The organism is Kitasatospora purpeofusca (genome assembly GCF_034043715.1).
Classification (GTDB): Bacteria; Actinomycetota; Actinomycetes; order Streptomycetales; family Streptomycetaceae; genus Kitasatospora; species Kitasatospora purpeofusca_A.
Genome location: NZ_JAXCLC010000065.1, coordinates 1 through 54,450 on the forward strand (window position 1 = coordinate 1; position 54,450 = coordinate 54,450).

Here is a 54,450-nt window from a genome sequence, read left to right on the forward strand (position 1 = left end):
CCCGTCCGCGGGGGGGGCCCCCGCGCCCTCGTGTTGGGGCCGGGGCCCCGCCCGTTCCGGGGAGAGGTGCGTCAGGCGTCCAGCTTCTCCGGCTCGCCCCGCCCGCCCTGCTCCGACTGCTCGGCCAGGGCGGCCTTCTTGGAGGCCATCAGGCTGGTCACGGTGGTGACGGCGAGCACCACCACGATGAAGCCCAGCGAGAGCGGGATGCCGATCTCCGGCACATGCACACCCTGCTCGTGCAGCGCGTGCAGCACCAGCTTCACCCCGATGAAGCCCAGGATGACCGACAGGCCGTACGACAGGTGGACCAGCTTCTTCAGCAGCCCGCCGATGAGGAAGTACAGCTGCCGCAGACCCATCAGGGCGAAGGCGTTGGCGGTGAAGACGATGTACGGGTCCTGGGTCAGGCCGAAGATCGCCGGGATCGAGTCCAGCGCGAACAGGACGTCGGTGGTGCCGATCGCCAGCATGACGATCAGCATCGGGGTCATCAGCCGGCGGCCGTTCTCCCGGATGAAGAGCTTGGTGCCGTGGTACTTGTCGGTCGACGGGAAGCGCTGCTCGATCGACTTGAGCAGGCGGTTCTCCTCGAACTCCTCGTCCTCCTCGTCGGCCCGCGCCTCCTTGATCAGCTTCCAGGCCGTCCAGATCAGGAAGCCGCCGAAGATGAAGAACACCCAGGAGAACTGGGCGACCAGCGCGGCACCGCCGGCGATGAAGACCGCGCGCAGCACCAGGGCGATGATCACACCGAACATCAGCACGCGCTGCTGGTAGATCCTCGGCACCGCGAACTTGCCCATGATCAGGATGAAGACGAACAGGTTGTCGACACTGAGCGACTTCTCGGTGATGTAGCCGGCGAAGAACTCACCGGCCGGTGTCGCGCCGGAGTGCCACCAGAGGAACCCGCCGAAGAGCGCCGCCAGCACCACCCAGACCGTGGTCCAGACACCGGCTTCCTTGATCGAGACCTCGTGCGGCTTACGGCCGCCGATGAAGAAGTCGGCCACGACCAGGGCCAACAGCACCACGATCGTGCCGACCCACAAACTTAGGGAAACGTCCACTACTGCTCCTCCGGCAGGTAGGCGAGACAGTCATCGTCACTGCCGGAGGTCTCTTCCGCCCGTCGGACGCGCCACTGCGCGCCCGCGGACCAGCGCCCCGGGATGCCGCGATGGACATCCGTGATGACGGGGACGACTGCGAGGGAATACTCCCCTCCGCTGCAAGAAGGGTAACAGCACTCCCAAGGAAAGGTAAAGAAGGTAAAGGACCGTCAGAGGAACGGCTCGATGGCCGGCAGCAGGTCCTGGAAGGACCGGCCCTTCGCCGGGGCGCCGATCGCCTGCATCTCCCAGCCCCCGGCGCCGTCCCGGAACACCTTCGCCATGATCTGCCCGGTGTGCGGACCGCCGCCGGTCAGGTCGTAGCGGGCCAGCTCCAGCCCGGTCGACTCGTCCACCAGCCGGCAGTGCGCGTTCTGCACCTCGGCGAAGGTCTGCCCGGTGTAGGAGCTGACCGTGAACACCACCTGGGTGATGTGCGGCGGCACGTGCGCCAGGTCGACCAGGATCGCCTCGTCGTCCTCCCCCGCCCCGGAGCCGCCGACCAGGTTGTCCCCGGTGTGCCGGACCGAGCCGTCGGAGCTCTCCAGGTGCTGGAAGAAGACCACGTCGGACGGGGTCCGCTCGGCGTACAGCAGCGCCGAGGCGTCCAGGTCGATCTGCCGCGTCCGGCCGCTGAACAGGCCCCGCCGGGGCGCCGCCCGCCAGCCCAGGCCCATCCGGACCACGGTGAGCGTCTCCCCCGGGCCCTTCTGCAGGCTGACCCGCTGTCCCTTGGCCAGGTACACCGACACGGCGGTTGTCCTCTCTGCCCGGCCGCACGGGATCCCCGCGCCGGCTCCACGGTGGAACACCCCGTTGCCGTCCCCCGGCTGAGGCCCCCTCTTTCCGGCCGCCCGACACGGACGGCACCGCAGGCCAGCCTAGGCCCTGCGGTCGAACGCCTTTCCCGCCGTCTACCCCTTCACCGGGGCCGCGACGCGCCGCCCGGGGCGGCCGGTCCGAGAACCGGCCACGCCCGGTGACCGGTCCGGTGCCGATCCGGCGTCGGCGGGCGACCGCTACGCGATACCGGCCTCCCGCATCTGCCGCAGCTCCCGCTTCAGCTCCTTGACCTCGTCGCGCAGCCGGGCCGCCACCTCGAACTGGAGGTCGGTCGCGGCGGCGTGCATCCGCTCGGTCATCGACTGGATCAGCTCGGCCAGCTCGGCCGCCGGCATCGACTTCGCCGGCTTCTGGTCGGCACCCAGGGCCGGCACCGGTGCCTTGCCCTTGGCCCCCTTGCCGCCGGGCGCGCGGTAGCCGGTGGACAGCAGCTCGTCGGTGTCCACGTCCTCGCGGGCGAGGGTGGCCAGGATGTCGCCGATCTTCTTGCGCAGCGGCTGCGGGTCGATCCCGTGCTTCTTGTTGTACGCCTGCTGGACCTCCCGGCGGCGGTTGGTCTCGTCGATGGCCTTCTCCATCGCCGGGGTGATCCGGTCCGCGTACATGTGGACCTGGCCGGAGACGTTCCGGGCCGCGCGGCCGATGGTCTGGATCAGCGAGGTGCCGGAGCGCAGGAAGCCCTCCTTGTCCGCGTCGAGGATCGCCACCAGCGACACCTCGGGCAGGTCCAGGCCCTCGCGGAGCAGGTTGATGCCCACCAGCACGTCGTACTCGCCGGCCCGCAGCTCGCGCAGCAGCTCGACCCGGCGCAGCGTGTCGATGTCGCTGTGCAGGTACCGGACCCGGATGTCCAGGCCGAGCATGTAGTCGGTGAGGTCCTCGGACATCTTCTTGGTGAGGGTGGTGACCAGGACCCGCTCGTCCTTCTCCACCCGCTTGCGGACCTCGTGCACCAGGTCGTCGATCTGGCCCTCGGTCGGCTTGACGATCACCTCGGGGTCGATCAGGCCGGTCGGGCGGATGATCTGCTCGACCTGGCCGTCACCCCGGGACAGCTCGAACTTCCCCGGGGTCGCCGACAGGTAGACGGTCTGGCCGATCCGCTCCAGGAACTCCTCCCACTTCAACGGGCGGTTGTCCATCGCCGAGGGCAGCCGGAAGCCGTGCTCGACCAGGGTCCGCTTGCGCGAGGCGTCGCCCTCGTACATGGCACCGATCTGCGGCACCGTGACGTGCGACTCGTCGATGACCAGGAGGAAGTCCTCCGGGAAGTAGTCCAGCAGGGTGTTCGGCGGGGAGCCGGGCTCGCGGCCGTCGAAGTGCATCGAGTAGTTCTCGACCCCGGAGCAGGTGCCGATCTGGCGGAGCATCTCGAGGTCGTAGGTGGTGCGCATGCGCAGCCGCTGGGCCTCCAGGAGCTTGCCCTGCTTCTCCATCCTCGCGAGGGTCTGCTCCAGCTCCTTCTCGATGTCGGTGACCGCGCGCTCCATCCGCTCCGGACCGGCCACGTAGTGCGAGGCCGGGAAGACGTACACGGAGTCGTCCTGGCTGATGATCTCGCCGGTGAGCGGGTGCAGCGTGTACAGCGCCTCGATCTCGTCGCCGAACATCTCGATCCGGACGGCCAGCTCCTCGTAGACCGGGAAGATCTCGATGGTGTCGCCGCGGACCCGGAAGGTGCCGCGGGTGAAGGCCAGGTCGTTGCGGGTGTACTGGATGTCGACGAAACGGCGCAGCAGCACGTCCCGGTCGATCTCCTCGCCGACCTTCAACCGCACCATCCGGTCCACGTACTCCTGCGGGGTGCCGAGGCCGTAGATGCAGGACACGGACGCGACCACGATCACGTCCCGGCGGGTGAGCAGCGAGTTGGTCGCCGAGTGGCGCAGCCGCTCGACCTCCTCGTTGATCGAGGAGTCCTTCTCGATGTAGGTGTCCGTCTGCGGGACGTACGCCTCGGGCTGGTAGTAGTCGTAGTACGAGACGAAGTACTCGACCGCGTTGTTGGGCAGCAGCTCGCGGAACTCGTTCGCCAGCTGCGCCGCCAGCGTCTTGTTCGGCGCCATCACCAGGGTGGGCCGCTGCAGCTTCTCGATCATCCAGGCCGTGGTGGCCGACTTGCCGGTACCGGTGGCACCGAGCAGGACGACGTCCTTCTCCCCGGCCCGGATCCGCCGCTCCAGCTCGGCGATCGCCGCCGGCTGGTCACCATTGGGCTGGTAGGGACTGACGACCTCGAAGGGCGCCACTGACCGCTCAATACTCGTGATGGGTCGCACGCCACCACCGTACGACCCAGCACCGACAACCGGAGACCGTTCACTCAGGCCGCATGCGCCTCAAAGGTGATCGCGGGCTCCGCCGCGGGGTCGATGCGGACCGCCGAGTCGAAGGCGGCGGCCAACCGCTCGATCAGCGGCAGCGTGGGGTCGACCCCGCTCTCCTCGATGCTCTCGACGGTCTCCTCGTCCAGGCCGGTCCGTTCGGCGAGCTCGGCGAGAGTCCAGCCGAGAGCCGAACGGCGGGCGTGCACCGCCTCGGCCAGCGCCATCCGCCGACCCGCGGCCCGGTACTCCTCGGTCTCCCGGTGTTCCGGTGGCACGACCCAGCGGGTGTGGTAGCCGCCGCTCATCGCTCCTCCTCGTCCCTGTCGTAGACCTCGTGCTCGCCGGCGGGCCCGTGCTCGGCCTCGCACACCTTCTGCGCCCGGTGCGCCCGCCCGACCTCGTCGCTCTCGCGGCTCCTAGGGCGTGTCCTTCGGGTCACGTCGGATGGGCGGGCGGCGTTGGGGTGCGTGCATTGGCGGTGCCGAGGAGGGAGTCCATGCGGAGCATCGGCGACCGACGAGAAGCCGTCGAGGTGCGTGCCCCGGCGTCGCCCGCCCGGCGTGATCCGAAAGACACGCCCTGGTCTTGCGGAAGACCGTCAGCAGCACAGCCCGTCGACCGGGGGCGAGCCAGTACGTGATCCGCATCGACCCGATCCGCAGCTCCCGCAGCGGACCGCCGAGATGGCTGGCCAGCGGGAACCGCATCAGTTCGCCGTCCTCGGCCAGCCGGTCGGCGGCACGCTCGGCCGTCCGGTACTCGGCCGTCGAGCAGGTACGCAGCCAGGCCCGCACCTCGGGCTCGATCTCGATCTTCCAGGCCGCCCCGTCGCCGGTCACGTGCTCCCCTCCCGGTCTCCCTTCCGTACCGCAGGGAGCAACGCCCGACCGGGGCGGAGGTCACGCTGTCAGTTCTTGGCGCTGTCCCGGGCGAGGGCGACGAGGCGGGAGACGGCGCGGAGGTACTTCTTGCGGTAGCCGCCGCGGAGCATCTCCTCGGGGAAGACCTGGTCGAAGGGGAGGCCGGAGGCGGTGACGGGGAGTTCGCGGTCGTACATGCGGTCGGCGAGGACGACCAGGCGCAGGGCGGTGGACTGGTCGTCGACCTGGCGGACGCCGCGCAGGCAGACGGCGGTCACGTCGTCCAGGAGGGCGCCGTAGCGGCTGGGGTGGACGGCGGGGAGGTGGGCGAGCAGGGTGTCGAAGTCGTCCAAGGAGGCGCCGGGGGTGCGGGCGGCGACGGCGTCGACCTCGGTGTCCCGGTAGGGCGGCGGGGCGTCGGGCAGGCCGCGGTGGCGGTAGTCCTGGCCGTCGATCCGCATCGGGCGGAAGTGCGCCGACAGGCCCTGGATCTCGCGCAGGAAGTCGGCGGCGGCGAACCGGCCCTCGCCCAGCTTCTCCGGCAGGGTGTTCGAGGTGGCGCACAGCTTGACGCCGTTCTCGACCAGGCGGCCGAGCAGGGTGGAGACCAGGACGGTGTCGCCCGGGTCGTCCAGCTCGAACTCGTCGATGCACAGCAGGCGGTGGTCGGACAGGGTCCGCACGGCCTGCTGGAAGCCGAGCGCGCCGACCAGGTTGGTGAGCTCGACGAAGGTGCCGAAGGCCTTGGGGCCGGGGACGGCGTGCCAGAGCGAGGCGAGCAAGTGGGTCTTGCCGACGCCGTAGCCGCCGTCGAGGTAGATGCCGGCCGGGCCGGCCGGGGCGGGGGTGCCGCGGCGGAACCAGCCGCGCTTGGGCGCGGCGCCGTTCCCGCCGTTGAGCGCGCCCGCGAACTGCTCCAGGACCTGCACGGCCTCGTACTGGCTGGGCTGGCCCGGGTCCGGGAGGTACGTCCCGAAGCTCACGTCGGAGAAGCGCGGCGGCGGCACCATCTCGGCGACCAGGCGCTCGGCGGGCACGACCGGGCGGCGGTCGGTGAGGGCGATCGGCGAACCGGTGGCGCCGGCTGTCGGCTCGGTCACGGTGGCGGGGCGGGAGGCTGCGGGCACGGTGGTCAAGGGTACGCCCGCTCGGCGCGGACTCCGACCCCGGCCGCTGCGAGACTGGAAGCATGCAGCAGCTGATCAGTCCGCCGGGGGCGGCGTTCGAGGATCCGGAGTCGTCGGAGGCGCTCGCCGCCGTGTACGCGTACCCCGGGCAGGTGGATCGGGGCCGCCCGTGGCTGCGCGCCAACATGGTGGCCGGCCTGGACGGCGGGGCGCGGCTGGACGGGCTCTCGGCGGGCCTGTCGAGCACGGCCGACAAGCGGATCTTCGGGGTGCTGCGGGCGCTGTCGGACGTGGTGCTGGTGGGCGCCGAGACGGTCCGGGCGGAGGGGTACGGGCCGGCCGGGGCGCCGGCCGCGTTCGCCGCGGCGCGCCGGGCGGCCGGGCAGGCACCGGCCCCGGTGATCGCGGTCGTCAGCCGCTCGCTGGGCCTGGACCTCGCGGCGCCGCTGTTCACCGAGCCGCTGGTGCGCACGGTGGTGGTCACCACCGAGGACGCGCCGGCACGCAGCCTGGACGCGGTGGCCGAGGTGGCCGAGGTGATCGCGGTCGGACGGGGTTCGGTGGACCTGCGGGCGGCGGTCGCGGCGCTGGCGGACCGGGGCTGGACGCGGATGCTGACCGAGGGCGGCCCCCGGCTGCTGGGGCAGCTGGCCGCCGCGGACCTGCTGGACGAGCTCTGCCTGTCGCTGGCCCCGCTGATCACCGGCGGCGACGCGCCGCGCATCATCCACGATGCGGAAATGCCTGACGTGCGACGGATGCGGCTGGTCTCATTGATCGAGCAGAAAGGATTCCTCTTCACCCGTTACCTGCGTCCGCCGACCCCGTGACCTCCGGGACCGTGACCCCGCTCCCTTCTGGGACTTCCTCCGCGTGGCCCGTGTGCCGGGTGAGCAGCGTGCGGAAAGCTTCCGCCGGGCAGTATGGGATGCGAAGCCGGGGCCCGGGGGCCCGGTATCTGGAAGGGACTCACGTGTTCAAGACGGTACTGATGATCGAAAAGGCGCTCTCCGACGCCGACGTGGAGCTCGTCACCACGCTGCACAGCGAGGAGAAGGTGTCCTTCGTCGTCCTGATGCAGCCGCGCGGCAAGCAGGACGAGCTGCTGCGGGCGCTGGACGACGTCGCCCTCGGCCACCTCGACAAGGTGGTGCACGAGCACGACGAGACCGGGAGCGGGCCCACGGTCGCCACCGAGTCGCTGGAGCACAGCCTGCGCCACCTGCGCGAGGCCGGTGCCGAGGCGGTCGGCGAACTGGTCGAGGAGAAGCCGCTGGAGCGGCTGCGCGCCGTGGTGGAGGAGCACCGGGCCGACGAGGTGGTGGTGCTCACGTCCCCGCACTTCGTGGAGGAGTTCTTCCACCGCGACTGGGCCTCCCAGGCCCGCCACAAGGTGGGCGTCCCGGTGCTGCGGCTGTTCGCCAGCGACTCCTGACCCCGGCCCTCCCCGCGCCGGGCGGGGAGGGGTCCGGACGCCGTCGTGGTGCAGAATCGTCCTTGCGGTCCGGTGTGCCCCGGCCGCGAGGACGATGCGCCGTCGTCCGCACCTCCCCCCGTCCCCGCCCGTACGGAGCCCCGCCTTGAACGACGCCGCGCACGACCTGCACGCCCCGCACTTCATCGGCATCGGCGGCGCCGGCATGTCCGGCCTGGCGAAGATCCTCGCGGTGCGCGGGGCCAGCGTCTCCGGCAGCGACTCCAAGGAGTCCGAGACCGTCCTCGCGCTGCGCGCCCTCGGCGCCGGCGTCCACATCGGCCACGCCGCCGGGAACGTGCCGGACGGCGCGAGCAGCATCGTGGTCTCCAGCGCCATCCGCGCCGACAACCCGGAGCTGGCCGCGGCCCGCGAGCGCGGCATCCCGGTGGTGCACCGCTCCGACGCGCTCGCCGCGCTGATGGGCGGCCGCCGGGCGCTGGCGGTGGCCGGCACCCACGGCAAGACCACCACCACCAGCATGCTCGCCGTCGCCCTCGGCGAACTGGGCCTGGACCCGTCCTACGCGATCGGCGGCGACCTCGACGCCCCCGGTTCCAACGCCCACCACGGCACCGGCGAGATCTTCGTCGCCGAGGCCGACGAGAGCGACCGCAGCTTCCACAAGTACGCGCCCGAGGTGGCGATCGTGCTCAACGTGGAGCTGGACCACCACGCCAACTACGCCTCGATCGACGAGATCCACGAGTCCTTCGAGACCTTCGTCGCCCGGATCACCCCCGGCGGCACCCTGGTGGTCTCCGCCGACCACGACGGCGCCCGCGAGCTGACCGCCCGGGTGGCCGGCCGCGAGGGCCTGAACGTGGTCACCGTCGGCGCCGCCGAGGACGCCGACCTGCGGGTGCTGTCGGTCGTCGCGCACGGCATGACCAGCGAGGTCACCGTGCTGCTGGACGGCGAGGAGCTGGGCTTCACCGTCTCGGTGCCCGGCCGGCACTACGCCCACAACGCGGTCGCCGCGCTGGCCGCCGGCGTCGCGCTGGGCGTCCCGGCCGCGGACCTGGCCAAGGCCCTCGGCGCCTACACCGGCGTGCGCCGCCGGCTGCAGCTCAAGGGCGAGGCGGGCGGCGTCCAGGTGATCGACTCCTACGCCCACCACCCGACCGAGATGACCGCCGACCTGGAGGCGATCCGGGAGGCCACCGAGGGCCGGGTGCTGGTGGTGTTCCAGCCGCACCTGTTCAGCCGCACCCAGCAGCTCGCCGAGGAGATGGGCGCCGCGCTGGCGCTCGCCGACGCCTCCGTGGTGCTGGACATCTACCCGGCCCGCGAGGACCCGATCCCCGGTGTCACCAGCGAGCTGATCCTGGACGCCGCCCGCCGGGCCGGCGCCGAGGTCACCGCCGAGCACGACTTCGACGCCGCCCCGGCCCTGCTGGCCGGCCTGGCCCGCCCGGGCGACCTGCTGCTCACCATGGGCGCCGGGGACGTCACCAACCTGGGCCCGGCCATCCTTGAGAACATCGAGAGGGGCTCGCAGCACCTCGCGAACGTTCCCACCAACGTCTGAGTCCCCCGACCTGGAGCCGTCATGAGCTACGAGATCGAGAAGACCGACGCCGAGTGGCGTGAGCAGCTCTCCCCGGAGGAGTACCACGTCCTCCGGGAGGCCGGCACCGAGCGCCCGTTCACCGGCGAGTACACCGACACCAGGACCGTCGGCGTCTACAGCTGCCGGGCCTGCGGGGCCGAGCTGTTCAGCTCGGAGACCAAGTTCGACAGCCACTGCGGCTGGCCGTCCTACTACGCGCCGCTCGCCGGCGACAGCGTCCAGTACATCGAGGACACCACGCTCGGCATGCGCCGGGTCGAGGTCCGCTGCGCCCGCTGCGGCGGCCACCTGGGCCACGTCTTCGAGGGCGAGGGCTACGGCACGCCGACCGACCAGCGGTACTGCATCAACAGCGTCTCGCTGACGCTCAAGCCGGCGGAGTAGCGGCGACCGGCCGCGTGGGCCCGGTACCCCGACGGGGTGCCGGGCCCACTGCTGTCCGGGGCACTGCCGTCCGGGGCCACAGCTGCCCGGGCTACAGCTGCCCGGGCTACAGCTGCCCGGGCTACTGCTGCCCGGCCCGCTGCTATCCGGCCAGCGGGGTGAAGCGGACCGGGAGGCGGACCAGGGCGCGGTGGAAGGGGCCCGGGCGCCAGCGCAGGGTGTCGGCGGGCTCGGCGAGTTCCAGGTCGCCGATCCGGCTGGTCAGCTGCTCGACGGCGGTGATCGCGATCAGCAGGGCCGGGTCGCGGGCCGGGCAGGCGTGCGGGCCGGCCGCCCAGGCCAGGTGCGCCGATTCGCCGCTGCGCAGCCCGGCGGTGTCGGGGCTGTCGGCCGGCGGTGCGGCCTCGGAGTTGGCGGCGGCGTAGGAGACCAGGACGAGCGAGCCGGCCGGGATCGCCCGGCCGTGCAGGACGGTGTCGCAGCGCGGGTAGTGGGCGGAGAGGTTGGCCAGCGGCGGCTCGTGCCAGAGCACCTCGTCGATCGCCTGGTGCGCCGTCATCGCGCCGCCGAACAGCGAGCCGGCGTAGCGGGCGTCGGTGAGCAGCCGGCGCAGGGCGTTGCCGATGAGGTTGGTGGTCGGCTCGTTCCCGGCGATCATGGTCAGGGTGATCTGCCGGACCACCTCGTCGTTGTCGAGCCCCGCCGGGTGGGTGAGGAACCACGAGGTGAGGTCGTGCCGGGGGCGCTCGCGGCGCTCGGCGACCATCGCGGTGACCACGGCGACGAGGTCCGCGTACGCGGTCACCGCCTGCCGGGTGGACTCGATCATGCCGACGATGCCGGCCACCAGCCGCTCCCGGTGCTCGTCGGGCACGCCGAACCAGGTGGTGACCACGTGGACGGGCAGCCGGCGGGCGTAGTCGGCGATGAGGTCGGCGGTCCCGGTGGCCCCGAAGGTGCCGATCAGCCGGTGGGCGACCTCGGCGACCCGGCGCTGCAGCAGGTGCGGCTCCAGCAGCGCGAGGCCGTCGGTGATCACCTGCCGGTAGCGGGCGTGCGTCTCGCCGTCGCTGAACAGCGCGGTCGGCCGGTAGCCGAGCACCGGCAGCAGCGGGGAGTCCGGGGGGACGGTCTGCTGCCAGGCCCGGGAGTCCTTGGAGTAGGTGTCGGTGTCGCGCAGCAGGTCCAGCGCGGCCTGGTAGTCGGTGACCAGCAGGGCTCCGACGCCGGGCGCGATCTCCACCGGGGCGACCGGGCCCTGCCGGCGCAGCCGCTCGTAGACGGTCTGCGGGTCGGCGGCGAAGGCCGGGCCGTGAAGGGCGGTCGGGGGCTGCGCGGTCGGGGGCTGGGCGGTCGAAGGCTGCGCGGTGGTGGGCTGGGCGGTGGTGGGCTGGGCGGTGGTGGGCTGGGCGATGGGGGTGGTCATGACTGCTCCGGGGCGGAGGGCGGCAGGCCGTGCAGGACGTGTTCGGTGAGGGCGATCAGGGCGTCCAGGCTGGAGCCGCGCTCGCGGGCGTCGCAGAGCACCAGCGGGGTGGCCGGGTGCAGGTCGAGGTGGGCGCGGAGCACCTCGGGCGGGTGCGCCGGCGATCCGGGGAAGCGGTTGACGGCGACCGCGTACGGCAGGCCCTGCTCCTCGACCATGTCCATGATCTCGAAGGAGTCGGCGAGCCGGCGGGTGTCCGCCAGGACCAGGGCGCCGAGGGCGCCGCGGGCGATGTCCTGCCAGAGCGGGAAGAACCGCCGCTGGCCGGGGGTGCCGAACATGTACAGCACCACCTCGCCGGGCAGGGTGAGCCGGCCGAAGTCGACCGCGACCGTGGTGGTGGCCTTGCCGGGGAGGCCGGCCAGGTCGTCGACGGGGGCGCCGGTCTCGGTCATCGCCTCCTCGGTGTGCAGGGTGGGGATCTCCGAGAGGGTGCGGATGAAGGTCGTCTTGCCGACGCCGAAGGGGCCGGCGACCACGAGCTTCATCAGCGTCTGTTCGGGGTCGGGCAGGTAGCCCACCCGGTCCGGGCGCTCCGGACCGGGCGGCCTACCGGAGAGTGCGGAGTCCAACGAGGAGCCTCTCGACGAGGGAGCGGTCGGTCTGCTGGGCGCGGGGGATCGGCGCGCGGGCGTGCAGGCAGCCCGCCTCGACCAGGTCGGCCGCGAGGAAGACGGTCGCGCTGACCGGGAGCCGCAGGTGCGCCGCGGCCTCCACGACGGTGAGCGCGCCGGGTCGCAGCAGTTCCCAGAGCCGCCGGTGCTCGGCCTCCAGCTCGGTGAGCGCCTCGGGGTGCTCGGCGCCGGTCGCGAACAGCACGGTGAGCCGTTCGAATCCGTCGGCGCCGGCGCGGGCCCGGCCGCCGGTGGCCAGGTAGGCGGGCACCATCCGCCTGCGGGGGACGGCGGTCATGACCGCGGGGCGTCCTGCCGCCTGGCCGGGCTGGCCAGGGCGCGGCCGAGGGCTGCCACCTGGACCTGCATCTGGTAGGCGACGTTGCCGAGCTGGGCCTCGGGCGTGGTGAACACCGCGAGCGAGGTGTTCTCCCCGGCCGGGACGACGACGGCGAAGCCCAGCTCGGACTCGACCACGGTCTGCGCCAGCCGGGGCTGCTCGGTGTCGGTGAAGGCGGTGGTGAACGCGCGGGCGGCCGCGTGGACGGTGGCGGTCATCGCGGCGACCCGCTCGGCGGAGGCGCGGCCGAGGCCGGCCGAGGCGGCCTCGACCAGGCCGTCACCGGTGGCGATCACCGCGTGGACGACGCCCGGCAGCTCCAGGAGCGGGCTCAGCACCCACCCGATCCCTTCGGCGGCGGCCGGGGCGCCGCCGGTGGGCGCGGTGGCGGGTGCGGGGGTGGCGGTGCTGGGGCTGGACGTGCTGCTCACGGCGCGGCTCCTCAGGAGGTCTGGGTGCTCCGGCGGCCGGACGCCGCCGCAGGACCGGCGCCGGTGTGGGCGGCGTCGGGGCGGGGCGGGGCCGCCCGGTCGGCGCCGGCGGGGCCGGACGCCTCGGGGGACGGGGAGTGGGGGCTCTGGGGGGCGTCGGCCTCGGTGACGGGGGCCTCGGCGGTGGTGGTGGCCTCGGTGACGGCGGCCGGGCGCGGCTCGGCGGCCTCCGCGGTGACGGCCTCCGCGACGGCGGCACGGCCGGAGCCGGTGCCCTGCTGGAGCGCCTGCCAGCGGGCGGCCGCCTGCTCGGGCGTCCGCACCGGGCGGACCGCGCCGGGCGCGGGCGCCGCGGCACCGTCGGCGGGCGAGGGCTGCGCGGGCACCGGCCGACGCCGGCGGCGGCTGGGCAGTCCGGTGCCGTCGTCCGGCGCGCCGGGCTCGTCCGGCACCGCCCGCACCGACGGGACGGCGTGCACCGGCGGCCCGTCGGACGGACGCGGCAGGTCCGACGGACGCGGCGGCTCGGCCGGGCCCGGCCGGTCCGGCACCGGGGGGACGACATGGATCGCCGGGACACCCTCGCGCGCGCGTCCGCCCGCAGTGGGGGCCGGAGCGGCAGGACCGGCTCCGGACCGCAGCGGGAGCGGGGTGAGTACCGACAGCGGCTGCTCCTCGTCCACCACCGTCAGCAGCCCGGCCGGGATCCGGACCAGGGCGCGCATCCCCCCGTACGGGGAGGGCTCGACGTGGCAGGAGAAGCCGTACTGCCGGGCCAGCTTGCCGACCACCGCGAACCCGGTCCGCGGCGGGTTGCCCAGCTCGGTGAGCAGCACGTCGGACGGTCCCGCGAGCAGTCGGCGGGCCCGGCGGAGCTGGTCCTCCTCCATCCCGATGCCGCTGTCGTCGACGATCACCAGCGCGCCCCGGCCGCCCTGCTGGAGGGTGACCGGTACCTCCGTCTCGGGGTGCGAGTAGGCGGTGGCGTTGGCGAGCAGTTCGGCGACCGCGATGGCCACCGGCTCGGCGGCCCGGGCCACCACGGCCAGCCGGCCCTCGCGCAGGTGGTTGGCCACCTTGATGCGGGCGTAGCCGGGCACCCGGGAGAGCGCGCCGACCACCACCTCGGCGAGCGGCGAGTCGGTGCGGGCCAGGCCCGGCCAGGCCTCGCAGAGCACGGCGACGGTCTGGATCCGGCGCAGCGCGACCTCGTTGCGGAAGTCGACCTCCAGCAGCCGGGGGTCGTCGTTGTCGTCCTGGAGCTGCTGGACCAGGCTCTGGATCTGGTAGAGCAGGGTCTGGATCTTGGACGTGGCGCCGCGCATCGCGGAGCGGGCGGCGGCGTCGACGCGCTCCCGCTCCTCGGTGACGGCGGCGGCGGCCGCGTCCAGGACGGCCTGCAGGGCCCGCACGGCGTCCGGGCCGACGGCGGCGGCGTCGAGCGGCCCGGCGACCGGTGCGTTGGGGTGGCTCAGCCGCAGGGCGGCGGCGGCGACCCGCTCGGTGGCGAGGTGGCCGATCTCCGCCAGCAGGGCGGCGACGCCGGCCCCGGCCGCCGCGGCGCGCTGCTCGGCGGCGGACGCCCGCTGGTCGGCCTCGGCGGCGCGCTGTCCGGCCTCGGCGGCCCGGTTCTCCGCCCGGTGGGCGCGGTCCTCGGCGGCCAGCGCGCGGTCGGCCGCGCCGCCGGCCTCCGCGGCCGCCTGCCGTGCCTCGGCCCCGGCCTCGCGGGCCTGCTGCTCGGCCCGGGCGGTCTGTCCCTCGGCGGCGCGGGCGCGTTCGGCGGCCAGGCCGGAGGCGGCCTCGGCGGCGTCGGCCCGGGCCGCCGCGCGCGAGCGACCGCGCGCCAGGAGCGCGGCGGCCACGAGCGCGGCGAGCGCGATCAGCGCCAGGGCCGGTACCAGGAACTGCGTCATCGACGTCCTCGGAGTTTCCTTGTACGAAGAGCGGGCTCGGTCGGGAGGGGCGGTGGCGGGCCGGGCCGACCGGCGGTCGGGGGCCGCCGGTCGGGCGGTGGAGCCGGTGCCGGGTGCCGCGGGACGGCGCCGGGGCTCAGGCCGTGGCGTGGTCGTCCGCGCGCGCCCGGGGTGCCCGGCGGTCGGCGTCCGCGTCGGCGTCCGCGTCGGCGCCCGCGTCGAGTTCGCGGGCCACCTGTGCCACCTGGCTCATCGCCGCCAGGATGTTCGGCACCTCGCCGCCGTCCAGGTGCCGGTACTCGGCGCCGACGGTGAGCACCAGCCGCTCGGGCAGGCCGAGTTCGGGGTACCGCCGCTCGGCGATGATGCGGCGGGCCGCGTCCAGCGCGGTGAGGCCGGCGGTGTGCAGGGCGTGGGTACGCTCGCGGACGTGGCCGAGGTAGGCGATGTGCTCGTGGACGCCCGGCCGGTCGAGCACCGGTCCGTGGCCGGGCACGATGATCCGGGCGCCGGTGGCCAGGATCCGCTCGCAGGCGGCGATGACGTTCTCCAGCGGACCGGCCCAGTGCGAGGGGTGGTCCCCGGGCTGGGCGGCGGTCGATCCGAAGATCACGTCGCCGGCGAACACCGCGCGCTGGTGCGGGAGGTGGACGATGAGGTCGCCGCCGGTGTGGGCGGCGGGCAGGCCGGTGATCTGCACCGGGTACTCCCCCACCCGCAGTTCCAGTTCGCCCTGGAAGACGGTGTCCGGGTGGACGGGCTCGGTCCCGGACCAGTCGAACTGCCCGAAGTGGCGCCGGAGGTAGTCGCCGAGCGGCGAGTCCGGGTCGCTCCCGGTGACCAGCGCGTGGGTCTGCTGGGGCGTCGGCTCCCAGTGGATGTGCTCCAACGCCTCGCGGGTGGCGATCACTTCGGCGTCCGGCAGCACGCCCGCGCCCCAGAGGTGGTCGCCGTTGGCGTGGGTGACGACGATCCGGTCGACATCGACGCCGTCGGCCAGCCGCTCGCGGCTCTCGGCGAGGAACTCGGCGGCCAGGGAGGGGTCGTAGGGGGTGTCGATCCACAACGCTGTCCGTCGCCCGGCGAGCAGTCCGCAGTTGGCCAGGCCCCAGCCCCGCTTCGGCGGGAGCCAGACGTACAGGTCCTCGGCAATCGCGCTCACGTTCGCACGGTTGATCGTCATGGGCGCGATTATGCCGATGATGTGACAGCGATGGAGCGAAACCCTGGCGTTTTCGGCCATTCCCCGCCCCGGACTCTCCCGTCCCGCCCCTTTCCTCCCGGTTCGCCGCCCGCCGCCGTTCCGAGATCAGGTCAACGGGCGCTCGGCAGCCGGCCGGGGACCGGGTCGGCGCTCGCCGGGGCGGACGGCCGACGCCCGGTCAGCCGGACGGCAGGACACGGCAGACCTCCACCGTCACGTCCACGGTGTCCAGGCCGATCACCCGGCCCTCGACGGCGACGAATCCCTTCTCCCCCGAGCGGAACAGCCCGGCCAGCGGGGACTGCCGCCCGGCCGCCGCGAGCGCCTCCACCGCCATCGCCGAACCGAAGGCGAAGACGCCGCAGAGCACCACACAGGGCGCCTGCCGCGAGGTGCGGGTGACGAACACGAAGCCGTGGTCGCGGACGAGTTCGTCGGCCGCGTTGTACTGCGCCTCGAAGGCCATCCCGCCCCAGCGGGCCCGGGCCGCCTGCGGGTGCTCCAGCCGGAAGTCCGGGAAGTCGGTGGCCAGGACGCCCGCCGAGTAGGCGTTGACGCTCGGCCCGCCGACCGAGAAGGTCGGCATCCGCGGGTCCTGCGCGCCCGCGGTGACCAGCTCGATGGTGGCCTTGCGGTTGATCTTCCGCAGCAGGTCGGTGAGTTCGGCGATGGCCCGCGCCTCGGCCATCGGCATGAACAGCACGTTCCTGGGCCCCCGGCTGGTGAGCGGGCAGCCGTCCTTGGCGTAGGCGAACTCGGCCACCTCGATACTCGGGGTGACTATCTGCACCCGGCTGTACGGGCCCAGCAGCGCGCGCAGGAAACCGTAGCGCAGGAAGAGGCGGGCCCGGGCGAGCGACCGCGCCGCGAGAAAGCCGAGCACGGCCGGGACGAACCCGACCAGGATCTGGAGCAGGATCTCCATGGCACCCCCGCGATGACTCGGGCACGAACTGCCGGCGCGGATGTGATGCCCCCGTAGAACCCCGGGAACTCCCGAGCCGGGCCGACACCCCGCGTCCACTCCCGGCCATGCACCCGATTCACCCGTACGGCTCAGTGCTCCGGACCGCCCGTCCGGCCCGACGGGCGTTGCACTCCGTCACCCCCGGCCGGAGCCCGGACCGCCACCGGCGGTCCGCCCCACCGACGATCCGTCTCCCGGCGGAACCGGCCCCACCAGCGGCGATGCGCGAAATCCGGGCCGCGCCCGCACATTGACCCGACGCCAAGCTCAAGTAATGCTCTGAGATGACCGGTCGAGGCTTGGCAGCCGCTCCGTCCGGGGACATGCTCAGCACCACAGCCCGGCGGCCCCGGCAACGAGGCCCGCGCCGACCGACGGCTTTCCACCCAGCCCTCCGAAGGGGGCGCCCGATGACCTCCCCCGCCCTGCGGACCGCTCCACAGCCGCCCGCGACGACGACGGGCCCCACCGCCGGCAGCACCTCCGTCGGCACCACCGCCACCGCCACCATCACCGGCACCACCGGCAGCACCGGCACCGCGCGCCGGCTCGGCGTCGGCCTCGGCTGGCGCAGCGAGATCGACACCGTGGTCGAGCGGCAGCCCGGCCTGGACTGGGTCGAGGTCGTCGCCGAGAACATCTGCGACGACCACCTCCCCGCGTCCCTGCGGATCCTGCTCGACCGCGGCCTCACCGTGGTCCCGCACGGTGTCGGGCTCGGCCTCGGCGGCGCCGACCGGCCCGACCCGGCCCGGCTGGCCCGGCTCGCCGGGACGGCCGCGCTGCTCGGCTCCCCCGTGGTCACCGAGCACCTGGCCTTCGTCCGGGCCGGCGGCCTGGAGGCCGGCCACCTGCTGCCGGTGCCGCGCTCGCGCGACGCCCTGCGAGTGGTCGCCGAGAACGTGCGGATCGCCCAGGACCAGCTGCCGGTGCCGCTGGCCCTGGAGAACATCGCCGCCCAGCTGTCCTGGCCGGACGACGAGCTGACCGAGGGGCAGTTCCTGGCCGAGCTGGTCGAGCGGACCGGGGTCCGGCTGCTGATCGACGTCGCCAATCTGCACACCAACCGGGTCAACCTCGGCATCGACCCGGCCGCCGAACTGGACCGGCTGCCGCTGGAGGCGCTCGCCTACGTGCACGTCGCGGGCGGCACCATGGTCGACGGCGTCTGGCACGACACCCACGCCCACCCGGTCACCGAACCGGTGCTGGAGGTGCTGGCCGAGCTGTGCGCCCGGGTCGCGCCGCCCGGGGTGCTGCTGGAGCGCGACGCCGCGTTCCCGCCGCCGGCCGAGCTGGCGGCCGAACTCGACGCCGTCCGGCGGGTGCTGGAGGGCGGCCGGTGACCGCCGCCCCCGCTTCCGCCACCGACGCCGCGCGGGCCCGGCTGGCGGCCCGGCAGACCGAACTGCTCACCGCCCTGGTGGCCGGCGGCCCGGTGCCGCCCGGCTTCGACCCGGCGCAGGTGCGCGCCCAGGCGACCGGCCTGGCCGCCAAGCGGCGCGACACCGCCGCCAAGGTCGCCCCGGAGCTGTCCCGCCTGCTCGGCGAGCAGTACGGGCCGCTGTTCCTCGCCTACGCCCGCAGCCGTCCGCAGACCGGCGGCTACCGCGCCGACGCCCGGGCCTTCGCCGAGTGGGCGCTCGCCGGGCGCCCGGAACCGTCCGAGGACCAACGGCGGGCCCTGGAACGCTGGCTCCACCCGGCGTCCGAGCACCGGTCGCCCAAGGACCGGTCACCCGAGCACCGGTCGCCCGAGCACCGGTCGCCCGAGCACCGCTCCGAACGCCGGCCCGGCCCGCTCGCCCGCCTGCGCCGCGCCCTGCGGCCCGGCCGGGAGACCTGAGCCCCGCACCCGGACCCGCACCACCTCCTCAGCACCGTGCCCGTCCGCCCCGTCGCCGCGCCCGCCCGGGCCGCGCACCCGCCCGGACCGCACCGCAGAACCGCCCCACCACCGCCCCACGACGGCGCCACGCGCGCCCGAACCATGTCTCACCACCCGGGGGAACCACTCATGTGGCACAACGCCTACTACCTCGTGCCCGGCGTCCTGCTGGCCGCCGCCGCGCTCTACGCCTGGCAGGCCAAGCAGGCCGCGCAGCGCGTCAGCAACCCGAAGGGCCTGCCCGGCCGCGGCATCGCCCTGCTCGAGGCCGCCTTCCTGGCCGGGGGTCCGGGCCGGGTCTTCGACACCGCCCTGGTCCGGATGCACCGGCGCGGCCACGTCGTGGTCAGCCGCTCCCGGCTGGTCACGCTGACCGCGACCGAGCCCGTCGACGAGGTCGACGGCGCGATCGTCGACGCGATCGGCCCGTCCCGCAGCCGCGACCTCGACTCGCTGCGCGTCGCGGCGATGCGCGCGCCCGCCGTCCAGGCCGTCGGTGACGCCCTGGCCGCCCGGGGCCTGCTGCGCAACCCGGAGCGGCTGCGCCGGGCCCGGACCGCGCACCGGACCGTCTGGCTCGCCGTGGGGGTCACCGCGGCCTTCGCCGTCGCCGCCCCGCTGCTGGACTCCGACCGGCCGGGCAGCGACGGCCCCGCGCTCTGGATCCCGCTGCTGCTGCTCGCCCTCGGCCTGGTCTCGCTGCTGGTCACCCGTCCGCCCAAGGGCCGGGTCACCCCGGCCGGGCGCCGCCAGCTCGGGCTGATGGAGACCGGTACGCCCTGGCACCCGCACCACGGCGCGTTCGTGACCGGTGCCGACGCCGTCCTGCTCGGCGCCGTCGCGGTCGGCGGGCTGGCCCTGCTCGGCGCCGACGGCCTCGGCGACGCGGAACTGCACGAGGCGATGCTCGCCGCGGCGGCGGCCGACCAGTCGGCCCGGGCCGTCGCAGCCTCCACCGGCACCGGCTCCTCGTCCTCCGGCACCTCGTCCTCCGGCACCTCCTGCTCCGGCCCGGCCACCTGGTGCGGCTCCTCCTCCGACTCCCCGGACTCCTCCGGCTCCTCGGGCTCCTCCGGTTCGGGCTGCGGCAGCTCCTTCAGCTGCTCCTCGGGCTCCTCGGGCTCCTCGGGCTCCAGCTGTTCCTCGGGCTCCTCCGGCTGCGGTTCCTCCTCGGGCTCCAGCTGCGGCGGAGGCTCCAGCTGCGGCGGCGGGGGCTGCGGATCCTGAGCCCCGGCCGGGAGCCGACGGCCCTGCGGACGTCACAGTTCGGTATCGCGCTCCGGGAAGACGTTCCGCGTACGGCGCGGCCGGGACTACAACAAGCCCATGTGGCTGCTCTTCCTCCTCCCGGCCTGCGTCGCCGCGGTGCTCTCCTGCATCCGGCTCGTCCGGACGACCGCGACCGCCGACGCGCTGTCCGGTCAGGAGGGCCCCCGGCCGGCCGAGGCGGTCGGGATCGGGCTCTACGAGACGGCGTACCTGGCCGGCGGACCGGACCGGGTGGTCGAACTCGCGCTCGTCCTGATGGCCTCCCGGGGGCGGCTGCACCTCGCCCACACCGGCTGGACCACGGTCGTCGACCCGCGCGGCCGCAGCCGGCTGGAGCGCGCGGTGATCGCCACCGTCGGCCCCGGGGGCCAGTGCCGCACCGACGACCTGCGGCTGGCGATGGCCGCGCACCCCACCGTGCTGGAGATCGGCAGCCGGCTCTCGCTCGCCGGGCTGGCCACCCCGGCGACCGTGCGGCGGCACACCGTGCTGGTGGTCCGGCAGGTCCGGCAGGCGCTGCTGTTCTCGCTGGTCCTGCTGGCCGTGGCGCTGGTCGTCGGCGGCCTGGTCGACGGTGACGCGCTGACCCCGCTGGCCTGGTTCTCGCTGCCGCTGGTGCTCACCTCGGGCACCCTGCTGATGGCCAGGGTCGACGTCTACCCGTACACCCGCTGGGCCTCGCCGACCGGCCAGGAGGTGCTCCGCGAGGTCCGCCCGCCGCGCCAGCACGGCCTCACCGACGACGACGAGCGCGAACTGCTCACCGCCGTCGCGATGAACGGCCCCGCCGTCCTCACGGACGCCCGGCTGCGCGCCGCCCTGCGCCGCCACTGACACGCCGCAGGGCCCGTCCGCCCGGCAGTTCTCCGGCGGACGGGCCCTGCGGCGTGCCGGCCCGCGGGTGTGCTCAGACCAGGCCGTTGAGCAGCTCGGCGACCGGCTTGCGGCGGCCGGTGTAGAACGGCACCTCCTCGCGGACGTGCAGCCGGGCCCGGGACGGGCGCAGGTCGCGCATCAGGTCCACGATCCGGTGCAGCTCGTCCGCCTCGAAGGCGAGCAGCCACTCGTAGTCGCCCAGCGCGAACGAGGCGACCGTGTTGGCCCGCACGTCGGGGTAGCCGCGCGCCATCTGGCCGTGCTCGGCGAGCATCGCGCGCCGCTCGGCGTCCGGCAGCAGGTACCACTCGTAGGAGCGCACGAACGGGTACACGCAGACGTAGTCGCGCGGGCGCTCGTCGGCGAGGAACGCCGGGATGTGCGACTTGTTGAACTCCGCCGGGCGGTGCAGCGCCATGTTCGACCAGACCGGCTCCAGCTGCCGGCCCAGGCCGGTGCGGCGGAAGCGGTTGTACGCCTCCTGGAGGTCGTCCGAGTCGGCGGCGTGCCACCACACCAGGATGTCGGCGTCCGCGCGCAGACCGGACACGTCGTAGGTGCCGCGCACGGTGACGTCCTTGGCGTCCAGCTGGGCGAACAGCTCCTCGACCTCGGTGACCAGGCCGGTGCGGTCCTCGGGCAGCGCGCCCTTGAGCTTGAACACCGACCACATGGTGTAGCGGATGACCTGGTTCAGGTCCCGCGCCTTCAACTTGGCGGGCTGCTCGGCGGCCTGCTGCTCAGTGGTCTCAGTCATGCGCCCATTGTCCTCTCGGTGACGTTCGCCCCGGCCGTCGGGGTCAGTACTCGGTCGAGTGCGGCGACGGCCGCCCGGGCGCTCGCGACGCACGCCGGGATGCCCACGCCGTCGTACGCGGCGCCGCACACGGCCAGCGCTCCCACCCGGTCCGCCGCCGCCCGGATCCGGGCCACCCGGTCCAGGTGGCCGACCGGGTACTGCGGCAGTCCGGCCCGCCACCGGGTGACGGCGGTGTCGTACGGACGGGCGGTCAGACCGATCGCCTCGCCCAGGTCGGCCAGCGAGCGGGCGACCAGTTCCTCGTCCGCCAGCTCCAACGGCTCCTCCTCGCGCAGCCGGCCCAGCGAGGTGCGCAGTACGAAGGCGTCCGGCGCGGACCGCTCCAGCCAGCCCCACTTGTTGGAGGAGAAGGTGGACGCCTTGATCCGGCGGCCGTCCACGGGCGGGACGAGGAAGCCGCTGCCGGCGGGTGTGCGCGCCAGGTCGGCGCGGCGGAAGGCCAGGGTGACCAGCGCCATCCCGGCGTACTCCACGGTGTCCAGTTCGGCCGCCGCGGCGGGGGCGTCGGCGCGCAGCAGCCGGGCGGCGGCCGGCGCGGGCACGGCCAGCACGACGGCGTCCGCGGCGAGCACCTCGCCGTCGCCGGTGGTCACCCGCCAGCCGTCCGGGGTGCGGCGCAGCTCCGTCACCGCGGTCCGGGTGCGCAGCTCGACGCCGGCCCCGGCGCAGGCCGCGGCGACCGCCTCCGGCAGGGTGCCGAGGCCGCCGCGCAGGCCCTGGAACACGGGGGTGCCGACGGTCGCCGGCCGGGTGGCCAGCCGGTGCACGCCCTCGACCAGCGACCCGCCGCCGCGGGCGACCGGCAGCAGCGCGGGCACCGCGGCGCGCAGCGAGATCTCGTCGCTGTGCCCGGCGTAGACGCCGCCGAGCAACGGTTCCACCAGCCGGTCCACGACCTCGCGGCCGAGCCGGTCGGCGACGTAGCGGCCGATCGCGACGTCCGACGCGACCGCCTCCCCGAGCACCTCGTGCCGGGCCCGCTCCAGTCCTTCGGGGCTCAGCACACCGGAGTCCGCCAGCGCGGCGAGGTCGCCCGGGACGCCCATCACCTGTCCGCCGGGCAGCGGCCGCAGCGCGCCCCTGGTCCAGATCGCGGCCTTGGCGGTGGTCGGCGGCTCCAGCCGCTCGGCGAGCCCGACGGCCCGCGCCAGCTCGACCGCCTCCGGCCGCCGGGCGAGCATCGACTCCGCCCCGAGGTCCACCCGGACCCCGCCGACCTCGCCGCCCCGCAGCTTCCCGCCCAGCCGCTCCGAAGCCTCCAGCAGCGTCACCCGCGCCCGCGCCGGCTCCCCCGCACCCCCGCCGACCACGGCGGCGGCGGTCAGCCCCGCGATCCCGCCGCCGATCACCACGACATGTGCTTGCGCCATGCCCCGCAGTCTCGCAGGTCTTTACACCTTTGCCTCAATCCGCCCGCTTCCGCCCTTTGCGGGCGGGCACGAGCCCGTCCAGGTCGATGTCGACGGGGAACGGCACCGGTCGCTCCAACCGCTCGCGGAAGATCCCGGCCGCGACGTAGGCGGACGTCGGGAGGTCCGGTTCGTGGACGTGGACCACCGGGAGGCCGTCCTCCTCCTCGATGACCCAGTAGTGCGGGATCCCGGCCTCGGCGTACTTCCGCGACTTGACCACGCGGTCCCGGTCGGCGGACTCGGGGGAGACGACCTCCACGACGAGCGCGATGTCGGCGACATCGAAGAACGTCCGGTCGGGGTCGTAGTCGGCCCTCGCGACCTTCACGTCCGGCTCGGGGCGGTTCCGTCGGTCGAGCCTGATCGTCATCTCCCGTTCGGCCAGGAAGCCGTCCGGGACCGTTTCCTCGAGGACCGCGGTCAGCGCCGTGACAGCCCGACTGTGCCACGAACGCTGCGGGGACATCCTGAAGACCAGTGCGCCGTCGATCAGTTCGGTGTGCCGCGGCGCCTGTGGCAGGTGGTCGAGGTCCTCGGCGAACCACCCCTCGATGCGGGGCGGGTGCATCCAGTGCGGCGACTCGCTCATGAGGCGCACGGTAGCGACTTGGGAGCGGGCCCGGGGTCAGTCGGGTCCGCACAGCCGGCGCGTGTACCGACGGTGGGGCGCCTTGTCCTGGTCGCGGCCGAGACGTGATCGAGCTGCGACCTCCCGGGTGGGTCCGAAGCGGGGCGGGGTCCGTCGGAACGGTGTGGGCGCCCCGGGAGGGGGTGCCGGGCATCGGACGGCGGGGAGGGCTCGATCGTGGGACGAGGACGAGGACGAGGACGGCGGAGAGCCGGGGCGCTGGCGGCGGTGGCCGTGGCGGCGGTGCTGGCGGCGGGGTGCGGGGCGAGCGGGGAGCGCGGGGCCGAGGGCAGGTCGGCGGTCGCCCCGGCGCAGGCCGCCGCCGGGGAGGCGGCGAAGGGGGACGCCGCCGTCGGGGTGCCGGGGGCGGCCTCGGCGGTGCCCCCACCGGTGCCCAAGGCGGCGCCCGGGCAGCCGGCCGGGCAGGCGAGTGCGGCGCCGGTGGTGGACGCCCGGCAGATCGCGTACTCGGCGCAGCTGACGGTCCGGACGGCGCAGGTGGACGTGGTGCTGGCGAAGGCCCGGGACCTGGCCGTCGCGGCGGGCGGCTATGTGGCGAGCGAGACCGGGAGCTCCGGTGGGGAGGGCGGTCCGCAGAACGGGCAGATCACGGTGAAGGTGCCCTCGGCGGCGTTCCAGCCGACGCTGGACCAGCTGGCCGGGCTCGGCGAGGTGCTCTCCCGGCGCAGCCAGGCGGAGGATCTGACCCAGCAGGTCGCGGACGTCAACAGCCGGATGCAGAGTCAGCAGGCGAGCGTGGACCGGGTGCGCGCGCTGATGGCGCAGGCGAAGACGCTGGCCGAGATCGTCAGCCTGGAGAGCGAGCTGAGCCGCCGGGAGGCCGACCTGGAGTCGCTGCAGAAGCAGGTGAAGGAGCTGTCGGCGCGGACCTCGCTGTCCACCGTCACGCTGGACGTGCGGCAGAAGGCCGGGCCGGTCCAGGACGTGCCGGACGCGCCGGAGGACAAGGGGTTCTGGGCCTCGGTCGGTTCGGCGCTCGGCGGCGGCTGGCACCTGCTGGCCGCGATCGTGCGCGGGGTCGCCGTGACGGTGGCCGCCGTGCTGCCGTTCCTGCTGGTGGCCGCGCCGGTGGCGGCGGTGCTGTGGGGGCTGCGCCGGCGGCGGCGGCCGGTCCCGGCTCCCGCCGGGGCGGAGCCCGCGGAGGAGGGGGAGGAGGAAGAAGAAGGGGACGAATCCGCGCGCTGATCCCGGGCCCGACGGTCCCGACGGTGGCGGCCCCTCAGGAGCGGGCCGCCACCGGGCGGCGGGTCAGCGGGCGCTGGTCTCGTGCACGAAGGCGACCAGGCGGCTGAGCGCGTCCGGGTCCATGCTCGGCATGACGCCGTGGCCGAGGTTGAAGATGTGGCCGCTGTTGCCGAGCGCCTGGGCGGCGTGCAGCACCTCGCGGGCCTTGGTCTCGACGGCCCTGGTGGGCGCGAACAGCACCGCCGGGTCCAGGTTGCCCTGGAGGCCCTTGCCGGGGCCGACCCGCTCGGCGGCGACGTTCAGCGGCACCCGCCAGTCGACACCGACCACGTCCGCGCCGGCCTGGCCCATGAGGCCCAGCAGCTCGCCGGTGCCGACGCCGAAGTGGATCCGCGGCACGCCGTACCCGGCCACCGCGTCGAACACCTTGGTGCTGGCCGGCATCACCGAGCGGCGGTAGTCGTCCGGCGCGAGCGCGCCGACCCAGGAGTCGAACAGCTGGATCGCCGAGGCACCGGCCTCGATCTGCACCTTGAGGAAGGCGGCGGTGATCCCGGCCAGCCGGTCGAGCAGGGCGGCCCACAGGTCGGGCGCGCCGTACATCATGGCCTTGGTGTTCTCGTGGTTCTTGGACGGCCCGCCCTCGATCAGGTAGCTGGCGAGCGTGTAGGGGGCGCCGGCGAAGCCGATCAGCGGGGTCGGGCCGAGCTCGTCGACGAGCAGGCCGACGGCCTCGGTGATGTAGGGGACGTCGTCCGGCTCCAGCGGGCGCAGCCGCTCCAGGTCCGCGAAGCTGCGGATCGGGTCGGCGATGACCGGGCCGATGCCGGGCTTGATGTCGACGTCGATACCCACCGCCCGGAGCGGCACCACGATGTCGCTGAAGAAGATCGCCGCGTCCACCTTGTGCCGGCGCACCGGCTGGAGGGTGATCTCCTTGACCAGCTCGGGCCGCATGCAGGACTCCAGCATGGGGATGCCCTCGCGGACCTTCAGGTACTCGGGCAGCGAGCGGCCCGCCTGACGCATGAACCACACCGGGGTGTGCGGTACCGGCTCCTGCCGGCAGGCGCGCAGGAACGCCGAGTCGTACGCGGCGCCGCGGCGCGCGTCGGGCTGCTGACCGGGGGTGGCGCCGGTCGGGGGGACTGCCGTCGTCTCGCTCACGCTCCAAATCTTCGCACGCGGTCCGGGCCCGCCCGTCCCGGCCGTCCCGTCGCTTCCTCCAGGATCCGGCCGGAGGACAGCTCGGAGGACAGGTCGGAGATCCGGTCGGAGATGTGGCCGGAGATCTGGCCGGATTGCCGCCCCGGCGCGCCGCGCGGGAAGAAGTTACGGCGGTTACCCGCGTTTTCGACCTAGTCTTCGGGTCATGGCAGCGGTCGGAGGGCACCCCCCGCAGGGTGGAGGAGCAGGTGGCGGAACGGGCCGGGAGGCGGCGCCGAGTGAGTTCCGGGCCGCCGTGGAGGCGTTCTCCGGCGCCCGGCTGCGCCCCGAGCTCGTCCTCTCCCCCGCCCCGGCCCCCCGCCGGCTGGCGCCGCACTCCTTCGCGCTGACCGCCACCGTCGAGATCGACGGCGAGGAGCTGGCCGACGGCCGGCTGGTGCTGCTGCACGACCCGGCCGGGCAGGAAGCCTGGAACGGGGACTTCCGCGTGGTCACCATGACCCGGGCGGAGCTGGAGCCGGAGATGGCCGGCGACCCGATGCTCTCCGAGGTCGGCTGGGCCTGGCTGCTGGACGCGCTGCAGGCGCACGGCGCCGGGTACGCGGAGCCGTCGGGCACGGTGTCGCTCTGCGCCTCGCAGTACTTCGGCGGGCTGGCGGAGCGCGCGTCGACCACCGAGATCGAGATCAGGGCGTCCTGGACGCCGGCCGACGGCCGCTTCGAGCGGCACCTGGCCGCCTGGGGGGACCTGCTCTGCATCAGCGCGGGCCTGCCGCCCGCGGCCGCGGCGCCGCACGCGCCGGCCGACGTCACGTCACTCGGTGGAGTGGTCCCGATGCCCGCCAGGCGACGTCCGCGCTCGCACTGAGGAGTGGCGCCGCCGCGGCGTCATCACCGGATGCGATGCCACCCCCAGGGTTGACGGAGTGTGACTTCGGTGCGGCTCTTCGTCAATAAACCGATCAGATCCGACTGCTTCGCGTCGGGCTTGATCGATTTTGTGCGAATTCCAGACGGGTCGTAATCAGTCACCTGCGCGATTTGTCCGTATTGTTACTCACTAGATCGTGATCTTTCGCTAAAGCCGGGCACGGATGCTGCCGAAGCAGACTGTGACCCTTTCCGAACGCGGAACACTCCGACCGCCCCCTCGGGGTTCCGTCCGCCACTCCCGCAGGAGGCCTGGTGTCGGTCCTTCTTGAGCACCCCGCAAACGTGGTCGCCTACCGCCCGACCAAGCCCACCGCCATGGTGGTCATTGCCGATCCCCGCGTCCGAAACACCGTCACCCGTCACCTCTGGGCGCTCGGCGTCCGGGACGTGATCGAGGTGTCCTCCATCGCCGAGGCCCGCCCCCGGGTCTCAACGCCGCGCGACATCTGCGTCGCCGACGTCCATCTCCCCGACGGCTCGGGGCTGACCATCCTCGCCGAGACCCGTGCCGCCGGCTGGCCCAACGGGCTGGCGCTCTCCGCCGCCGACGACATCGGCGCCGTCCGCAGCGCGTTGGCGGGCGGGGTCAAGGGCTACGTCGTGACCGGCACCCGCACCAATGTCGCCATGCCGGGCCGACCGGGCCTGCCGCTCGGCGCCGCCGGGCTGGCCGGTCGGATGCGGCGCCCCGGGATGCCGGGCATGCCGGGTTCGGCCGGGGCTCCCGGCGGCGCGCCCGGCAGCCACGGCGCACACGGCGCGCCGGGCACCCAGCAGACCGCCTACCGCGAGCTGTCCGGCCGTGAGGTCGAGGTGCTGCGGCTGGTCGCCGAGGGCCAGTCCAACAAGGCGATCGGCGTGGCGATGGGCCTCTCGGCGCTCACCGTGAAGAGCCACCTCGCCCGGATCGCCCGCAAGCTCGGCACCGGCGACCGCGCCGGCATGGTCGCGGTCGCGCTGCGCACCGGCATCATCCACTGAGCCCCGGCGCCGCTGCGGCGGCCCAGGAGGAACGTTTCCTCCCGGGTCGCCGCGCACCGCGGCCGGGAACGACCCTGTGGGGCCCGTCCGGAGCGTCTCGGGCGGGCCCCTTCATCGGTCTGACCAGTCCGACAACACTCCCGGTCGCGGGGTCCGTCGTACCCTTGGTGGGTGACCGACGCCGTAGCAGCCATCCCAGAAGAAGCAGCCCCGGTCCCGCTCCTCGAACCGAAGGAGGGGATCCCTCCGGTCGTGGCGGACGAGCGGGCGCTGGCCGCCACCGTCGCCGCCTTCGCCGCGGGATCCGGACCGGTTGCCGTCGACGCCGAGCGGGCCTCCGGCTACCGCTACGGCCAGCGGGCGTACCTCATCCAGCTACGCCGCGCGGGCGCGGGCTCCGCGCTGATCGACCCGATCGCCTGCCCCGACCTCAGCGGGCTGGGCGCCGCCCTCGCGGACACCGAATGGGTGGTGCACGCCGCCACCCAGGACCTGCCCTGCCTGGCCGAGGTCGGCCTGAGACCCCAGCGACTGTTCGACACCGAGCTGGCCGGCCGGATCGCCGGCTTCCCCCGGGTCGGCCTCGGACCGATGACGGAGAGCGTGCTCGGGCTGAGCCTCGCCAAGGAGCACTCGGCGGTGGACTGGTCCACCCGTCCGCTGCCCGAGCCGTGGCTGCGCTACGCGGCCCTGGACGTCGAGGTGCTGGTCGAGCTGCGCGACGCACTCGAACAGGAGCTGGACGCCCAGGGCAAGCTCGGGTGGGCCCTGGAGGAGTTCGCGGCGATCGCCGCCGCGCCCCGCCCGGCCCCGCGGACCGACCCGTGGCGCCGTACCTCGCAGCTGCACAAGGTCCGCCGGCGCCGCCAGCTGGCCGTGGTGCGCGAGCTGTGGCTGGCCCGCGACCGGACGGCCCAGGAGCGGGACGTCTCGCCCGGCCGGGTGCTCTCGGACGCCGCGATCGTCAACGCCGCGCTGGCCATGCCGCTGAACATCGCCGCACTGCAGGGCGTCCAGGGCTTCGGGCCCCGGGTGCACCGGCGCCAGCTGGAACAGTGGCTGGCCGCCGTCCAGCGCGGGCGGGAGGTGCCGGAGAACCAGCTGCCGCCGGCCGCCGCCCCGCACGACGGCCCGCCGCCGCCGCGCGCCTGGGCCGAGAAGGACCCGGTGGCGGCCGCCCGGCTGAGCGGGGCCCGCGCCGCGGTCGGCGAGCTGGCCGAGCGGCACAACCTGCCGGCCGAGAACCTGATCACCCCGGACCTGGTCCGCCGGGTCTCCTGGGAGCCGCCGGCCGACGCCTCGGTCGCGAACGTGGCCGCCGCGCTGCGGCGGCTCGGGGCCCGGCAGTGGCAGGTGGACCTGGTCGCCCCGACCCTGGTCGCCGCCTTCGCCGACGCGGCCGAAGCCGGGGCCGACGCCAAGGCCGGTACGGCCGCGCAGCAGGGCTGAGCGGGGAAGAGTGGAGGAGGGGATGTCGCCCGGAGCGGGCGGCATCCCCTCCGTCGTACCCGGACGGCGGCGGGAGGGCCCCGTCCCGCCCCCCGGGCCCGCGCCCCGAGGGCGGGCGCTCCCGGCGCCGCGGCGGACGGGTGAACCAGGGAGTGGGCGACAACACATCCGGTGTTGCGGCTGCCGGGCCTGGGCAGGGTGGTTACCGACGGGTAGCATGGCCGTGGGCGGCGCCGCCCGCGTCCATTCGTGCGACGGCTCGCGGCAGCCTGCCCACTGAACCGTTGGTCCCTGGGAGGAGAGCCCCCGTGCCTCGTACCGCGAGGGACGTCGTCTTCGTCGATGGCGTCCGCACCCCGTTCGGCAAGGCAGGCCCGAAGGGCATCTACCACGAGACCCGTGCCGACGACCTCGTCGTCAAGTGCATCCGGGAACTCGTGCGTCGTAACCCGAACCTGCCCGTCGAGCGCATCGACGAGGTCGCCATCGCGGCCACCACGCAGATCGGCGACCAGGGTCTGACGATCGGCCGCACCGCAGCACTGCTGTCGGGGCTGCCGAAGTCGGTCCCCGGCTACGCGATCGACCGCATGTGCGCCGGCGCGCTGACCGCCGTGACCACCACCGCCGGCGGCATCGCCTTCGGCGCCTACGACGTGGTCGTGGCCGGTGGCGTCGAGCACATGGGCCGCCACCCGATGGGCGAGGGCGTCGACCCGAACCCGCGCTTCGTCTCCGAGAAGCTCGTCGACGAGTCCGCCCTGTTCATGGGGATGACCGCGGAGAACCTGCACGACCGGTTCCCGCACATCACCAAGGAGCGCTGCGACGCCTACGCCGTGCGCTCGCAGGAGAAGGCCGCCAAGGCGTACGCCAACGGCGACATCCAGCCCGACCTGGTGCCGATCTCGGTCCGCAACACCAACCCCGAGGTCGGCGAGACCGGCTGGGGCCTGGCCACCGCGGACGAGCCGATGCGCCCGGGCACCACGATGGAGAGCCTGGCCGGCCTCAAGACCCCGTTCCGCCCGCACGGCAACATCACCGCGGGCAACTCGGCCGGTCTGAACGACGGCGCCACCGCCTCGCTGCTGGCCGCCGAGGACGTCGCCGAGGAGCTCGGCCTCCCGGTCCGGATGCGCCTGGTCTCGTACGCCTTCGTCGGTGTCGAGCCCGAGGTCATGGGCATCGGCCCGGTGCCGGCCACCGAGAAGGCGCTGGCCAAGGCCGGTCTGACCATCGACGACATCGGCGCGTTCGAGGTCAACGAGGCCTTCGCCGTGCAGGTCCTGGCGTTCCTGGACCACTACGGCATCGCCGACGACGACGAGCGCGTCAACCCGTTCGGTGGCGCGATCGCTTTCGGCCACCCGCTGGCCTCCTCCGGCGTGCGCCTGATGAACCAGCTGGCCCGCCGCTTCGAGCAGCGCCCGGACGTCCGCTACGGCCTCACCACGATGTGCATCGGCTTCGGCATGGGCGCCACCATCGTCTGGGAGAACCCGCACTTCGAGGGTGGTAAGTGAGCATGAGCACCACGACTGAGCTGCTGACCCGCGGCGCCGAGCTCTTCCCCGGCGAGGTCGTCACGACCGCGCACGTCCGCCACCTGGACCTGCCGCTGCAGGCCGGCCGGCTGGCCCTGATCACCCTGGACAACGGCTTCGACCACACCAAGCCGACCACCTTCGGCCCGGGCTCGCTGCTCAAGCTGAGCGAGGCGCTGGACCAGGTCGAGGCGGAGGCCGCCGCGGGCACCGTCGTCGGTGCCGCGATCACCGGCAAGCCGTTCATCTTCGCGGTCGGCGCCGACCTCAAGGGCGTCGAGCTGCTCCAGGAGCACGCGGACGCGCTCGCCATCGGCAAGGGCGGCCACGAGGTCTTCAAGCGGATCGCCGCGCTGCCCGTCCCGACCTTCGCCTTCTACAACGGCGCGGCCATGGGCGGCGGCGTCGAGGTCGGCCTGCACTGCGACTACCGCACGGTGTCGGCGGGCGTCCCGGCGTTCTCGCTGCCCGAGGTCTTCCTCGGCCTCGTCCCCGGCTGGGGCGGCTGCAGCATCCTGCCGAACCTGATCGGCCCGGCCAAGGCCGTCAAGGTGATCATCGAGAACTCGATGGCGCAGAACAAGCAGCTCAAGGGCAAGGACGTGTTCGAGCTGGGGATCGCCGACGCGATCTTCGAGCCGGCCGACTTCCTGGAGCAGTCGCTGCTCTGGGCGGCCAAGGTCCTCAAGGGCGACGTGGCCGTCGAGCGCGAGGAGATCGACCGCGGCAAGGCCTGGGACGACGCCGTCGCCTGGGGCCGGCTGGTCGCCGACGCCAAGGTGCACGGGGCGGCCCCGGCCGCGTACCGGGCGCTGGACATCATCGCCCAGGTCAAGGACCAAGACCTGCAGGCCGGCTTCGACGCCGAGGACGCGGCCCTGGCCGACCTCATCATGGGCGGCGAGCTGCGCAGCGGCATCTACGCCTTCAACCTGGTGCAGCGCCGGGCCAAGCGCCCGGTCGGCGCGCCGGACAAGTCGCTGGCCCGCCCGGTCTCCAAGGTCGGCGTCGTCGGTGCCGGCCTGATGGCCTCCCAGCTGGCGCTGCTGTTCGCGCGCCGGCTGGAGGTGCCGGTGGTCCTCACCGACATCGACCAGGAGCGCGTCGACAAGGGCGTCGGCTACGTCCACGCCGAGATCGACAAGCTGCTCGACAAGGGCCGCATCGGCAAGGACAAGGCCAACCGCCTCAAGGGCCTGGTCTCCGGCTCGCTCGACAAGGCCGCCGCCTTCGGTGACGCGGACTTCGTGATCGAGGCCGTGTTCGAGGAGATGGGCGTCAAGCAGACCGTCTTCGCGGACCTGGAGAACGTGGTCTCGCCGACCTGTGTGCTGGCGACCAACACCTCCTCCCTCTCGGTCACCGAGATGGCCTCGAAGCTGAAGCACCCCGAGCGGGTCGTCGGCTTCCACTTCTTCAACCCGGTCGCGATCCTGCCGCTGCTGGAGATCGTCCGCGGCGAGAAGACCGACGACGTCTCGCTGGCCACCGCCTTCGGCGTCTCGAAGAAGCTGAAGAAGACCGCGGTGCTCTGCAAGGACGCCCCGGCGTTCGTGGTGAACCGGATCCTGACCCGCTTCATGGGCGAGATCCAGAGCATCATCGACGAGGGCACCCCGATCGCCACCGTCGAGAAGGGCGTCGAGCCGCTCGGCCTGCCGATGTCCCCGATCGTGCTGCTGGAGCTGGTCGGCCCGGCCATCGCCCTGCACGTCTCGGAGACCCTGCACGGCGCGTTCCCGGAGCGGTTCACCGTCTCCGAGAACCTCGGCCGGGTGGTCAAGGCCGGCAAGCGCGGCTTCTACACCTGGGTGGACGGCCAGCAGGTCCTCGACCCCGAGGTGCTGGAGCTGCTCACCTTCGGCGACACCGTGCTGACCGAGGAGCAGGTGCTGGGCCGCGCCCTGGAGGCCGTCGCCCAGGAGATCGGTCTGATGCTGGAGGAGGGTGTCGTCGCCGAGGCGCAGGACATCGACCTCTGCATGATCACCGGCGCCGGCTGGCCCTTCCACCTGGGCGGGATCACCCCGTACCTGGACCGTGAGGGCATCTCGGAGCGGGTGAACGGCAAGCGCTTCCTCGCCCCGGGCGTGGCCTCCGTGCCCGTCTGAGGATGACGTGGAGGGCCCCGGTGACCCAGGTCGGTCACCGGGGCCCTTCGTCGTCCGCCGCGGCCCGTGCGGAGCCCGCAGCGGGCCTTCCCGGGCCGTGACGGGCCGTCCAGGCCGTCCAGGGCCGTCCCCTGGTAGCCAGGGGGCAGGGGAGCCGAGGAACGGGCGCCGTCAGCGCTTGAGGCGGTAGACGACGGTGTCGGCGAAGACGCCGACCATCTCGTAGTGGGTGTCCAGCAGGTTCTCGATCTTCGGGATCATGCCCGGCTGGTACGGCGCGAGGCCGGAGTCGTCGACGACCACCTCGGGCAGGCCCTTGGCGATCTCCTGGTCGAAGGTCTGCCAGGCGTTGGCCATCGAGAACTGCTCGCCGACGCTGGGGCTGCCGTCCTTGCCGCCGCTGTAGTTGGTCAGGAAGCCGGCCGTGAGGTACCGGGTGGCGGGCTTGCGGTCGGCGAGCCAGTACAGCTCCGGGTGCATGCCCCAGACCAGCACGGTGTCCTTGGACGTGGTCTGCGCGGCGACGGCGGTGGCGACCTCGGTGGTGCGGTCCAGCCGCTCCCCGGGCCAGGCCAGCGCGAGGCCCCAGAAGACGGTGGCGGCGGCCGTGGTGTACACCAGCACCGGCTTCCAGCGGACCGCCGAGGTGGCGACCGCCCCGGTGCCCAGCAGCACCAGCGGGGGCATCAGCTGGAGGTAGTAGTGGCCGAAGAAGTGGAAGCCGACGCTGACCGCGACGAGCGAGGAGAGCAGCCACATCCACAGGTCGGTGGTGGAGCCGTGCTCCTCGCCGGCGACCGGCAGCGGGCGGTGCCGGTACTTCAGCCACAGCCTGCGGCCGACCGGCAGCAGGAAGCCGAGCCCGGCGCCGACCAGGATCGCCGAGTTGCCGAGCGCCCGCCCGACCATCTGCAGCCAGGCGCCGCCCGAGGTGGCGTAGTCGCCGCTGCCGGTGACCACCCAGAACAGGAAGCCCTTGGGTTTGGTCAGGATCACCGCGACCAGCGCTATCGGCAGGGTGAAGCCGAAGCCGATCTTGAACAGGGCGGGGATCCAGCGGACGCCGCGCTGCCGGGCGTCCTGGAAGAGCATCCAGAGCACCGGCAGCAGCACCGCGCCGCCGGTCTGCTTGGTCAGCGAGCAGAGCGCCACCGCGATGCCGGCGGCCAGCCAGCGGCGGCGTTCGGCGTACCGGAAGGCGGCCACCATGGCGGGCAGCATGAAGACCTCGAAGGTCGCCGCCTGGGTGTCCTCCGGGGAGAGCCCGATCGAGACCAGCAGGTAGAGCAGTCCGGCGCCGACGCCGGCCCGGTTGCCCCAGCGGCCGCGGGCGATGGAGGCCAGCAGGATCGCGGTGACCAGGTGGGCGGCCACCGCGAGGGTGCGCAGCGGCCAGAGCGAGGCGGAGCCGAAGACCGTGAAGCACGCCTGGTAGAGCCAGGGCAGCAGCGGGGGCTTGCGGTCCACCACGGTGTCGTAGAGCACGCCGCCGTCGGCGAGCATCCGGGCCTGGGTGGCCAGGAAGCCCTCGTCGGGGCTCCAGACCGGGCGGACGAAGGACGGCAGGTGGGTGAGCAGGGCGACCAGGGCCAGCAACGGCACCAGTCGGGACCAGTAGCCGGTCTTCACCCGCTCCCAGCCGTCGGCCGGGGGTACCCCCAAGGGCAGGCGCTCGGTGAGCGCGGTCAAGCGGGATCGGATGGGGGTCGGCACGGATGACAACCTACCGGGCGGAATCGGCACGGGCAGCGCCGGTCCCGCCTTTGGTGCGATTATCGGCCTGACTGTTGCAGAGCTGTCGCAGTGCCGGACCGGAGTACCGCCGTCCGGGGCCTCCCCCGGACGGCGGTACTCCTGCGGCGGTACTCCTGCGGCGGAGCGGTCAGGCCTCGACGGTGGCGACGTCCAGCCGGGAGACCAGGGCGGTCACCTGCCGGGCGATGTCCGGGGCGGTGAGGCCGATCTCGGCCAGGATCTCCGGGCGCGAGGCGTGGTCCAGGAACTGCTGCGGGATGCCGAAGACACGCAGCGGCAGGTCCACGTCCGCGTCCCGCAGCGCCTGGGCGATCGCCGCGCCGACGCCGCCGACCCGGCCGTTGTCCTCGACCGTGACGACCACCCGGTGCTCGGCCGCCAGGCCGGGCAGCGCCGGGTCGACCGGCTTGACCCAGCGCGGGTCCACCACGGTGGAGCTGATGCCCTGGGCGGCCAGCAGGTCGGCCACCTCCAGGCACATCGGGGCCAGCGCGCCGACCGAGACGATCAGCACGTCGGCCCGGCGGCCGTCCTCGGCCTCGCCGAGGGAGTCCGGCACGGCGGCGCGCAGGACGTCCATGCCGCCGACCGTGGCGACCGCCGGGACGGCCTCGCCGACCGAGCCCTTGGAGTAGCGGACCACCGTCGGGGCGTCCTCGACCGCGACGGCCTCGCGCAGCTGGGCGCGGACCTGGTCGGCGTCGCGCGGGGCGGCGAGCCGCAGGCCGGGGACGACCTGGAGGATCGACATGTCCCACATGCCGTTGTGCGAGGCGCCGTCGGTACCGGTGACGCCGGAGCGGTCCAGCACGAAGGTGACGCCCAGCTTGTGCAGGGCGACGTCCATCAGCACCTGGTCGAAGGCGCGGTTGAGGAAGGTCGCGTAGACCGCGAAGACCGGGTGCAGTCCGCCGGTGGCCAGGCCGGCCGCGCTGGTGACGGCGTGCTGCTCGGCGATGCCCACGTCGAAGATCCGGTCCGGGAAGGCCTCGGCGAACGGGGCCAGGCCCACCGGGTGGAGCATCGCGGCGGTGATGCCGACGATGTCCTCGCGCTCGTGGCCGAGCGCCACCATCTCCTCGGCGAAGACCGAGGTCCAGTCCCTGCCGGAGCTCTTGATCGGCAGGCCGGTCTCCGGGTGGATGACGCCGACCGCGTGGAAGCGGTCCTCGTCGTTGTTCTCGGCGGCGTGGTAGCCGCGGCCCTTCTCGGTGAGGCAGTGCACGATCACCGGGCCGCCGAAGCCGCGCGCCTTGGTGAGCGCGGACTCCAGGGCGGTGAGGTCGTGGCCGTCGATCGGGCCGATGTACTTGAGGCCGAGGTCCTCGAACATGCCCTGCGGGGCGATGAAGTCCTTCAAGCCCTTCTTGGCGCCGTGCAGGGTCTCGAACAGCTGCTGGCCGACCACCGGGGTGCGCTGCAGCGCGTCCTTGCCCCAGGACAGGAAGCGCTCGTAGCCCTGGGTGGTGCGCAGGGTGGCGAGGTGGTTGGCGAGGCCGCCGATGGTCGGCGAGTAGGAGCGCTCGTTGTCGTTGACGACGATGACGAGCGGGCGGTCCCTGGCGTCGGCGATGTTGTTGAGCGCCTCCCAGGCCATGCCGCCGGTGAGCGCGCCGTCGCCGATCACGGCGACCACCGGGTCCGGCTTGCCCAGCAGCTGGTTGGCCTTGGCCAGGCCGTCCGCGTAGGAGAGCACGGTGGAGGCGTGCGAGTTCTCGATCACGTCGTGCTCGGACTCGGCGCGCGAGGGGTAGCCGGACAGGCCGCCCTTCGTCCGCAGCCCCGAGAAGTCCTGGCGGCCGGTGAGCAGCTTGTGGACGTAGCTCTGGTGGCCGGTGTCGAAGAGGATGCGGTCGCGTGGGGAGTCGAACACCTTGTGCAGCGCGATGGTGAGCTCCACCACGCCGAGGTTCGGGCCCAGGTGGCCGCCCGTCTTGGAGACCTCGGTCACCAGGAAGGTCCGGATCTCCTGGGCCAGTGCGGCCAGCTGTCCGGGCGTGAGCCGGTCGAGATCGCGCGGTCCCCGAATGCGGGTCAGCAGGGCCACCCGTTCCTCCTCGTTCGTGTTCGCGGACCGGAGGTCCGACGGGCGTCGCTGCCCGGTGTCGACCGGTCGAGTCTAATGTCCGCCCACCGGACGCCGGGCGGGGCGTCCGGTGCCGACGGCCGGTACGCGCCAGCCACCTCGGCGGTCACTCTTTCGGGTGAACGTGGAAAACCGGCGTGTCGTTGCACCCGGCCGGGACGGGAACCGGGGCGAGAGCCGAGGCGTGAGCCGGGGCTCAGGGACGGGCGACGGCGAGCGCGCTGGAGTCCCCCGCCTCGCTCATGACCAGCGCGAGCGCGCCCAGGACCTCGGCCCGGCCGCCCAGGGTACCGGGGACCACCGACAGCTGGCGGGCGGCGCTGGGGATCGCGTAGCGGGCCACCGAATCGCGGATCGGCCCGAGCACCAGCTCCCCGGCGTCCGCGAGCTCGCCGCCGAGGATCACCCGGCGCGGGTTGAGCAGGTTGCAGAGGGTGGCCACACCGGTGCCGATCTGCCGGCCCGCGTCGGCGATCACCCGGCGGCAGCCGAGGTCGCCCTGGTGGGCCAGCTCGACCACCCGGGCCAGGCTGAGCTCGGCGCCGAGGGTCGGGGTGAGCAGGTTCAGCAGGTAGCGGGAGCCGACGAAGGTCTCCAGGCAGCCCCGGTTGCCGCAGCGGCAGACCGGGCCGGCCTCGTCCAGGGTGATGTGGCCGATCTCGCCCGCGGTGCCGCCCGGGCCCCGGTAGATCTGCCCGTTGACCACCAGGCCCGCGCCGACGCCGCTGGCCACCTTGATGTAGGCGAGGTCGCTCAGGCCGCGGCCGGCGCCCCAGACCAGCTCGCCGAGGGCGCCGAGGTTGGCGTCGTTGTCGACGTGCACCGGCATGCCGAGGCGCTCGGCCAGCTCGCGGCCGGGGGCGATGCCGGTCCAGCCGGGCAGGATCGCGGTGGAGCCCAGTGCCCCGGTCTCCACGTCGATCGGGCCGGGCACGCCCAGGCCCACGCCGATCACCTTGTCCGGGCGGAAGCCGGCCTCCGCGAGCAGCCGCTCGACCAGGGCCTCGGCCCGGTCGAAGCCCTGCGCGGCCGAGACGTCGACGTCCATCGGGGCGCTCTCCTCGGCGAGGACCCGGTGGGCGAGGTTGCCGACCGCGACCCGCAGATGGGTGTGGCCGAAATCGATCCCCACCACGATGCCGGCGTCACCGCTGAGCGAGACGCTGCGGGCGCGCCGTCCGCCGGAGGAGGTGTCGGCCACCACGACGGTGCCGGTCTCCTTCAGTTCTCGGACGATGTTGGACACCGTGGCCGCCGAGAGGCCGGTCCCGCGGGCGATCTCGGCCTGGGTCAGCGAGCCGGCCATCCGCACCGCGCGGAGCACCCGCTCCAGGTTGGCCCGGTGCAGCGAGGACTGCGAGCCCGGAGTGTCCGTCGACATGATCCACCCTCCCAAGGGGGCCGGGGACCCCTCCAGTCGGGCGTCCCCTTCAAGTCCTGAAGCCTAGGGCCTGTCTCTTGGATTTTGTCGGGCGAGGTCGCGGCGGTGGGGTGCGTGCATCGCAAGGCGGAGGTGGGGGCACCTCCCGGCCGGAGGCTGGGGGCGGAGCCACTGCGGTGGGGGCACCTCCCGGCCGGAGGCCATTGGCGACCGACGACAACGCGGCGTGGGGGTACCCCCGGCCGAAGGCTGGGGGCGTGCGTGCCCCGGCGTCGCGGCCCCGGCAAGGATCCAAGAGACAGGCCCTGGGAGCCTGTCTCCGGGTGAAGGCACGGGGGAGAGTGCGCGAAGGGCTGGTGAGGGATCGGGGGCGGCCGGGGAGGGCGGGCGGGCCGGGCGGCGGGCCGGCGAACCGGCTCCGGCGCAGGTCGGCGGGGCGGCTGAAATCCTGACAGCGCCGCAGGTCGGCGCGGGGGTGACCGGGAGCTCCGGTTCCGGCGCCGGTCCGAAAACCGATCCCCCGTACGATGGTGCCCAATCTCACCCGTCCCGGCGGCCGCGGATGCGCGCCGCTCCAGGGACGATTCCAGACATGACGGGGCATCAGATGGCAGGGGATCACCCTACACCGGGGGCTGGCGAAGCTTCCGGCAGCGGTCCGGACAACCGGGGCGTCTCTCTCGGACGCCCGGCGGGCGGCGTCGACCCGGCGGCCGTGGCCGACCAGCAGACACAGCTCGACGGGGCCGCGGTCCCCGGTCAGGCCGCACCGCCGGCCCCGGCCGGGCCGCCCGCGCCGCCGGCCGGGGCACCGGGGGCCGCCGGGGCGTACGCCTACGCGCCCACCGCCCCCGCCTTCCCGTCGCAGGGCGCGGCGGGCGCCCCGCCGCAGGCCCCGCCGATGGGCCCGTACGACCCCTCCCCCGGCCAGCCGCAGTTCGGCGCCCCGGCGGCGGGCCAGCAGTACGGCTACACCGCCCCGCCCGCCGACGGCGGCGCGGCCGGCTACGGCTACCCGCAGCAGGCCGGCGGCTACGGCTACCCGGGCGCCCCGGCGCCCGTCGCCCCGCCGAAGCGCAACCCGGTGATGGTCTGGGGCGGCATCATCGGCGGTGTGCTGGCGATCGCCATCGTCGCCGCGCTGATCGTGCTGTTCACCGACGACAACAAGAAGAAGGACGACCCGCCGGCCGCCTCCGGCGGCACCACCGGCCAGGTCACCGGCGGTCCCAGCGGGGACGCCACCGCCACCGGCGGGACGGTCACCGCGCCGGCCACCGGCGGCACCACCGGCGGCGCGGCCACGGGCGGCGGTGGCGGCGGCAAGGCCGGCGCCTACAACCCGGCCTGGGCGGCCGACAAGCCGGCCAGCTCGGTCAGCGGCTCGACCCGGATGCTCGCCATCTGGGGTGCCGAGAAGGTCGCGGTGCGCGCCGACACCACCGGCATCCGCGCCGTCAACACCTCGGACGGCAAGGAGGCCTGGAACATCCCGGTGCCCTCCGGTGCCAAGGAGTTCTGCTCCGCCTCGTACAGCGCCAACTCCAAGCACATCGCCGCGATCGCGCTGAACACCGGTGACAGCGACTGCTCCACCATCGCCGCGATCGACCTCACCACCGGCAAGCTGAGCTGGACCGTCAAGGTCGGGCAGAGCCGGATGACCTCCCCCACCCTGACCGTCACCGACAAGGTGGTCGGCATCGGCGCCAACACGGCCGCCGCGGTCAACATCGCCGACGGCTCCGCGGCCTGGTCGTTCCAGCCGCGCGAGAAGGACTGCAGCGTCTACGGCACCGTCGCCGGCGCCCAGATCGTGGTCACCGACCGCTGCTACGGCCTCAGCACCACCGTCAAGTCGCAGCTGGTCATCGTGGAGACGGACACCGGCAAGGTCGCCTCGCCCGCGCCGATCACCCTGGCCGGCACCATCGAGCGGGTCGACAAGGTGCTCTCCGAGCAGCCGCTCGTGGTCTCGATGTCCAGCGGCCCGAACGGCGACTACGTGCTGCCGTTCGACAAGACCAACAAGGCCGGCACCCAGATGCCCGTCAAGGAGCCCGGCTACGACAGCCTGCGGCTGAGCGGCCTGAGCGACGCCATCACCCAGAGCGTGGTCAGCGGCACCACCCTGTACGTGCAGACCAACCCGACCAAGCCCTCGGTGAACGCCTACGACCTGAACACCGGCAAGCGGCTCTGGTCGACCGACGGCAAGGCCAAGGACGGTCTGCGGCTGGTCTCCGGCACCGACAAGGAGGGCAAGGTCCGGGTCGTCATGGACATGGGCTACGGCACCGACGCCAAGCTGGCGGCGCTCGCCCCCGCCGACGGCGCCGTGAGCGAGCTCGGCACCATCGCGCTCGGCAAGGACTCCTCCTCCTTCAGCATCAGCCTGAGCAGCAACGAGTTCGTGCTGAACTCGGACGGCGCGCTGTACGGGTTCTCCCGCAGCAGCATGGAGCCGCCGGTCTTCAAGTTCGTCAAGAAGTAACGGCACCCCGGGCGGGGTGGTGCGGGCCCGACCGGCCCGTACCACCCCGCCCGCGGCGTACCCGGGAAGTATTCCGCCGGAGCCCGCGGGCGGACATGGCAGGATGCCAGGCATCAGCCCGACAAAGGAGTCCTGCGAGTGCCCGGCACCAATCTGACCCGTGACGAGGCCCGCACCCGGGCCGACCTGCTGCACGTGGACGCGTACGAGATCGAACTCGACCTCAGCTCGGCCCGAGAGGGGGGCACGTTCCGGTCCACGACCGTGGTCCGGTTCACCGCCACCACCCCGGGCGCGGCCACCTTCATCGACCTGGTCGCCCCGGGCGTCGAGGAGATCGTCCTCAACGGCGTACGGCTCGACAACAGCGCCTTCGCCGACAGCCGGATCGCGCTGCCGGACCTCGCCGCCGAGAACGAGCTGCGGGTGGTCGCCGACTGCGCCTACACCAACACCGGTGAGGGCCTGCACCGGTTCGTCGACCCGGTCGACGGCGAGACCTACCTGTACACCCAGTTCGAGGTGCCGGACGCCCGCCGGGTCTTCGCCTCCTTCGAGCAGCCCGACCTCAAGGCCGCGTTCACCTTCACCGTGACCTCGCCCGCCGACTGGGTCGTGGTCTCCAACTCGCCCACCCCCGAGCCGGAGGGCGAGGGCGGCACCCGGGTCTGGCGCTTCGCGCCGACCGGCCGGATCTCCTCGTACATCACCGCGCTCGTCGCCGGCCCCTACGTCGGGGTCTTCGACAGCTACGAGAACGGCGAGCAGAAGGTGCCGCTGGGCATCTACTGCCGGCCCTCGCTGCGCGAGTTCCTCGACCCCGAGGCGATCTTCGAGGTCACCAAGCAGGGCTTCGAGTACTTCCAGGAGAAGTTCGACTTCCCCTACCCGTTCGCCAAGTACGACCAGCTGTTCGTGCCGGAGTTCAACGCCGGTGCGATGGAGAACGCGGGCGCCGTCACCCTGCGCGACCAGTACGTGTTCCGGTCCAAGGTGACCGACGCCGCGTACGAGGCCCGCGCCGCGACGATCCTGCACGAGCTCGCCCACATGTGGTTCGGCGACCTCGTCACCATGGAGTGGTGGAACGACCTCTGGCTGAACGAGTCGTTCGCCACCTACGCCGAGGCGGTCTGCCAGGCCGAGGCGCCCGGCTCCCGGTGGCCCAACTCCTGGACCACCTTCGCCAACCAGATGAAGACCTGGGCGTACCGGCAGGACCAGCTGCCGTCCACCCACCCGATCATGGCCGAGATCAACGACCTGGAGGACGTCCAGGTCAACTTCGACGGCATCACCTACGCCAAGGGCGCCTCGGTGCTCAAGCAGCTGGTGGCCTACGTCGGCCAGGACGCCTTCTTCGAGGGCGTGCGCGCCTACTTCAAGCAGCACGCCTGGGGCAACACCCGGCTCGGCGACCTGCTCGGCGCACTGGAGAAGGCCAGCGGCCGCGACCTCAAGGCCTGGTCCGCTGCCTGGCTGGAGACCGCCGGCATCAACGTGCTGCGCCCCGCGCTGACCCTCAACACCGACGGCGAGATCGAGTCCTTCGCCGTGCTCCAGACGGCCCCGGCGCTGCCGGCCGGCGCCAAGGGCGAGGCCGTGCTGCGCCCGCACCGGATCGCCGTCGGCCTGTACGAGCTCAACGACGGCGCGCTGGTGCGCACCGACCGGATCGAGCTGGACGTCGACGGCCCGCGCACCGAGGTGCCGGAGCTGGTCGGCCGGCACCGCCCCGCGGTGATCCTGCTCAACGACGACGACCTCACCTACGCCAAGGTCCGCCTCGACGAGGACTCGCTGGCCGTCGTCACCGAGAACCTCGGCGGCTTCACCGAGGCGCTGCCGCGCGCGCTGTGCTGGGCCTCCGCCTGGGACATGACCCGCGACGGCGAGCTGGCCGCCCGCGACTACCTGACGCTCGCCCTCTCGGGCCTGCCCCGGGAGAGCGACATCGGCGTCGTCCAGTCGGTGCAGCGCCAGGTGAAGCTCGCGCTCGACGTCTACGCCGACCCGGACTGGCGCGAGCAGGGCCTGGCCCGCTGGGCCGAGGCCGCCGAGCAGGCGCTGCGCGACGCCGAGCCGGGCAGCGACCACCAGCTGGCCTGGGCCCGGGTGCTCGGCTCCGTCGCCCGGACCGGCGGTCAGCTCGACCTGCTGGCCGGGCTGCTGGACGGCGGCACCGTGATCCCCGGCCTGGCCGTGGACACCGAGCTGCGCTGGGTCCTGCTGGGCCGGCTGGCCGCGACCGGCCGGGCCGACGAGGCCGCGATCGGGGCCGAACTGGCCCGCGACAACACCGCGGCCGGCCAGGAGCACGCGGCCAGCTGCCGGGCGGCCCGCCCGACGGCCGAGGCGAAGGCGGCGGCCTGGGCCTCCGTGGTCGAGTCGGACGAGCTCACCAACTACGTGCAGGCGGCGGTGATCGGCGGCTTCCAGCAGGCCGACCAGCGCGAGCTGCTGGCGCCGTACTCGGAGAAGTACTTCGCCGCGGTGAAGGACGTCTGGGAGAGCCGCAGCCACGAGATCTCGCAGCAGATCATCGTCGGCCTCTACCCGGCGCTGCTGGTCGAGCAGGGCACGCTGGACGCCACCGACGCCTGGCTGACCGCCGCGGAGCCGTCGCCGGCGCTGCGCCGTCAGATCGTCGAGGCGCGGGCCGGGGTGGAGCGGGCGCTCAAGGCGCAGGCCGTCGACCGGGCCGCCGGGGAGCGCTGACACCGGCGGGGTGCGTCCCCCTCCCGCGCGGAGGGGGACGCACCCCGCGGGGTCGCACCTGGCCTGGGGTCGCACCCAGCGCAGCGCGGAAACGCCCGAGGGGGCGCCGGACATCGTCCGGCGCCCCCTCGGGCTCTGTACTGGGCTCCGTGGTGGAGGGCCCTCGGCTACTTCTTCCTGTCCTTGCCGCCGAACGGCACCATGGCCAGGGCGCCGATGATCACGAAGGCCGCGATCGGGAGCAGCACGTACAGGCCGAGGGTCTGGGCGACGCTCAGGCCGCTACCCGGGTCGTCGCCGTCGTCCCGGGTGAGGGCCATGGCGGGCGACGACAGCAGCATCATCAGCGTGACCGTCGCGGTGACCGCGCCGGCTCGCAAAGCGTTCCTCTTGTCCACGGTGCCAACTTACCCGCGACTTACGCCGAGCCGCTCGGCGGGGTCGGCCTTTCGGGAGCCGGTCCCGGTCCGGCCGCCGGTCGGGCGCCCACGGAGCGCAGCAGGCCGGTGAGGGTCCGCGTGCCCGGGGCGGCGGCCAGGCCGTCCAGGGTGACCGGGCGCCCGGAGCCGTCCGCGACCGGCAGCCGCCAGTTCGGGTACTGGTCCCAGGTGCCGGGCAGGTTCTGCGGGCGCGGGTCGCCGACCACGTCCGGCAGCCAGACGCCGACCAGCTCGGCCGGGGTGCCGGCCAGGAACCGGTAGAGCGCCGCCGCCGACAGCGGCTCGTCCCCGTCCAGCAGGCCCAGCCGGAGCAGCTCGGCCCGCCAGTCGGCCAGCTCGGCCGCCGACTCGGCCTGCTCCTCGCCGAGCGCGCGGGAGAGCAGGCCGAGCCGGTGGCGCAGCTCGACGTGCTCGCCGGAGAGCCGGGCTGCGGTGGACGGCAGGTCGTGCGTGGTCAGGGTGGCCAGGCTGCCCGGGCGCCAGCGCTCCGGGGGCAGGATCGCGCCCCCGCTCTGCCAGTCCCGCTCGAACCAGAGCACCGAGGTGCCCAGCACGCCGCGCTCCGCCAGTTCCTCGCGCACCCCCGGCTCGACGGTGCCGAGGTCCTCGCCCACCACGGCGGCGCTGGCCCGGTGGGCCTCCAGGGCGAGCACCGCGAGCATCGCCTCCGCGTCGTAGCGGACGTAGACGCCCTCGGTCGGGGCGTGTCCGGCCGGCACCCACCAGAGCCGGAACAGGCCCATCACATGGTCGATCCGCAGGGCGCCGGCGTGCCGGGCGGCGGAGCGGATCAGCTCGGCGAAGGGCGCGTAGCCGGCGGCGGCCAGCGCGTCCGGCCGCCAGGGCGGCAGGCCCCAGTCCTGGCCGTGGGCGTTGAAGGCGTCGGGCGGCGCGCCGACCGAGATCCCGGCGGCCAGGACGTCCTGGAGCGCCCAGGCGTCGGCGCCGTCCGGGTGGACGCCGACCGCGAGGTCGTGCACCAGGCCGACCGGCATGCCGGCGGTACGGGCCGCCTGCTGGGCGCGGCCGAGCTGGCGGTCGACCTGCCAGGCGAGCCAGCGGTGGAACGCGACCCGGTCGGCCAGTTCGTCGGCCTCGTGCCGGACGTGCGGGGAGTCGGGGTGGCGCAGGCCCTTCGGCCAGTGGTGGTGGTCGGCGCCGTGGCGCTCGGCCAGGGCGTTCCAGACCGCGTACCGCTCCAGCCACTCGCCCTCGCGGGCCAGGTAGGCGTCGAACGCGGCCGTGCGGACGGCGCCGTGCCCGTCCGCGTACCGGCGGTACGCGCCGTGCAGGAGTTCCAGGGCGCGGCGCTTGAGGGCCCAGACCTCGTCGCGGTCGATGAGGCCGTCGTGGACCAGCACCTCGGCGCGCAGGCGGGCGGCGCGGGCGAGCAGCTCGTCGGCCTCGGCCCGCTCCTCGCCGGCCAGGTAGGCGTACTCGGGCACCTCCTCGATCCGCAGGTGGACCGGGTCGGCGAAGCGCCGGGAGGAGGGGCGGTAGGGGGACGGGTCGGAGGGCGTCGAGGGCAGGGCCGCGTGCAGCGGGTTGATCTGGACGAAGGCCGCGCCGAGGGAGCCCGCCCAGGTGGCCAGGTCCGCGAGGTCGGCGAGGTCCCCCATGCCCCAGGAGCGGTCGGAGAGGACGGAGTACAGCTGGGCGAGGAAGCCCCAGCCCCGGCCGGGGAGGGCGGGGAGGCGGTCGGGGGCGACGATCAGGTGCGCGGTGGCGGTGCGGTCCGCGGCCTCGGCGTGCAGGGTGTGCCGGCCGGGCGGGAGGTCGGCGGGCAGCCAGTGGGCGTGGCCGTTCGGGAGCCGCCAGCGCTCGCCCTGCTCCAGGACGACGGTGAGCCTGGTGTCGGCGGGGAGGTCGAGGGCGGTGCGGCGGCCGGCCCGGGCGACCACGGTCGGGGGCAGCAGGCGGGCGCGCTGCTCCGCCCGGTGGCGGGCGAGGGCCTCCCGGGCGGCGTCGGGGGTGGCGGCGGCCACGCCGATCGCGGCGAGGACGGCGACCAGGGTGCGGGCACCGGCCGGCGCCCCGCCGGGGCCGTGGCCGGTGTCCACCCCATGGGCCTGCGCCAGTGCCACCAGGTCGGGCGGCGGCGGAGGCGCGTCCTGGGCCGGCACCTCCAGTGCGTCGGCTCCGTCACGGTCGAGATAAGCGGCCACTCGCGACTCCTGCGATGTCTCGGCAACGCCCAGTCAGGACAGCCACAGTCCTACCCGGGTGACGCCCCGGTGACGCTGCGCGACACGACCGGGAACAGAACCGGGAGCCGATAGGGGCACCACGAGTGCACGGACCTGGGGCACCACGAACGGGCAAGTCCACCGGCACCACGCACGGGTGAGTCTTTGACCCCGGCCCAGCACGGACCGCGAGCGAGCCGAAGGGGCGCGCCGGTGCCGAAAGGGAGGAGCGAGGAGGCCCCTGAGGAACGAAGGGGCATCGGAGCGACGACCGTCGGCACCGGACGTAAGCGCCCCGGAGGCGAGCCGAGCCCCAAAAAGGGAGCCTCACGAAGGGTTGCAGTCGCGGGTAAACCGGACAAAGTCGGCATACCCGTCGACGACGTTGACACCGTCAAACAGAGCTGGTGGGCTGTGCCGCGATGTGGTTCCGGCCTGGCTAGGAGGCTCCTGTGCAAGCCCGAGTGTCAGAGGTGGCCGGCCGGCGGTTCCGTCAGCAGCTGGAGCAGAGCCCCGCGCTGCGCGAGGTGCTCCAGCACCCGACGGCGCTCGCGGCCCGTCGGGCCACCGCACGGACGTGCCGTCAACTGGCTCCCCGGACGGCCGATCGGCTGATCGCCGACCTCAAGGGCACCTCGCCGCTGCTGCCTTCGGTCCGGGCCGAGCGCGCCCTGGCCTCGCGCCCGGGGGCGCCGAGCCGGCGGACCCTCCAGGTGGCGGCCACCCTGTCGGCGGCCGCCGTGGTCGGCGGCCTGCTGGTGAGCGGCCCGGCAGCGTACGCCGTGGCTCCCGGGTACACGCCGGGTCCGGACGTGGTGAGCACCGCGAGCGGCACCCCGCAGACCCCGCTCGGCAGTCTGAGCGACCCCCAGGTGTTCCCGCGTCCGCAGGAGCAGCGCGTGACCGGGAAGCCGGTCACCGTGCCGGGCGCCGTCACCCTGGTCACCGCGGCGAACGCGGACCCCGGCGCGGTGGCCTCGGTGCGGGAGGTCCTCGGCATCGCCGGCGCGACCGTGGTGACCCCGTCGCCGCAGCCGGGACCGCCGGTGGCCGGCTCGCTGGTGGTGTACGTCGGCGGTCCCGCCGAGGGCGCGGGCGGCGACACGGACCGGGTCCTGCGTGAGCTCACCGTTGCGGCCGGCGGCAAGGACACCGCCGCGCCCAGCACCGCCGGGCTGCCGTCCGGCGGCCATGTGCTGGCGGCCGGTCAGCTGCCGGTGGCCGGTGGCGGCAGTTACGGCGCGGTCGTGCTGGCCGGCGCGGACGCGGCCGGCACCTTCTACGCCGCCCAGTCGCTGCGCCAACTGCTGGCGGCCGTCCCGGCGGACCAGGGCCAGGCGCCCGGCGCGGCCGGCCTCGGGCTGCCCGGGATCGTGCTGCGCGACTGGCCGTCCGGCGCGCCGGTGCGCGGGACCGCCGAGGCGTTCTACGGCACCCCGTGGACGCAGCAGCAGCGGCTCGACCAGTTGGAGTTCCTCGGCCGGTCGAAGCAGAACTTCTACCTCTACGCGCCGGGCGACGACCCGTACCGGCTGGCCCGCTGGCGGGACGCCTACCCGCAGGAGCGGGAGAACGACCTGCGGGCGCTGGCCGCCCGCGCCGCGCGCGACCATGTCACCCTCGGCTACGCGATCGACCCCGGGCAGTCCTTCTGCTTCAGCTCCGGGAAGGACGCGGACGCGCTGGTCGCCAAGCTGGAGGGGCTGCGCCGGCTCGGTTTCTCCGCCTTCCAGCTGCAGTTCCTGGACGTGTCCTACGAGGAGTGGCACTGCTCCGACGACCGGTCCAAGTACGGCACCGGCCCGGTCGCGGCCGCGAAGGCGCAGGCGGAGCTGGCCGCCAAGGTGCAGGACCGGCTGATCGCGCGGAACCCGGGCCTGGCGCCGCTGTCGGTCGTCCCCACCGAGTACCACCAGCAGGGCTCCAGCCCGTACCGGACGGCGCTGGCCGCCGCGCTGCCCTCCGGGGTGCAGGTGGCCTGGAGCGGTGTGGGGGTGATCCCGGAGCGGATCACCGGCACCCAGGTCACGGACACCGGCGGCCTGTACGGGCACCCGCTGGTCACCATGGACAACTACCCGGTCAACGACGCCACCCCGGACCGGCTGTTCCTGGGCGCCTACACCGGCCGGGACAGCGAGGTGGCGACCCGGTCGGCCGTCATGCTGACCGGTGCGATGCGGCAGCCGGTGGCCTCCAGGATCGCGCTCTCCACGGCCGGTGACTTCGCCTGGAACCCGTCCGCCTACAAGCCGGAGGACTCCTGGCGGGCGGCGCTGCGCTCGCTGGCCGGGCCGACCGGCGCGACGGCCACGCCGACCGGGGAGACCCTGGCCGCGGTCACCGCGCTGGCCGGGAACAGCGTGTCCTCGCCGCTGACCAAGCAGGAGTCCGGCTATCTGCTGCCGCTGATGGACCGGTTCTGGGCGTCCGCCGAGCCGACCTCGGGGGCGGCTCCGGATGTGGCGAGGCTGATCGAGTCGGCCGCCCCGCTGCGGGAGGCGTTCACCGCGATGGCCGGCGCCCAGCAGACCCTGGCCGCCGCCCAGGCCACCGCCCCGCTGGCCGCCGAGGCCGCTCCCTGGCTGGCGCCGCTGCGCGACTTCGGGCTCGCCGGGCAGTCCGCCCTGGACATGCTGCTGGCCCAGCGCGGCGGCGACGGCGGGGCCGCCTGGAAGGCCCGGGTGGAGCTGACCAAGCTGCGCGAGCAGCTCGGCCAGAGCCCGGCGACGGTCGGCGCGGGCGTGCTCGGCCCGTTCCTGGAGCGCGCGCTCCAGGCGGCCGACACCTGGGCCGGGGTGCAGGGCGGCGGCATCACCGCGACCACCAGCCTGGGCACCGCGCACGACCACCTGCCGGCGCTGATGGCCGACGGCGTCGCCGACACCTTCTACTGGAGCTCGGCGCCGCCGCAGCAGGGCGACTCGGTCGGCCTGGACCTCGGCGGCGGGCGCCCGGTCGGCAGCGTCACCGTGCTGATGGGCTCCTGGGGCAACGGTCCGGACGGGCAGAGCGCGCTGGACGACTACATCCGGGACGGCGTGCTGGAGTACTCCACCGGGGAGGGCGGCTGGAAGAAGCTGGCCTCGGTGAAGAACCAGAAGTCCGTCTCCGCGCAGGTGCCCGCCGGGACGGTGGTCCGGGCGGTGCGGCTGCGGGCCACCGCCGCGCAGAAGACCGCGGTCGCGGTGCGCGAGTTCTCGGTGACCGCGCCGGACGAGCTGCCGTCCAGTGTCTCCGGCGGCCCGGCCGCGCTGCCCGGCTCCTCGGCCGCCGCCGTGCTGGACGGCAACCCGGACACCGCCTACCGGGCGGCCACCGCGCCGACCGCGCAGGACGAGCCGCTGACGGTCGAGCTGGGCGCCGCCCGGCCGCTGGACCGGCTGACCGTGCTCACCGACCCGGGGGTGCGGGCCTCGGCCACCGTCTCGGTGCGGCACCAGGACGGCACCTGGACCGAGATCGGCACCGTGCAGCCGGGGTGGAACGAGCTCGCGGCCGGCGGTCCGGCCGCCGACGCGTTCCGGCTGGCCTGGAAGCCGGGCGGGGAGCCGCCCGTGGTCAACCAGGTGATCCCCTGGTACGCGGACGCCCCGGCGGCCCGGCTGAGCCTGGCCGACGCCTCGGTGGACGCGGTGATCGGGGAGGCCGTGCCGGTCCAGGCCCGGGTCACCGTCGAGGCCGGCCGGCCGGAGGGCGTCACCGGGGAGCTGCGGACCGAGGTGCCGGCCGTCGCCAAGGGGCTGACCGTCGCGCCGGTGACCGGGGTGAGCGTGCCGCGCGGCGGCAAGGTCGGCGTGCCGCTGCTGGTCACCGCCGGGCCGGAGACGCCGTCCGGGACGTACCAGGTGCCGGTGGTGTTCGTGGCCGGCCAGACCACGGTCCGCCAGGTGCTCCAGGTGCATGTCGTGCCGCCGACCGGCGGTCCCGACCTGGCGATCACCGCGCAGGCCACCTCCTCGGGCGACGAGACCGCGAACTTCCCGGCCTCGGCGGTGGCCGACCAGGATCCGAGGAGCCGCTGGTCCTCGCCGGCGGCCGACGACGCCTGGGTGCAGCTGGAGCTGCCGAAGGCGACCCACCTGGGCTCGGCGGTGCTGCACTGGCAGGCCGCGTACGCCGCCGCGTACAAGATCCAGTCCTCGGCGGACGGGCGTTCCTGGACCACGGTCGCGGCCGTGGGGGACGGCAGGGGCGGCAACGAGACGGTGCGCTTCGACGCGCCGGGCGCGAAGTTCCTGCGGATCCAGGGCGTGGCCAGGGCGACCAAGTACGGCTACTCGCTCTGGGGCGTCGAGCTGTACGCCGTCGCCCCGGTGGACGGCCAGGTAGTGCCGCCGGTGACACCTCCGGTCACCCCGCCGGTGACGCCGCCGGTGACGCCGCCGACCGGGCAGCCGGGCGGCGGCCAGCAGTCGGGCGGCCAGACCGAAGTCCCGGGTGGCGGGACGGCGACCACACCGCCGGCCGTGCCGACGCCCTCGACCGGTCCGACCGGGCCGACCCCCGCCCCGACCGCCACGAGTCCCGGTGCCGGTGCCGCCACCGGCACTCCGAGCGGCAGCCCGACCGGCTCCCGGCCGAAGCCGTAGGGAGCGGGGAGCCGTAGGGAGCGGGCGGAGCCGGAGTAGGGCGGGCGGCGGGCGCAAACGGCGGGCCGCCGCGCTCCCCGATACGGGGTGCGCGGCGGCCCATGAGGCGTACCGGGAGTGATGACGGGCAAGCCCTTGTGGTGCGGACTCAGGCGGAGAGCGGTTCCGCCTGCTCACCGCGGCGGACGGGGGCGGGGTGGCCGGCGTGGGCCCGGCCGAGTGGGACCGGGTGGGCCGGGTCGATATGGTCGTGGTGTTCGTACTCGTCCCACTGCGGGGCGCGGAACTGGTCGTTCCCGCCGTACGGCTCCAGGTAGGGCCGCCAGCGCGGGTCCTTGATGCCGGTGCCGATGATCCGCCAGGCCAGGCCGCTGGGCGGCGCCGGTGGTCGTTTCATCCGCCAGCCGAGCTCGGTGAGGTGGCGGTCGGCCTTGGTGTGGTTGCAGCGGCGGCAGGCCGCCACCACGTTGTCCCAGCGGTGCTGGCCTCCCCGGCTGCGCGGGATGACGTGGTCGACGCTGGTGGCGGCGGCCCCGCAGTAGACACAACGACCGTGGTCGCGGGCGAACAGCGCCCGGCGGGTGAGCGGGACCGGCCCGCAGAACGGGACCCGGACGAAGCGGGTCAGACGGACGACGGACGGCGCCGGAAGGGCGCTGGTGGCGCTGTGCAGAGTGACCCCCGAGTCCTCCAGGCTGACCGCCTTGTGATTGAGGACGAGGATGAGTGCGCGGCGCATCGATACGACGCCGAGTGGCTCGTAGGACGCGTTGAGGACCAGGACATGCGGCACGGATGCCTCCTTGGACGCCTGCGGCGCGTGGCTCGCGCCGGGACGAGCGGTTCGATCACGCAACGGGTGCGTGATCCACCCCAGTGTCGCCTTACGCCTTTGTACGGCGCCACCACTCCTGTGTAACGGACCGGATGTGAACTCCGGGTGTGGGTTCTGTCATACCCGGTATGCCCGGGGGAAGCGCGGGTTGCACTCCGGTGCCCCTCCGGGGTGTCACCGGGAGTACCGCCGGGGTGTCGCTGAGCCGTGCGGAGCAGCGCCGAACGCGGCGTGCGGGCGCGTTGACGGGGCGTCCGGGCGGGTGTGCGCGCCCCGTGGCAGGGCGGCCCGGCCCGTTCGGTATGTCAGGCCGGTGGCCGGACGGCGGCTAGGGTAGGCGGACGGTCCGCAGGCCAGGGGCGTGCCAACCCCGGGTGGGCACCGCGGCGGCGGACCTGGTCACGACCCCTCCAGGAAGGTCCCGCACGTGTTCCGCTCCGGTGCCGCCGGCCTCCTCGCCGACACGTCCGCCACGACGCCGGCCTCGACGCCCGCGCCGTCCCCGACTCCCACGGCCCCGGAGTTGCCGGACCTCAGGATCCCGACCAGCGCGCAGGAGGTCTCCGACACCACCCGGCAGGCCGCCGGCTGGCTCGACTCGCACTGGCAGGACTGGCTGGCGAGCGGCGTCCGGATCGTCTTCATCATCGTGCTGGCCCTGGTGCTGCGGGCGATGGTGCGCAAGGTGATCACCCAGCTGATAACGCGGATGGTGCGGCCGGGCGAGAACGAGGACGAGCCCAGCCGGCTGGGCGGGCTGCTGGCCAACACCGGGGTGGTCAACCCCGAGCGGCGCCAGCAGCGCGCCGAGGCGATCGGCTCGGTGCTGCGCAGCGTCGCGTCGTTCTCGATCCTGGGCACGGCGGCGCTGATGGTGCTGTCCGCGCTCGGGGTCAACCTGGCGCCGCTGCTGGCGAGCGCCGGTGTGGCCGGTGTGGCGATCGGTTTCGGCGCCCGCAACCTGGTCACCGACTTCCTCTCCGGGGTCTTCATGATCATGGAGGACCAGTACGGCGTCGGCGACGAGATCGACACCGGGGTGGCCACCGGCACGGTGCTGGAGGTCGGCCTGCGGGTGACCAAGCTGCGCGGCGCGGGTGGCGAGATCTGGTACATCCGCAACGGCGAGGTGAAGCGCATCGCCAATATGAGCCAGGGCTGGTCGACCGCCTCGGTGGACGTCCAGGTCGGCTACAAGGAGGACCTGGAGCGGGTCGAGGCGCTGATCAAGGAGACCGCGGAGGCGCTGGCCAAGGAGTCGCCGTTCGACGAGCTGGTCTGGGCGCCGTTCTCGGTGCTGGGCGTGGAGTCGGTCGCGGCGGACTCGGTGGTGCTGCGGGTCGAGGCGCGGACCGCCCCCGGCAAGTCGCTGAGCGTGGGGCGGGCGCTGCGCCAGCGGCTCAAGGCGGTCTTCGACCAGGCCGGGATCAAGGTCAAGGAGGAGGTCGCGCCGGCCGTCGCCGCGGGCGCGGCCGCCGGGACGGCCGCCGCGATGGTGCTGAGCACGGCCGCGGCGCCGGCGCCGGGCACCGATCCGGCCCCGCCGTCCGCGCTGGCCGATCCGTCCTCGGCGGGCTACAAGGCGGCGGCGCCGATCCCGGCCCCGCCGTCCGCGCCGGTCGACCCGTCCAGGACCCCCTGACCCCGGGGCAACGCCACCGGGCCCCGTCTCCGAGCCACTGTGAGGCGGGGCTCCGCACTGTCCGGGGGCGGGGGCCTCAGGCCCTCGGTACGGCTGCTGCGGCGCCGCCGAGCAGCAGTTCGACCCGGGCGAGTGCGGCCTGCGTGGACCGGACCAGTTCGGTGTCCCCCTTGGCGATCCGCAGCCTCAGAGCTTCTTGCAGATGGATCTTGGCCTCCGCCAGATCTCCTCGCTCCATCAGGTGCTTGCCGGTGTGCTGGAGCGCGAAGTCGAGGAGTTCCGGGTGCCGGCTTCGCGCGGTGTTCAGCGCGCTGCGGTAGAGCGCGTCCGCCGTCCGCACGTCACCGGCGTAGCGGTGCGCGTCCGCCAGGTTGAGCCCGGTAGCGACGACCGCTCCGGTGTTGCCGATCGCTGCGGCGAGGCCGAGCGACTGCCCGAGGAACGTGCGGGCGTCCTCATGGTGCCCCAGGCACATCTGGCCGAGGCCGATCCATCGCGTCAAGACCCGAGTACGCGCGGGGTCGGTCTCCTCAGGCAGGGCCCGCAGTTCGTCACGTAGTCGGCCGACCGCGGCGGTCAGCTCGGTCCGGTCGATGGGGACCATACGCAGGCCGTCGTCCTGTGTGATGAGGTGCTGGAGCACTTGGCCTTCCCTCGTTCGGTTCTGCTCGGCGTGGCACTACAGCTCGTCGGTCTGCTGACGCACATCGGCCAGCAGCTCAATGCCGTGGGGGGAGAAGTGCTCACCCAGGAGTTCGAGTTCGCGCATGAGGTACCGGACGGCCGGCAGTCCCCCGTCGTAGGCGGCTCGGAAGCTCGCGCGCTCGTTGGGCGTCAGGTCGTCGCGGTTCAGTTCGGTCCGACGGAATCGCAGCAGCTGGTTGTAGACGCAGGTCGCGTGGAAGGCCCGGTCGATTTCCCAGAACTGGTTGCGGGCCACTCCCTGCCCGGCTCGCCACTTGATCTCGATCTTGGGAGAGGTCTCGGTCGAGTACCCGTCGGCGAAGACCTTGTTCTGGAGAACGTGGAAGCTGATCAACTGGTGTGTCCCTTCGTGCAGCAGGTTCTCCGCCAGGAAGAGGGAGGACGGCTCCGGGCTGACGGTGTTCGGCGGGATGTGGTGCCGCGCCTTCTCGGAGAACGCGATGACGTACGGGAGCGCCGGGTCGCTGGAGCTGGTCAGCGAGGAGGTACGGACGTCGAAGAAGGAGCCGGCGGGGACGCGGGTGGCGATGGCGGTCTTCAATGCGGACTCTCCTTGGTTCGAGGGTGTACGACGCCGGGCGGGGGGGGGGGGGGGGGGGGGGGGGGGCCCCCCCCCCCCCCCCCCCCCCCGCCGCCTTCCCCGGACGGTCACGGTTCCCCCCGACGCCGCC

The 54,450-nt window shown here is 73.9% G+C and carries 41 protein-coding genes and 1 pseudogene; 17 read left to right on the forward strand and 25 right to left on the reverse strand.

Annotated elements, in window-relative coordinates; genetic code table 11:
• Positions 1-71: 71 nt before the first annotated feature.
• From SM793_RS27865 to zapE, 6 genes are all read right to left on the reverse strand, one after another.
• Entirely contained in the window at positions 72-1,073 is a 1,002-nt protein-coding gene (locus SM793_RS27865; RefSeq protein ID WP_320441049.1) for a TerC family protein, read from the reverse strand.
• Positions 1,074-1,285: 212 nt separating this feature from the next.
• Complete coding sequence (locus SM793_RS27870) at positions 1,286-1,867, reverse strand: TerD family protein (protein WP_320441050.1); 582 nt, start codon at positions 1,865-1,867, stop codon at positions 1,286-1,288.
• Between the two features lie 267 nt (positions 1,868-2,134).
• On the reverse strand, positions 2,135-4,237 hold the full coding sequence (gene uvrB / locus SM793_RS27875; protein ID WP_320441051.1) for an excinuclease ABC subunit UvrB: 2,103 nt from the start codon (positions 4,235-4,237) through the stop codon (positions 2,135-2,137).
• A gap of 44 nt (positions 4,238-4,281) precedes the next feature.
• Positions 4,282-4,590: a helix-turn-helix transcriptional regulator gene (locus tag SM793_RS27880; RefSeq protein WP_320441052.1), complete on the reverse strand. Its 309-nt coding sequence runs from the start codon at positions 4,588-4,590 to the stop codon at positions 4,282-4,284.
• Positions 4,591-4,701: 111 nt separating this feature from the next.
• Positions 4,702-5,124, reverse strand: coding sequence for a type II toxin-antitoxin system RelE/ParE family toxin (locus SM793_RS27885; RefSeq protein ID WP_320441053.1), 423 nt, complete (start codon positions 5,122-5,124; stop codon positions 4,702-4,704).
• Positions 5,125-5,192: 68 nt separating this feature from the next.
• Entirely contained in the window at positions 5,193-6,245 is a 1,053-nt protein-coding gene (gene zapE / locus SM793_RS27890) for a cell division protein ZapE (RefSeq protein WP_413816049.1), read from the reverse strand.
• Between the two features lie 89 nt (positions 6,246-6,334).
• On the opposite strand from zapE, the gene SM793_RS27895 reads away from it, so the two are divergent.
• From SM793_RS27895 to msrB, 4 genes are all read left to right on the forward strand, one after another.
• Positions 6,335-7,102, forward strand: coding sequence for a pyrimidine reductase family protein (locus SM793_RS27895; RefSeq protein WP_320441055.1), 768 nt, complete (start codon positions 6,335-6,337; stop codon positions 7,100-7,102).
• Positions 7,103-7,245: 143 nt separating this feature from the next.
• Positions 7,246-7,707, forward strand: a complete 462-nt coding sequence (locus SM793_RS27900) for an indole-3-glycerol phosphate synthase (protein ID WP_320441056.1) — start codon at positions 7,246-7,248, stop codon at positions 7,705-7,707.
• A gap of 145 nt (positions 7,708-7,852) precedes the next feature.
• Complete coding sequence (gene murC, locus SM793_RS27905) at positions 7,853-9,277, forward strand: UDP-N-acetylmuramate--L-alanine ligase (RefSeq protein WP_320441057.1); 1,425 nt, start codon at positions 7,853-7,855, stop codon at positions 9,275-9,277.
• A 21-nt stretch (positions 9,278-9,298) separates the two neighbouring features.
• Entirely contained in the window at positions 9,299-9,703 is a 405-nt protein-coding gene (gene msrB, locus SM793_RS27910) for a peptide-methionine (R)-S-oxide reductase MsrB (RefSeq protein WP_320441058.1), read from the forward strand.
• Positions 9,704-9,845: 142 nt separating this feature from the next.
• On the opposite strand, the gene SM793_RS27915 is transcribed toward msrB, so the two are convergent.
• The 7 genes from SM793_RS27915 to SM793_RS27945 form a co-directional block, all read right to left on the reverse strand.
• Positions 9,846-11,129 carry a cytochrome P450 gene (locus SM793_RS27915; RefSeq protein WP_320441059.1) on the reverse strand — a complete coding sequence of 428 codons (1,284 nt, stop codon included), beginning with the start codon at positions 11,127-11,129 and terminating at the stop codon, positions 9,846-9,848.
• Positions 11,126-11,761 carry a GTP-binding protein gene (locus SM793_RS27920; RefSeq protein ID WP_413816047.1) on the reverse strand — a complete coding sequence of 212 codons (636 nt, stop codon included), beginning with the start codon at positions 11,759-11,761 and terminating at the stop codon, positions 11,126-11,128. The genes SM793_RS27915 and SM793_RS27920 overlap by 4 nt, the downstream gene beginning before the upstream one ends.
• Entirely contained in the window at positions 11,739-12,101 is a 363-nt protein-coding gene (locus SM793_RS27925) for a DUF742 domain-containing protein (RefSeq protein ID WP_320441060.1), read from the reverse strand. Before SM793_RS27925 ends, SM793_RS27920 begins: the two co-directional genes overlap by 23 nt.
• Positions 12,098-12,490, reverse strand: a complete 393-nt coding sequence (locus tag SM793_RS27930) for a roadblock/LC7 domain-containing protein (protein WP_030394988.1) — start codon at positions 12,488-12,490, stop codon at positions 12,098-12,100. The genes SM793_RS27925 and SM793_RS27930 overlap by 4 nt, the downstream gene beginning before the upstream one ends.
• Before the next feature lie 95 nt (positions 12,491-12,585).
• Positions 12,586-14,487: an ATP-binding protein gene (locus SM793_RS27935; protein WP_320441061.1), complete on the reverse strand. Its 1,902-nt coding sequence runs from the start codon at positions 14,485-14,487 to the stop codon at positions 12,586-12,588.
• A gap of 136 nt (positions 14,488-14,623) precedes the next feature.
• The gene (locus SM793_RS27940) at positions 14,624-15,670 is read right to left on the reverse strand and encodes an MBL fold metallo-hydrolase (RefSeq protein ID WP_320441062.1); all 1,047 of its coding nucleotides are present in this window, start codon (positions 15,668-15,670) and stop codon (positions 14,624-14,626) included.
• Between the two features lie 199 nt (positions 15,671-15,869).
• Positions 15,870-16,616: a hypothetical protein gene (locus SM793_RS27945; RefSeq protein ID WP_320441063.1), complete on the reverse strand. Its 747-nt coding sequence runs from the start codon at positions 16,614-16,616 to the stop codon at positions 15,870-15,872.
• A gap of 551 nt (positions 16,617-17,167) precedes the next feature.
• On the opposite strand from SM793_RS27945, the pseudogene SM793_RS27950 reads away from it, so the two are divergent.
• The 3 genes and pseudogenes from SM793_RS27950 to SM793_RS27960 all read left to right on the forward strand — a co-directional run bounded on the left by SM793_RS27950 (position 17,168) and on the right by SM793_RS27960 (position 20,649).
• Positions 17,168-18,504: pseudogene (locus SM793_RS27950) on the forward strand (DUF692 domain-containing protein).
• 171 nt (positions 18,505-18,675) lie between these two features.
• Positions 18,676-19,773 (forward strand): TIGR04222 domain-containing membrane protein, encoded by a 1,098-nt coding sequence (locus SM793_RS27955; protein ID WP_320441064.1) that lies wholly within the window; start codon positions 18,676-18,678, stop codon positions 19,771-19,773.
• Between the two features lie 99 nt (positions 19,774-19,872).
• The gene (locus tag SM793_RS27960; protein WP_320441065.1) at positions 19,873-20,649 is read left to right on the forward strand and encodes a TIGR04222 domain-containing membrane protein; all 777 of its coding nucleotides are present in this window, start codon (positions 19,873-19,875) and stop codon (positions 20,647-20,649) included.
• A 73-nt stretch (positions 20,650-20,722) separates the two neighbouring features.
• On the opposite strand, the gene hemQ is transcribed toward SM793_RS27960, so the two are convergent.
• The 3 genes from hemQ to SM793_RS27975 are packed head-to-tail and all read right to left on the reverse strand — an operon-like array spanning position 20,723 to position 23,512.
• Positions 20,723-21,448 (reverse strand): hydrogen peroxide-dependent heme synthase, encoded by a 726-nt coding sequence (gene hemQ, locus SM793_RS27965; protein WP_320441066.1) that lies wholly within the window; start codon positions 21,446-21,448, stop codon positions 20,723-20,725.
• Positions 21,445-22,881: a protoporphyrinogen oxidase gene (gene hemG / locus SM793_RS27970; protein WP_320441067.1), complete on the reverse strand. Its 1,437-nt coding sequence runs from the start codon at positions 22,879-22,881 to the stop codon at positions 21,445-21,447. Before hemG ends, hemQ begins: the two co-directional genes overlap by 4 nt.
• Before the next feature lie 34 nt (positions 22,882-22,915).
• Complete coding sequence (locus tag SM793_RS27975) at positions 22,916-23,512, reverse strand: Uma2 family endonuclease (RefSeq protein ID WP_320441068.1); 597 nt, start codon at positions 23,510-23,512, stop codon at positions 22,916-22,918.
• 216 nt (positions 23,513-23,728) lie between these two features.
• Here SM793_RS27975 and SM793_RS27980 point away from each other — a divergent pair, with 216 nt between their 5' ends.
• Positions 23,729-24,757: a DUF4349 domain-containing protein gene (locus SM793_RS27980; RefSeq protein WP_320441069.1), complete on the forward strand. Its 1,029-nt coding sequence runs from the start codon at positions 23,729-23,731 to the stop codon at positions 24,755-24,757.
• Positions 24,758-24,820: 63 nt separating this feature from the next.
• Here SM793_RS27980 and hemE read toward each other — a convergent pair whose 3' ends face one another.
• A complete protein-coding gene (gene hemE, locus SM793_RS27985) occupies positions 24,821-25,834 on the reverse strand; it encodes a uroporphyrinogen decarboxylase (RefSeq protein WP_320441087.1) in 1,014 nt (337 codons plus the stop codon).
• Between the two features lie 295 nt (positions 25,835-26,129).
• Between hemE and SM793_RS27990 the strand changes: the two genes are divergently transcribed.
• The 5 genes from SM793_RS27990 (at position 26,130) to SM793_RS28010 (ending at position 32,945) form a co-directional block, all read left to right on the forward strand.
• The gene (locus SM793_RS27990) at positions 26,130-26,792 is read left to right on the forward strand and encodes a DUF3000 domain-containing protein (protein WP_320441070.1); all 663 of its coding nucleotides are present in this window, start codon (positions 26,130-26,132) and stop codon (positions 26,790-26,792) included.
• Between the two features lie 317 nt (positions 26,793-27,109).
• The gene (locus tag SM793_RS27995; protein WP_320441071.1) at positions 27,110-27,838 is read left to right on the forward strand and encodes a response regulator transcription factor; all 729 of its coding nucleotides are present in this window, start codon (positions 27,110-27,112) and stop codon (positions 27,836-27,838) included.
• A 171-nt stretch (positions 27,839-28,009) separates the two neighbouring features.
• On the forward strand, positions 28,010-29,287 hold the full coding sequence (locus SM793_RS28000; protein ID WP_320441072.1) for a ribonuclease D: 1,278 nt from the start codon (positions 28,010-28,012) through the stop codon (positions 29,285-29,287).
• 308 nt (positions 29,288-29,595) lie between these two features.
• Positions 29,596-30,813: an acetyl-CoA C-acyltransferase gene (locus tag SM793_RS28005; RefSeq protein ID WP_320441073.1), complete on the forward strand. Its 1,218-nt coding sequence runs from the start codon at positions 29,596-29,598 to the stop codon at positions 30,811-30,813.
• A gap of 2 nt (positions 30,814-30,815) precedes the next feature.
• Positions 30,816-32,945: a 3-hydroxyacyl-CoA dehydrogenase NAD-binding domain-containing protein gene (locus tag SM793_RS28010; protein ID WP_320441074.1), complete on the forward strand. Its 2,130-nt coding sequence runs from the start codon at positions 30,816-30,818 to the stop codon at positions 32,943-32,945.
• Positions 32,946-33,116: 171 nt separating this feature from the next.
• Here the strand turns inward: SM793_RS28010 and SM793_RS28015 are convergent, their stop codons facing one another.
• The 3 genes from SM793_RS28015 to SM793_RS28025 all read right to left on the reverse strand — a co-directional run bounded on the left by SM793_RS28015 (position 33,117) and on the right by SM793_RS28025 (position 38,167).
• Entirely contained in the window at positions 33,117-34,658 is a 1,542-nt protein-coding gene (locus tag SM793_RS28015; RefSeq protein ID WP_320441075.1) for an ArnT family glycosyltransferase, read from the reverse strand.
• A gap of 169 nt (positions 34,659-34,827) precedes the next feature.
• Positions 34,828-36,747 carry a 1-deoxy-D-xylulose-5-phosphate synthase gene (gene dxs, locus SM793_RS28020; RefSeq protein ID WP_320441076.1) on the reverse strand — a complete coding sequence of 640 codons (1,920 nt, stop codon included), beginning with the start codon at positions 36,745-36,747 and terminating at the stop codon, positions 34,828-34,830.
• A 235-nt stretch (positions 36,748-36,982) separates the two neighbouring features.
• Positions 36,983-38,167: an ROK family transcriptional regulator gene (locus tag SM793_RS28025; protein ID WP_320441077.1), complete on the reverse strand. Its 1,185-nt coding sequence runs from the start codon at positions 38,165-38,167 to the stop codon at positions 36,983-36,985.
• Between the two features lie 715 nt (positions 38,168-38,882).
• Between SM793_RS28025 and SM793_RS28030 the strand changes: the two genes are divergently transcribed.
• Together SM793_RS28030 and pepN are read left to right on the forward strand one after the other, a co-directional pair.
• A complete protein-coding gene (locus tag SM793_RS28030; protein WP_320441078.1) occupies positions 38,883-40,661 on the forward strand; it encodes a PQQ-binding-like beta-propeller repeat protein in 1,779 nt (592 codons plus the stop codon).
• A 138-nt stretch (positions 40,662-40,799) separates the two neighbouring features.
• Positions 40,800-43,379: an aminopeptidase N gene (pepN, locus tag SM793_RS28035; RefSeq protein ID WP_320441079.1), complete on the forward strand. Its 2,580-nt coding sequence runs from the start codon at positions 40,800-40,802 to the stop codon at positions 43,377-43,379.
• Positions 43,380-43,546: 167 nt separating this feature from the next.
• On the opposite strand, the gene SM793_RS28040 is transcribed toward pepN, so the two are convergent.
• Complete coding sequence (locus tag SM793_RS28040; protein WP_320441080.1) at positions 43,547-43,777, reverse strand: hypothetical protein; 231 nt, start codon at positions 43,775-43,777, stop codon at positions 43,547-43,549.
• 20 nt (positions 43,778-43,797) lie between these two features.
• Positions 43,798-45,984 carry a 4-alpha-glucanotransferase gene (gene malQ / locus SM793_RS28045; protein ID WP_413816048.1) on the reverse strand — a complete coding sequence of 729 codons (2,187 nt, stop codon included), beginning with the start codon at positions 45,982-45,984 and terminating at the stop codon, positions 43,798-43,800.
• Positions 45,985-46,457: 473 nt separating this feature from the next.
• On the opposite strand from malQ, the gene SM793_RS28050 reads away from it, so the two are divergent.
• Complete coding sequence (locus SM793_RS28050; RefSeq protein ID WP_320441081.1) at positions 46,458-50,597, forward strand: beta-N-acetylglucosaminidase domain-containing protein; 4,140 nt, start codon at positions 46,458-46,460, stop codon at positions 50,595-50,597.
• 148 nt (positions 50,598-50,745) lie between these two features.
• On the opposite strand, the gene SM793_RS28055 is transcribed toward SM793_RS28050, so the two are convergent.
• The gene (locus SM793_RS28055; protein ID WP_320441082.1) at positions 50,746-51,390 is read right to left on the reverse strand and encodes an HNH endonuclease; all 645 of its coding nucleotides are present in this window, start codon (positions 51,388-51,390) and stop codon (positions 50,746-50,748) included.
• A 469-nt stretch (positions 51,391-51,859) separates the two neighbouring features.
• On the opposite strand from SM793_RS28055, the gene SM793_RS28060 reads away from it, so the two are divergent.
• The gene (locus SM793_RS28060; protein ID WP_320441083.1) at positions 51,860-53,074 is read left to right on the forward strand and encodes a mechanosensitive ion channel family protein; all 1,215 of its coding nucleotides are present in this window, start codon (positions 51,860-51,862) and stop codon (positions 53,072-53,074) included.
• A 76-nt stretch (positions 53,075-53,150) separates the two neighbouring features.
• On the opposite strand, the gene SM793_RS28065 is transcribed toward SM793_RS28060, so the two are convergent.
• A complete protein-coding gene (locus tag SM793_RS28065) occupies positions 53,151-53,717 on the reverse strand; it encodes a hypothetical protein (protein ID WP_320441084.1) in 567 nt (188 codons plus the stop codon).
• A gap of 36 nt (positions 53,718-53,753) precedes the next feature.
• Complete coding sequence (locus tag SM793_RS28070) at positions 53,754-54,320, reverse strand: hypothetical protein (RefSeq protein WP_320441085.1); 567 nt, start codon at positions 54,318-54,320, stop codon at positions 53,754-53,756.
• Positions 54,321-54,450: the final 130 nt, after the last annotated feature.

What these genes read in the sequence shown, in the direction of transcription:
- SM793_RS27880 (WP_320441052.1), bottom strand. Translation starts at nt 4,590, where the DNA reads ATGAGCGGCGGCTACCACACCCGCTGGGTCGTGCCACCGGAACACCGG.
- SM793_RS27895 (WP_320441055.1), top strand. Translation starts at nt 6,335, where the DNA reads ATGCAGCAGCTGATCAGTCCGCCGGGGGCGGCGTTCGAGGATCCGGAG.
- msrB (WP_320441058.1), top strand. Translation starts at nt 9,299, where the DNA reads ATGAGCTACGAGATCGAGAAGACCGACGCCGAGTGGCGTGAGCAGCTC.
- SM793_RS27915 (WP_320441059.1), bottom strand. Translation starts at nt 11,129, where the DNA reads ATGACCACCCCCATCGCCCAGCCCACCACCGCCCAGCCCACCACCGCC.
- SM793_RS27925 (WP_320441060.1), bottom strand. Translation starts at nt 12,101, where the DNA reads ATGACCGCCGTCCCCCGCAGGCGGATGGTGCCCGCCTACCTGGCCACC.
- SM793_RS27935 (WP_320441061.1), bottom strand. Translation starts at nt 14,487, where the DNA reads ATGACGCAGTTCCTGGTACCGGCCCTGGCGCTGATCGCGCTCGCCGCG.
- SM793_RS27940 (WP_320441062.1), bottom strand. Translation starts at nt 15,670, where the DNA reads ATGACGATCAACCGTGCGAACGTGAGCGCGATTGCCGAGGACCTGTAC.
- SM793_RS27945 (WP_320441063.1), bottom strand. Translation starts at nt 16,616, where the DNA reads ATGGAGATCCTGCTCCAGATCCTGGTCGGGTTCGTCCCGGCCGTGCTC.
- SM793_RS27955 (WP_320441064.1), top strand. Translation starts at nt 18,676, where the DNA reads ATGTGGCACAACGCCTACTACCTCGTGCCCGGCGTCCTGCTGGCCGCC.
- SM793_RS27960 (WP_320441065.1), top strand. Translation starts at nt 19,873, where the DNA reads ATGTGGCTGCTCTTCCTCCTCCCGGCCTGCGTCGCCGCGGTGCTCTCC.
- hemQ (WP_320441066.1), bottom strand. Translation starts at nt 21,448, where the DNA reads ATGACTGAGACCACTGAGCAGCAGGCCGCCGAGCAGCCCGCCAAGTTG.
- hemG (WP_320441067.1), bottom strand. Translation starts at nt 22,881, where the DNA reads ATGGCGCAAGCACATGTCGTGGTGATCGGCGGCGGGATCGCGGGGCTG.
- SM793_RS27975 (WP_320441068.1), bottom strand. Translation starts at nt 23,512, where the DNA reads ATGAGCGAGTCGCCGCACTGGATGCACCCGCCCCGCATCGAGGGGTGG.
- SM793_RS27990 (WP_320441070.1), top strand. Translation starts at nt 26,130, where the DNA reads ATGGCAGCGGTCGGAGGGCACCCCCCGCAGGGTGGAGGAGCAGGTGGC.
- SM793_RS28010 (WP_320441074.1), top strand. Translation starts at nt 30,816, where the DNA reads ATGAGCACCACGACTGAGCTGCTGACCCGCGGCGCCGAGCTCTTCCCC.
- SM793_RS28025 (WP_320441077.1), bottom strand. Translation starts at nt 38,167, where the DNA reads ATGTCGACGGACACTCCGGGCTCGCAGTCCTCGCTGCACCGGGCCAAC.